The sequence below is a fragment of the Nocardioides sp. Z43_10 genome (assembly GCF_059766615.1).
This window is the reverse complement of the sequence record NZ_JCBAJY010000013.1, coordinates 1-55,610: the sequence shown is the minus strand read 5'-3', so window position 1 is coordinate 55,610 and position 55,610 is coordinate 1. Positions and strand designations below refer to the sequence as shown.

Here is a 55,610-nt window from a genome sequence, read left to right as displayed (position 1 = left end):
CTGCCCGCGGAGGCGAGGTCGGCGAGGACGCCGTTGCCGAAGGAGTTGCCCGGCACCCAGACCACGCCGTCGGGCAGGTCGGCCGGCTCGGCCGGCAGGGTGACGCTGCCGCGGTCGCCGGTGAGGGTGACCGTCGAGCCGACCGCGCCGTACGTCGCACGCGGGAGGCGGGCGACGGCGCGGCGGGCCGTGGCATGGAGGTACTTGTCGTTGTCCTGCATCGAGCCGTTGTCCAGCAGCTGCTTCCAGGTGGCCAGGGCGAAGGTGCCCGCCGCCGGGAGGTCGGCGGTGGCGGCCGCGGTGGCCGGGGCCGCCGCGCGGTCCCCGTCCCAGGCGCCGAACTGCTGCATCTGGGCGCGGACGTCGAGCACGGTGCGGAAGCCCAGCGGGCGGCCGAGCTCCTCGGCGATGCCCGCGAGCACGCGCAGGTCGGGCAGCGAGCGCGGGTCGGAGAAGACCGCGTCGAAGGGGCGCGGGCGCCCCTCCCAGGTGACGAACGTGCCGGCCTTGTTGGTGACCGCGGCCACCGGGAACACCACGTCGGCGGCCCGGGTGATCTCGGTGTCGCGCAGCTCGAGGCTGACCACGAAGCGGGCCGCCGCGACGGCCGCGCGGGCCGCCTCGGGGTCGGGCATGTCGCGCGGGTCCACCCCGCCGACGACCAGGCCGCCGAGCTCACCGCTGAGCAGCGCGGCGACGATCGCGTCGGCGTCGCGGCCCTCGGCCTCGGGCAGCCGGTCCACGCCCCACGCGGTGGCGGCGTCGACTCGGGCGTCGGCCTGAGCGACCGGGCGTCCGCCCGGCAGCAGGTTGGGCAGGCAGCCGGCCTCGAGCGCGCCGCGGTCGCCGGCCCGGCGCGGGATCCAGGCCAGCTTGGCGCCGGTGGCGCGGGCCAGCTCGAGCGCGGCGGTGAGAGCGCCGGGCACGATGGCCAGCCGCTCCCCCACCAGGATCACGCTGTCGGCGCCCAGCGCCGCGGTCTCGTCGCCGGCCAGGGCAGCCAGCGCGGCCGGCTCCTCGCCGGGCGCGGTGGGCACCACGCGGGCGTTGAGCTTCTGCGACCCCCGGCTCGTGTACGGCGCGAGGCTGATCACCTGCGTGCCCTTGCGGCTGGCCTTGCGCAGCCGCAGGAAGAGCGTGCCGGCCTCGTCCTCGGGCTCGAAGCCGGCCAGGACGACCGTGCGCGAGCCCTCGACGTCGCCGTAGGTGACGCCGCCAGCGCCGGGACCGGTGAGCGCGACGTGGGAGGCCAGGAAGGCCGCCTCCTCCGCCGAGTGCGGCCGGGCGCGGAAGTCGATGTCGTTGGTGCCCAGCGCCACCCGCGCGAACGCGCTGTAGGCGTAGGCGTCCTCGGCGGTGACCCGGCCGCCGGTCAGCACGGCCGAGGCGCCGGCTGCGGCCAGTCCGCGGGCGGCGACCTCGAAGGCCTCCGGCCACGAGGCGGCGCGCAGCTCGCCGGTCGCGGCGTCGCGCACCATCGGGTAGGCGAGCCGGTCAGGGGTACGGGTGTAGTTGAACGCGAAGCGGTCCTTGTCGGTGATCCACTCCTCGTTCACCTCCGGGTCGTTGCCGGCCAGGCGACGCATCACCTTGCCGCGTCGGTGGTCGACGCGGATCGCGGCGCCACAGGCGTCGTGCTCGGCGATCGAGGGGGTGGAGATCAGGTCGAAGGGCCGCGAGCGGAAGCGGTACTCCGCGCTGGTGAGCGCGCCGACCGGGCAGATCTGGATGGTGTTGCCCGAGAAGTAGGACTCGAAGGGCTCCTTCTCGTAGATGCCCACCTGCTGCAGCGCGCCGCGCTCGATCAGCGCGATGAACGGGTCACCGGCGATCTGCTCGGAGAAGCGGGTGCAGCGCGCGCAGAGCACGCAGCGCTCGCGGTCGAGGAGGACCTGCGCGGAGATGTTGATCGGCTTGGGGAAGGTGCGCTTGACCCCGCCGCCGGCGGAGAACCGCGACTCGGCGCGCCCGTTGGACATCGCCTGGTTCTGCAGGGGGCACTCGCCGCCCTTGTCGCAGACCGGGCAGTCCAGCGGGTGGTTGATCAGCAGGAACTCCATGATCCCCTGCTGGGCCTTGTCCGCGACCGGGCTGGTGGCCTGGGTGTTGACGACCATGCCGTCGGCGACCTGGAGCGTGCAGGAGGCCTGCGGCTTGGGCAGACCGCGGCCGTTGCCCGCGTCGGGGACCTCGACCAGGCACTGGCGGCAGGCGCCGACCGGCGCGAGCAGCGGGTGGTCGCAGAACCGCGGGATCTGCACCCCGATCTGCTCCGCTGCCCGGATCACCAGGGTGTCCTTGGGGACGCTGACCTGGACCCCGTCGACGGTGAGGGTGACCAGGTCGTCGGCTACGCCGGCCCGGTCGGGTGTGGTGGTCATGCGTGCGCTCCCGACTGCGCCGGATTCGGCGCGAAGGCAGTGGCGGCTGCGGGGTCGAAGGGGCAGCCGCCGTGGGTCAGGTGGGCGAGGTACTCGTCGCGGAAGTGCTGGATCGACGACGAGATCGGGCTGGTCGCGCCGTCGCCCAGCGCGCAGAACGCGCGGCCCAGGATGTTGTCGCACTGGTCGAGGAGGAGCCCGAGGTCGTCCTCGGTGCCCTGTCCCCGCTCGAGTGCCGCGAGGGTCTGGGCGAGCCACCAGGTGCCCTCACGGCACGGGGTGCACTTGCCGCAGGACTCGTGCTTGTAGAACTCGGTCCAGCGCAGCACCGCGCGCACCACGCACACGGTCTCGTCGAAGATCTGCAGCGCGCGGGTGCCGAGCATCGAGCCGGCCGCTCCGACCGCCTCGTAGTCCAGCGGCATGTCGAGGTGCTCGGCGGTCAGCAGCGGCGTCGAGGACCCACCGGGGGTCCAGAACTTCAGCTCGTGCCCCTCGCGCATCCCGCCGGCGAGGTCGATCAGCTCGCGCAGGGTGATCCCCAGCGGGGCCTCGTACTGCCCGGGGCGCGCCACGTGCCCGGAGAGGGAGTAGATGACGTAGCCCTTGGACTTCTCGGTGCCCATCGAGGCGAACCACTCGGGCCCGTTGCGCACGATGCTGGGCACCGACGCGATGGACTCCACGTTGTTGACCACGGTCGGGCTGGCGTAGAGACCGGCCACCGCGGGGAACGGCGGACGCAGCCGCGGTTGACCGCGCCGCCCCTCGAGCGAGTCGAGGAGGGCGGTCTCCTCGCCGCAGATGTAGGCACCGGCGCCGGCGTGCACGATCAGGTCGAGGTCGTAGCCGCTGCCGTGGATGTTCTTGCCGAGGTGACCGGCCAGGTAGGCCTCCTGCACCGCGCGCTGGAGCCGGCGGATCACGTGCAGGACCTCGCCGCGCACGTAGATGAACGCGGTGTTGGCCCGGATCGCGTAGGAGCTGATGATCACGCCCTCCACGAGCGTGTGCGGGCTGGCCATCATCAGCGGGATGTCCTTGCAGGTGCCCGGCTCCGACTCGTCGGCGTTGACCACGAGGTACTTCGGGTTCGGGTTGTCCTGGGGGATGAAGCCCCACTTCATGCCGGTCGGGAAGCCCGCGCCGCCACGGCCGCGCAGACCGGAGTCCTTGACCGCGGAGATGACGTCGTCGGGGGTCATCGCCAGGGCCTTGCGCAGCCCGACGTACCCGTCGTGGGCCTCGTAGGACTCCAGGGTCCAGCTTCGGTCGGCGTCCCAGTTGTCGGTGAGGACCGGGGTCAGCATGTCGGTCACTTCGCCTCCTCCCCCGCCTTGTTGTCCTTGTCGTGCTGCAGGTCTGCCGGCGACTCGGCCAGCTTGGTCTCCGACTCGGCGCGCGAGGTGTCGGCGCGCTCGCTGGCGCCCGTGGCGGACGTCTCCAGCGACTGGGTGCCGGCGCTGCTGGGCGACGGCGCGCGCCAGCCCCGCTCACGGGCGACCTGGAGGCCGGCCAGCGAGGCGGGCCCGGCGGCCGGGCCCTCGTCGGCACGGTCGTCGGGGAAGCCGGCGAGCACCCGCTCGGCCTCGCGCCAGGTGCACAGCTTCGGTCCCCGGGTGGAGTGGACCTCGTTGCCGGCGCGCAGGTCGTCGACCAGCTGGCGCGCGGACTCGGGGGTCTGGTTGTCCATGAACTCCCAGTTGACCATCACCACCGGGGCGTAGTCGCACGCCGCGTTGCACTCGACGTGCTCGAGGGTGATCTTGCCGTCCTCGGTGGTCTCGTCGTTGCCGACGTCGAGGTGCTCCTTGAGGTCGGCGAAGATCTGGTCGCCGCCCATCACCGCGCACAGCGTGTTGGTGCACACGCCGACGTGGTAGTCGCCCACCGGTCGGCGCTTGTACATCGTGTAGAACGTCGCGACCCCGCTGACCTCGGCGGCGGTGATGCCGAGGATCTGGGCGCAGGCCTCGATCCCCTCGGCCGTCACCCGTCCCTCGGCGCTCTGCACGAGGTGCAGCATCGGCAGCAGGCCCGAGCGCGGCTGCGGGTATCGCGCGGCCACCTGCTCGAGCTCGGCGTACGTCTCTGGACTGAGCATCAGCGGTCCACGCCTCCCATGACGGGGTCGATCGAGGCGATGGCCACGATGACGTCGGCGACCATGCCGCCCTCGGCCATCACACTGGTCGCCTGCAGGTTGGTGAACGACGGGTCGCGGAAGTGCGCCCGGAACGGTCGGGTGCCGCCGTCGGAGACGACGTGGCACGCGAGCTCGCCGCGCGGCGACTCGACGGCGGTGTAGGCCTGTCCGGCCGGCACCTTGAAGCCCTCGGTCACCAGCTTGAAGTGGTGGATCAGCGCCTCCATCGACTCGCCCATGATGTGGCGGATGTGGTCGAGGCTGTTGCCCATCCCGTCGCTGCCGATGGCGAGCTGGCTGGGCCAGGCGATCTTCTTGTCGCCGATCATCACCGGCGCGCCCTCGAGGCCGGCGAGCCGGTCGGCGCACTGCTCGATGATCTTCAGCGACTCGCTCATCTCGTTGAGCCGGATCCGGAAGCGCCCGTAGGAGTCCGCGGTGTCCCAGGTCTGGACGTCGAAGTCGTAGGTCTCGTAGCCGCAGTAGGGCTGGGTCTTGCGCAGGTCCCAGGCGTAGCCGGTGGAGCGCAGCACCGGACCGGTGATGCCCAGCGCCAGGCAGCCGGCGAGGTCGAGGTGGCCGATGCCCTCCAGGCGCCCCTTGAAGATGGGGTTGGCGTTGCACAGCGCCGCGTACTCGGGCAGCCGCTTCTTCATCAGCGCGATGAAGTCGCGGATCTCGTCGAGCGCGCCGGGGGGCATGTCCTGGGCGACGCCGCCGGGACGGATGAACGCGTGGTTCATCCGCAGGCCGGTGATCAGCTCGAACAGGTGCAGCACGAGCTCACGCTCGCGGAAGCCCATCGTCATCACCGTGAGCGCGCCGAGCTCCATGCCGCCGGTGGCGACCGCGACCAGGTGCGAGGAGATCCGGTTGAGCTCCATCAGCAGGACCCGCATCACCTGGGCCTTCTCCGGGATGTCGTCCTCGATGTCGAGCAGCCGCTCGACGCCCAGCACGTAGGCCGCCTCGTTGTAGAAGGGCGACAGGTAGTCCATCCGGGTGCAGAACGTGACGCCCTGGGTCCAGGAGCGGAACTCCATGTTCTTCTCGATGCCCGTGTGCAGGTAGCCGATGCCGCAGCGGGCCTCGGTGACCGTCTCGCCCTCGAGCTCGAGGATCAGCCGGAGCACGCCGTGGGTGGACGGGTGCTGCGGGCCCATGTTGACCACGACCCGCTCGTCGGCGGCCTCGCTGGAGATGTCCTGGACCAGCGAGTCCCAGTCCTGGCCGGTGACGGTGAACACGCGACCCTGGGAGGTCTCGTTGGCTCCGGCGAAGAGGTCCTCGCCGTGGCCGGGCGCGTTTCGTGTGGTGTCTGAGGTGCTCATCAGTTGTACGACCTCCGCTGGTCCGGCGGCGGGATGGTGCCGCCCTTGTACTCCACCGGGATGCCGCCCAGCGGGTAGTCCTTGCGCTGCGGGTGCCCGGGCCAGTCGTCGGGCATCAGGATCCGGGTCAGCGCCGGGTGTCCGTCGAAGATGATCCCGAAGAAGTCCCAGGCCTCGCGCTCGTGCCAGTCCAACGTCGGGTAGACGGCCACGATCGAGGGGATGTGCGGATCGGCGTCGGGGCAGCTGACCTCGAGCCGGATCCGGCGGTTGTACGTCATCGAGAGCAGGTGGTAGACCGCGTGCAGCTCGCGCCCGATGTCCTCGGGGTAGTGCACCCCGCTCACGCCCGAGGCGTACTCGAAGCGCAGCGCCGGGTCGTCGCGCAGTGCCGTGGCGACCGCGACGATGTCCTCGCGCCGTACGTGGAAGGTGATCTCGCGCCGGTGCACGACGACCTTCTCGATGGCGGTGGTGACGCCGCCCGCGGAGAGCCGGGCCTCGAGCGCGTCGGCCACCTCGTCGAACCAGCCGCCGTAGGGGCGCGCGGACGGGCCGGGCAGCACCACCTGGCGCACCAGCCCGCCGTAGCCGGAGGTGTCGCCGGAGCCGCGCACGCCGAACATGCCGACCCGGGTGCCGATCCGCTCCACCTCGCCCGCCTGGGCGGGGAGGTGGTTCTCCGGCGACTGCTCGGTCGCCGGCTGGTCGGGAGCCGAGGCGTCCCGCTTGTCGTCGCTCATCGCAGCAGCCCTCGCATCTCGGAGGTCGGCAGGGCGCGCAGGCCCTCGTTCTCGCGCTCGATGATCTCGTTGGCGCGGTTCACGCCCATCTTGGTGTGCTTGACCTGCTCGTGGAGCTTGAGGATCGCGTCGATCAGCATCTCCGGGCGCGGGGGGCAGCCGGGGAGGTACATGTCGACCGGGACGATGTGGTCCACGCCCTGCACGACCGCGTAGTTGTTGAACATGCCGCCACTGCTCGCGCACACGCCCATCGCCAGCACCCACTTGGGGTTGGGCATCTGGTCGTAGATCTGTCGCACGACGGGAGCCATCTTCTGGCTCACCCGGCCGGCGACGATCATCAGGTCGGCCTGGCGGGGGCTGGCCCGGAAGACCTCCATGCCGAAGCGACCCAGGTCGTACTTCGGTCCGCCGCTGGTCATCATCTCGATGGCGCAGCAGGCCAGACCGAACGACGCCGGCCAGAACGAGACCTTGCGCATGTAGCCGGCAAGACCCTCGACGGAGGAGAGCAGCACGCCGCTCGGGAGCTTGTCTTCCAGACCCATGTCAGATTCCTTCGGTGATCGGGAGGGGCGTGATCACGGTGATCAGTCCCAGTCCAGGCCGCCGCGACGCCACACGTAGGCGTAGGCGACGAAGACCGTGACGATGAACAGGAGCATCTCGACCAGCCCGAAGAGCCGCATCGCGTCGAAGTGGACGGCCCACGGATAGAGGAAGATGATCTCGATGTCGAAAACGATGAAGAGCATCGCGGTGATGTAGTACTTCACCGGGATGCGACCGCCACCGGTCGCGTGGGGCGTCGGGTCGATGCCGCACTCGTAGGACTCGAGCTTGGCCCGGTTGTAGCGCTTCGGGCCGACCAGGGCGCTCAGGATGAGCGTCACCACCGCGAAACCCGCCGCGAGGATCACCAGCGCCAGCACCGGCGTGTAGAGCTCCATGGTGCTTCCCTTTCCCGGATCGAACGGCGGGCGGCATCCCTGTCAGGGCGACGACGCGTGCCACAGAATCTGTCCTCGTGACCTTGTGAAGCGGTTCACGAGTGGTGCGCAACACAGTCTACGAGTCCTCGGCACAGGCGCCACCTCGGCCCCCGAAGGACCCAGGAGCCTCAGGACCTAAGTCCCGGAGGTCCGGCCCCTCAGGCCCGGGCGCGGTGCAGGGCCACGATGCCCCCGCTCAGGTTGCGCCACTGCGGCTGCGCCCAGCCGGCCCGCGCGACGAGGTCCGCGAGGCCCCGCTGGTCGGGCCACGCCCGGATCGACTCCGCCAGGTAGACGTAGGCGTCGGGCGCCGAGGAGACCGCGCGCGCGATCGGCGGCAGCGCCTTCATCAGGTACTCGACGTACAGGGTCCTAAACGGCGCCCAGGTGGGGTGGCTGAACTCGCAGACGACCAGCCGGCCGCCGGGCTTGGTGACGCGGCGCAGCTCGCGCAGCCCGGCCAGCGGGTCGACGATGTTGCGCAGCCCGAACGAGATCGTGACCGCGTCGAAGGTGGCGTCGGCGAACGGCAGCTTGGTGCCGTCGCCCGCGGCGAACGGGAGGGCGGGGCGCGCGGACTTGCCGACCTGGAGCATGCCGAGGGAGAAGTCGCACGGGACCACCGTCGCGCCGCGGTCGGCGAACGGCTGGCTCGAGGTGCCGGTGCCGGCTGCGAGGTCGAGGACCAGCTCTCCCGGCTGCGGATCGACCGCGTCGATCACGTCGTGTCGCCACCGGCGGTCCTGCCCCAGGGAGAGGACGTCGTTGGTGAGGTCGTACCGCTTCGCCACCGCATCGAACATGCGACGGACGTCGGTCGGCTGCTTGTCCAGGTCTGCGCGGGCCACCGGGGAAGACTACGTGGCCGACTGCCGGCACGTGCGACACGGGGTCGCAGCGCCGGAGCGCCAATTCCGTGATTCCGGCCTCATCTGGGCGACACTCGAGGTCGCCCTCGGGGACGGGCGACACAGACGGCAGGGAATGGGGCAGGTGCGATGAGGGCGTTGCGGATGCTTGTGGTGACGGCGCTCAGCCTGGCCCTGCTCGCCGCCACGATGTACGGCGCGGGCTGGGCGATCCGTCACTACGAGGCGGACGCAGACCCCGCCACCGGCTCCTCCGCCGCCGGCCAGGCCTCGGACACGACCGCGCCGCAGACGTCCCCCGCCCGGACGCCCGAGCCCGCCCCCGAGGCGGCCGGCGCGCCGACGGCCGGGCCGAACGACGCCGCCCCGGCGCCGGTCCTCGCCCCGGGCCAGCGCGGCAGGCAGGTCCGCGAGCTGCAGCACCGGCTGTTCCAGCTCGGGTGGTTCGCCGAGACCACGACCGGCGCCTACGACGACGAGACCCGCGCGGCGGTGCGGGGCTTCCAGGCCAAGCGCGGACTGGAGGCGAGCGGGGTGACGGACGCGCGGACCTGGGCCCGGCTGGTGCGGATGACCGAGACGCCCACCCGCGACCAGCTGCTCAACATCCTGCGCCCGGGCCCGGCGCTGCTCTCGCTGGGCGACCGGGGCGAGCAAGTGCGCGAGCTGCAGGCCCGGCTGGCCCAGATCGCCTGGTGGTCCGCGGACGTCGCCGACCGCTACGACGAGGCGGTCGTGGCGGCGGTGCGCGGCTTCCAGGCCAAGCGCGCGATCCCGGTGACCGGGGAGGTCGACCAGCGGACCCTGGACCGGCTGGTGGCGATGACCAGCGAGCCGACCCACGAGCAGCTGTTCAACATCGAGCCCGAGCCCGGCGCGCTCGACGCGCGCTGTCGCGCCGGCCGGGTGCTGTGCATCGACAAGTCCACCAACAGCCTGCGCTGGGTCGTCGACGGAGACGTCCGCGAGAGCGTCGACGTGCGGTTCGGCCGGGTGGGCCTGGAGACCCGGGAGGGCAGCTTCAGCGTGTTCAGCAAGAGCCGCGACCACGTCTCGAGCATCTACGAGACCTCGATGCCGTTCGCGATGTTCTTCTCCGGCGGCCAGGCGGTGCACTACTCGCCGGACTTCGCGGCCAACGGCTACAACGGGGCCTCGCACGGCTGCGTCAACGTGCGCGACTACGACGCGATCGCGACCCTCTTCGACGAGGTGGCGATCGGCGACCGGGTGGTCGTCTACTGGTCCTGAGCCAGGCTCAGGAGATCTCGCGCTCGACGGTGTCGAGCATCTCCACGGTCCGGTCCTGGTCCATGCCCAGGCCGGTGACGCGCAGCGTGTGACCGCCCTCGCTGCGCTGACAGGTCACCCCGCCGCGGGCCTGCTCCTCGTCCACGGCCTGTCCGGCCGGCACCTCGGCCCACTCGGTCATGCAGGTGGTCGCGGTGTCCACCCGGTCGAGCTCCACCGGGGGCTTGGCCAGGCCGCGCACCTCCGGGGAGTTCACGAGGGCCGGCACGAACGAGCCGAGCTCCTCACCGAAGTACTGCACCCACAGGACCTGCTGGTTGGCGGTGTCGAAGTAGGTGCGGGTGGACACGGTGCCGTCGACGACCTCGCCGAGGACCTCGTCGCTGTAGGCGCGCTCCAGGGCCAGCATCTCGGCGTTGCGGTCGGCGTCCTCCTGGGTCTGGGGGGCGGCGCCCTCCTGGACCGGAGCCTCGGGGTCGACCGGCTGGGGCACGTCGACGGCCACCCAGCCGCCGGGCAGCTTCGCCGGCAGCGCGACGTCGCCGCCGACGTCGGAGTCGTCGTCGAGCTTGGGCAGCACCACGACGAAGACCACCAGGACGCCGAGGATGACGAGCCCGACGATGATGCTGATCCAGTAGGCCGCGGCCGTACGGCCGTCGGCGGTGCGTGTGCTCATGCCGACGACCCTACGCGGACGGTCCTGACCGTCGGCAAAGTACGCTCACCACCTGTGAGGATCATCGTGCGCACCCGAGCCGTGGCCGCCGACGACGTCGAGCTGCTCACCCTGGTGCCGGCCGATCGCCCGGTGAGCTGGCTGCGTCAGGGCGACGGGCTGGTCGGCTGGGGGGTCGCCGCCGAGCTCCGCACCAGCGGCCCGACCCGCTTCGCCGACGCCGACAAGTGGTGGGCCGAGACCACCGCCCGCACCGAGGTCCACGACGAGGTGCGCGAGCCGGGCACCGGCCTGGTCTGCTTCGGTTCCTTCGCCTTCGCCGACGAGCCCGGCAGCTCGGTGCTGGTCGTGCCCCGGGTCGTGCTCGGCCGGCGCGGCGAGACCGCGTGGGTGACGACCGTCGACGTGGCCGAGGACGCCGCCCACGAGCCACCGGCGCGTGGCGTGCTGCCCCCGGTGGCGGCTCCGCCGCACGCGCCGAGCGGTGTCCGCTTCGCCGACGGAGCCCTCAACGGCGAGGAGTGGATGACGGCTGTGGCGGACGCCGTGGCCCGCATCGGCGCCGGGGACCTGGAGAAGGTCGTGCTGGCCCGCGACCTGATCGCCACCGCCGACGAGGACGTCGACGTGCGCTGGCCGCTGCAGCGCCTGGTCGCGACGTACCCGATGTGCTGGACCTTCCACGTCGACGGCATGTTCGGCGCCACCCCCGAGATGCTGGTGCGCCGCGAGCGCGGCCTGGTCACCTCGCGGGTGCTGGCCGGCACCATCCGCCGTACCGGCGACGACGAGCGCGACCTGTCGCTGGCCGCCACCCTGGCCCGCTCCTCCAAGGACCTCGAGGAGCACGAGTACGCCGTCCGCTCGGTCGCCGACGCGCTGGAGCCGCACTGCTCGTCGATGAACGTGCCCGAGGCGCCGTTCGTGCTGCACCTGCCCAACGTGATGCACCTGGCCAGCGACGTCGCCGGCGTCGTCCACGACGCCGAGACCGTCTCCTCGCTGCGACTGGCCGAGGCGCTGCACCCCTCGGCCGCGGTGGGCGGGACCCCGACCGCCGTGGCCACCGCGCTGATCACCGAGATCGAGCGGATGGACCGGGGCCGCTACGCCGGCCCGGTGGGCTGGATGGACGCCCAGGGCGACGGCGAGTGGGGCATCGCGCTGCGCTCGGCGGAGGTGTCGGGCTCGACGGTGCGGCTCTTCGCCGGGTGCGGCATCGTGGCCGAGTCCGACCCCGAGGCGGAGCTCGCCGAGGCGCAGGCCAAGTTCGTCCCGGTCCGGGACTCGCTGACCCCCTAGCTCACAGGTCGGCGCCGTCGGGGAGCCGGACGTAGGCCTGGCCCGCCGCCGGGAGGAACCTGTCCATGTGCCCGTCCACGATCGTCAGCCCGGCCTCGGAGTAGACCCGGTCGTGGATCGCGAGGTTGCGCGGCGCCCCGACCTCGCGCGCGAACTCGATCGCCTCGGAGACCTTCAGCCACGGCGCGGACACCGGGACCAGCAGCACGTCGACGCTCTCGCCGGGACCGGTCAGCGCGTCGCCGGGGTGGTAGACCCGGGTGTCGCCGGCACTCAGCACATAGCCGCTGTTGTGGAAGCGCGGCAGCTCGGGATGGATCACCGCGTGCAGCTCCCCCACCGCCCGCACCGGCAGGCCCGCGTCGAAGGACTCCCCGGGAACCACCACCTGCACCCGCTCGGCCACGTCGGGGGCGTCGGCGCGGATGCGCGCGGCCACCGCCTCGATGGTGAAGATCCGGGCGTCCGTGCGACGCAGCCGCTCCGGGTCGTAGTGGTCGGGATGCTCGTGGGTGATCAGCACCGCGTCCGCGCCGTCGACCGCCTCGGCGTCGGTGAAGACCCCCGGGTCGAGCACGACGGTGCGCCCCTCGTGCTCGATGCGCACGCAGGCATGACCGAACTTCGTGATCCTCATGACGTGCCACACTAGCCAGCAGCGCGCGCGGCGCCAGCCCCCACGACGCGGGATCTCGGCCTGATCCGCACCCGAAATCCGCCCCTGGAGCCCGCTGCGGCTAGCCTCACCCCTGTGATGGCCCCTCCCGCGACCGTACTCGAGGCGACCTCGCGTGCCCATCAGGTCGCCCGCGGAGTGGTCGCGCAGCTGGCGGAGCGCACCGACTCGGGGGTGTGGCCCGAGGAGAGTCTGCGCGAGCTCCAGGCTGCCGGGCTCGCCGGACTGGTGGCGCCACGCGAGAGCGGGGGCGCCGGGCTGGGCCTGCGCGCCGTGGCCGGGGTCTGCGAGGCCCTGGGCCAGGTCTGCGCCTCGACCGCCATCTGCTTCGGGATGCACCACGTGGCGACCGCCGTGATCGCGGCGAAGGCGACACCGCGGCAGGCCAAGGACTACCTCCAGCCGATCGCCGCCGGGGAGCACCTGACCACTCTCGCCCTGTCCGAGCCGGGCACCGGGGCGCATTTCTGGCTGCCACAGACCCGGCTCACCACCGTCGAGGACGGCTGGCGCGTGGACGGGCAGAAGTCGTTCGTGACCAACGGCTCGCGCGTCGACTCCTACGTGGTGTCCACCGTCGCCGCCGACACCGACGCACCGCTCGGCGACTTCTCCTGCGTGGTGGTGCCCGCCGGCGCCGAGGGCCTCAGCTTCCACGGGTCCTGGGAGGGCGTCGGGATGCGCGGCAACTCCTCGCTGGCCGCCCGCCTCGACGGCGTCCACGTCGCCCCGGAGGCGCTGCTCGGCGCCGAGGGCGACCAGATCTGGTACGTCTTCGAGGTCGTCGCCCCCTACTTCCTGACCGCGATGGCCGGGACCTACCTGGGCGTCGCCCAGGCCGCGCTCGACGAGGCGATCGCCCACCTCAAGGCACGTCGCTTCGCGCACACCGGACGCACCCTGGCCGGCGAGCAGATCCTGCAGCACCGGCTGGGCACGATGTGGGCCGGGGTCCAGGCCAGCCGGCGCCTCGTCTACTGGGCGGCCGAGGAGGCCGAGACCGGCGGACCCGAGGCGCTCGCCGCGCTCACCTCGGCGAAGGCGGAGGTGGCCGACCGCGCAGTGGCGGTCACCAACGAGGCGATGACGCTGCTCGGCGGCATCGGCTACCGCGAGAGATCGCCGGTGGAGCGGCACCTGCGCGACGCCCGTGCGGCCCACGTGATGAGCCCGACGACCGACCTGCTGCGCACCTGGACCGGCCGGGCGCTGCTCGACATCCCGCTCCTGGGCAGCTGAGGTGGCCGAGCTCCTCCTCGTCGGGCTGAGCCCCGACGAGCAGCGCGCGGCGCTCCCCGAGCCGTGCCCGGCCACCCCCCGGGCGGTCGGTCCCGAGGAGCTGGCCGACGCCCTGCACGACGACGTGTGTGCCGTGCTCGTGGGCAGGGCGGTGCCGCGCGGTCTCGCCGTCGTGCAGCAGGTTCACTCCGCGGTGCCGAGCGCAGCGGTGGTGATGCTGTGTCCCGAGGGCGAGATCGCGGCGCTGCGTGGCCGCGTCCGCTTCGCCCCGGGCGTCCCGGTCTCCCTGGAGATCGCGGACCCGCAGACCCCTGGCCTGCGCGAGATGGTCGCCCAGATGTGCGCGGCCGGGGTCACCGGCCATCGCCACGACCGGCTGCTGGCCGAGCTGGTGCGCCGGGCCCCCACGAGCCCGGACCCGCTGCTGGTGACCGCGACGCTGGGCGCACTGCTCGAGAACGTCCCGGTCGGCATCCTGCTCGCCGACTCCGACCGGCGCCTGCTGGTGTGGAACCCCTCGGCCGCCACCCTGGTCGGTCTCGGCTCCGACGCCACCGGAACCACGGTGACCTCGCTGTTCACCGACGCGATGGCGCTGGACGAGGCCCTGGCCGCCGTCCAGCGCGGCGTCACCCCCGAGACCGTGACCACCCAGCCGGTTCATCCGCCGCTGTCGAGTCAGCACCAGTACCTCGACCTCAGCGCGGTGCACACCCAGCTCGCCGACGGGCGCGATGCCACGCTGATCATCGTCCAGGACGCCAGCGCCCGGCTGGAGGCGCAGCACCAGCGGGACCGACTGAGCGCCCAGATCGACCTGATCGGGAGCGCCTCGGTGGCGCTGGCCGGGGCGGTGGACCCCGACGAGGCCCTCGCGGCGCTCGCCGACCAGGTGGTTCCGCGGCTGTGCGACTGGGTGAGCATGCAGCTCTACGACGAGCGGATGGCCACCCGGCACGTCGTCGTGCGCCACCGCGACCCAGCGCTCTCCCGACTGGCCGAGCTGGCCCAGGGCGGCCTCGCCTCGGCGGGCTCGCCGCTGCTCCCCGGCCGGCGCCTGGCCCACGGCGAGGGACCGATGCTGCTCTCCCTGCTCACCCACGAGGACCTGTGCGAGTTCGTCCCCGACCCCGAGGTGCGCGCCCAGGTCGAGCAGCTCGGCCTGGCCAGCGCGATCGCCGTACCGCTGACCGGGCGTGAGGCGCGGCTGGGCTCGATGATCCTGCTCAACCGCGCCGACTCCCCCGCCTTCGGTGAGGACGAGCTGGCGGTGGCCGTCGAGCTGGGCCGCCGGGCGGGGCTGGCGTTGGAGTCCATCGAGCTCTACGGCCAGCAGCGCGCCTTCGCCGAGGAGCTGCAGCGCAGCCTGCTCACCGAGCCCCCGCACGTCGAGCGCGTCGAGACCGTGGTCCGCTACCTGCCCGCCGCGCACGGCGCACAGGTCGGCGGCGACTGGTACGACACGTTCCCGCAGACCGACGGCGCCACGCTGTTCGTGATCGGGGACGTGGTGGGTCACGACTCCCGTGCCGCTGCGTCGATGGGACAGCTGCGAGGCCTGCTGCGGGGCATCAGCTATGCCACCGAGCCCGGCACCGGCCCCGCCACGATGCTGCGCGCCCTCGACGGGGCGGTGGAGACCCTGCTGCAGGACATCACCGCGTCGGTCCTGGTGGCCCGGGTGCCGGCACTGGCCGGTACGGCCGGCGCGGTGCAGGTGTGCTGGTCCAACGCCGGCCATCCCCCGCCCGCCCTCATCCCGGCAGACGGAGGCCCGACGCGGCTCTTCGGCGACGAGGCAGATCTGCTGCTGGGCGTCGACCCGACCCTCGAGCGGGATGAGCACCACACGCGCCTCGAGCCCGGAGACACCCTGGTGCTCTACACCGACGGGCTCGTCGAGCGACGCGGGCGCGACCTCGATCAGGGACTCACCGAGCTGACCCACACCCTCGACGCACTGCGCGAGCGCCCCCTCGACGAGCTCTGCGACGCGCTCGTCGGCGCCCTGCTCCCCCCGGACCACGAGGACGACGTCGCCGTGCTGGCGGTACGGCTCCTGCCCTGAGCCCGATCGCTCAGCCGGAGCCCACCCGCCGCATCGTCAACGGCCGCCGCTCGGGCGCCTCCAGCACCCGCACCATCGTGATCGCCTCGAGCGGCACCAGCATCGGGCCGGCGTGGCGGGAGAACAGCCAGACGCCGTGCCCGTCCACGGACTCGACCACGCCGTGCAGCCACCGCCCCCGGACCAGCAGCTCGACGGGACGTCCTTGACGTTGGCCCATCGCCAACGCGGTCTCCACCTGGTGGTGCATGGCGCTCCCCCGGCATCGCTATCCGCCGTCCCCACGGCGGCTGCCTCCTGCGGCAGTCCAGACATCGTCCACCCCCGTCGTCCACGAATCGCGGAGCTTGGCCACGCGATTCATGAAAACCGGTTAGGTTTCACTCCGTCTGCTGGTCTCGGAGCGGCATGGGAGTGACACACGATGACCGAGGAGCGCCCCGGCCACGGTGACCCGTGGCCCTCCGCAGCCTCCACCACGGCTACGGCGCTGGTCGATCTTCGTGGCGACGTCATCGAGGTGAGCACCGCGCTGTGCCGTCTGCTGGGCACCGCCCGCGACGAGCTCGTGGGCCGACCGCTCTCCGCGCTCGGCGCGAGCCCACGCGACCTGACGTCGCTCCACGCGGCGCTCGAACGTGCCCGCCAGGGCGAGCTCGCCGGCGTGTTCACCCAGCGCTGGAGCAGCCCGGCCACACCCGGGCGGCCGCTGCACCTGCGGGTGGTCTGGAGCCGCCGTGAGGCCGGCGCCGACCTCCCCGAGCACCTCGTCGCGGTCGTGCTCGACGAGAGCCCCGGCGTGCGGCTGCGCGAGGAGCTGGCCCTGCGCGAGGAGCGCTACCGCAGCCGCTTCTCGCTCTCCGGAGTCCCCCAGGTCTTCACCGACGCCGACGCGCTGCTGATCGAGGTCAACGACGCCTTCTGTGCCCTGCTCGGCCGCGGCCGCGAGGAGCTCCTGGGCCGGGCCTTCGACGAGCTCGTCCACGCCGACGGCCCGGCCCCGGGCGACGGCGCGCTGCGTCGGCTGCTCGCCGGCGACCAGGACGCCGTACAGATCGAGCGCGTGCTCGCCGGCGCGAAGGGGCGCAGCGTCCCGGTGCTGGTGCACGCCACCACCCTGCGCGCGGGCGACGGCACCCCGGTCGGCCTGTCGGCGTACCTGCAGGACCTCTCCGCGCTGCGCGCCATCGAGCGCCGCAACCGACGTCAGGAGCACTTCTACAGCGCGGTCGCCGAGCTCACCAGCGACCTGTCGCTGATCGCCTCGCCCGCCGGGCGGTTGATCTACACCTCCCCGGGCCTGAGCGGGATGCTCGGCTACAGCGCGGGCGACGTGGTCGACACGTCCGTGTGGGACTACGTCCATCCCGAGGACCGCGACGTGGTGGGCGACCTCCACCTCGCGGTGCTGCACGACGGGGCGTCGCGACCCGCGCCGATGCGGATCCGCGACGCCTCGGGCGGGTGGGTGTGGGTCGAGGCCGCGGCCACGAACCTGCTCGACACCGAGGTCGCCGCGATCGTGTGCAGCCTGCGCGACATCAGCGAGCGCATCGAGGCGGAGGCGGCCCTGCGCACCTCCGAGTCGCGCTACCGGACCATGGCCGACAACGCCGACGAGGGACTGTGGGTGGCCACCCCCGAGGGACGCACCCTCTACGTCAACGACCGGATGACGGAGATCCTCGGGGTGCCCCCGGTGGAGATCTACGCCCGGTCGATGCCCGACCTGGTGGACCCCGATCGCCTGCACCTGATCGGCCAGGACTTCGACGGCCGGACGATGCGCGGTCCCGAGCGCTACGAGGTCGTCTACCGCCACCCCGACGGGGGGCGCCGCACCCTGCAGGTCGCCGCCGCGCCGCTGATCGACACCGAGGGGGTCTTCGAGGGCACGCTGACGATGATCTCCGACGTCACCGCGCCCCGTCGCCTCGAGGAGGAGCTGCGGCGCACGGCCCTGCACGACGGCCTGACCGGGCTGCCGAACCGGGCGCTGCTGCTGGACCGGCTGGAGCACGCGCTGATGCGCGAGACCACGTCCACGGCGGTGCTGTTCGTCGACCTCGACCAGTTCAAGATCGTCAACGACGCCCGCGGGCACTCGGCCGGTGACGAGCTGCTCGTCGGCGTCGCGGAGCGGTTGAAGGCGGGAGCGCGCCCGACCGACACCGTCGCGCGCTTCGGTGGGGACGAGTTCCTGGTGGTCTGCGAGGACGTCGACGCGGACACCGCGCAGGCCATCGCCGAGCAGCTGCTGCGCAGCCTCGACGAGCCCGTCGCGATCAGCGGCGGGCGGGTGCACGTGGCCGCCTCGATCGGGGTCGCGCTCTCGCCGGTGGCCGGTGCCGGCGACCTGCTGCGCAACGCCGACACCGCGATGTACGCCGCCAAGGTCGCCGGGCGTCACCGGGTCCGGATGTTCGACGCCAGGCTCGCCGAGCAGGCGGAGGAGCGCTACGAGCTGGGCGCGGAGCTGCGCGACGCCCTCGAGCAGGACCAGCTGACCATGCACTACCAGCCGATCGTGGCCCTGGGGTCCGGAGAGGTGGTGGGGGTGGAGGCGCTGGCCCGCTGGCACCACCCGCGGCACGGGGTGGTGGGCCCGGACCGGTTCGTGGTGCTGGCCGAGGAGACCGGGCTGGCCCCGCAGCTGGACCGGTGGGCGCTGCGGCGGGCGCTGCGCGAGGCCGGCGCACTGCGCGCCGGGGGCCACCTCCCCGCCCACGCCTACGTCGCGATCAACCTCTCGGCCTACAACCTCACCGACCCGGGCCTGGAGGAGCTGATCTCGGACTGCTCCCAGAGTGCGGGGCTGGCGCCGCACGACGTGCTGCTGGAGATCACCGAGTCCGCCATCATGGGCGACGCCACCTCGGCGGTCGCCCTGCTGCAGCGGCTGCGCGAGCGTGGCTTCCTGATCGCCGTCGACGACTTCGGGACCGGGCACAGCTCGTTGTCGTACCTGCGCACGCTGCCGATCTCGACGTTGAAGATCGACCGCAGCTTCGTCGCCGAGATCACCGAGGACACCAACGCGCTGGCGATCGCGACCTCGATCGTCGACCTGGCCCGCGCGATCGGGGTCGCGGTGGTGGCCGAGGGCGTCGAGCGCGCCGAGCAGGCCGCCGTGCTGCGCCGGCTCGGGTGCGGCAGCGCGCAGGGGTGGCTGTGGAGTGCCGCGGTCGCACCGGAGGAGGCCCGGCGCTCGGGCACCCTGATTCAGGAGTACGACGTCGGGCCGGAGCCGGAGCTCGGGCCCGGGCCGGAGCTCGGGCCGGGGCCGGCTCCCAGGGCGGACGGGCCGACCGCGGGTCAGCCGGGCGGCGGGGAGACCACGTCGCTCGGCTAGGGCGCCGGTGAGGTCTGCTCGTCGCCGGCCCGCACCGTCTGAGCGCCGCCGAGGCGCTTGGCCCGGTACATCGCGGCGTCGGCGAGACGCACCAGGTCCCCGAAGGCGTGGGGCGGGGAGACGGCCACCCCGAGGCTGACGCTGATCTCGACCTGGAGCTCGTCGATGCGGATCGGAGCGCGCAGCGCGTCATGGATGCGCTGCGCGACCAGGCCGGCGGCGTGCTCGTCGGTGTCCTCGCAGAGGATCGCGAACTCGTCGCCCCCCAGGCGGGCGACGGTGTCGGTGCCGCGCACCGCCTCGACCAGCCGGGCGCCGACGTGGCGCAGCAGCAGGTCGCCCGCGGCGTGACCGTGGCTGTCGTTGAGCGGCTTGAGCCCGTCCACGTCGAGGAAGAGCACGCTGGTGCTGGTCTCGATCAGCCGGCGGCGCCGGGCCGCGGCCATCTCGAGACGGTCGAGGAAGAGGTAGCGGTTGGGGAGCCCGGTCAGCGGGTCGTGCAGGGCCTGCTGGCGCAGCTTGCGCTCGGCGGCTCGGGCCTCGGTGACGTCCGAGACCATGCACAGCCAGCCGAGCGCCTCGTCCCCGTCGTCGCGCAGGGGGCTGTGCGACACCTCGAAGACGCGCTCCCCGCCGTGCGGCATCGCGTAGGTGGTCTCGTAGCGCTCGACCCCCTCCCCGGCCCAGGGCGCCTCGGCGGCCCCGTCGTCGCGGTGCAGCAGGGCCCGCGCGTCCATCTCGTAGAGGCTCTCGAGCCGGACGCCCAACAGCTCGGCCATCTTCTCGTTGGCGAACATCGTCGAGCCGTCCGGCGTGGTCGCGAGGATGCCCTCCTGGGCGGTCTCGAGGATCGCGCGGTGGCGTGCCTCAGACAGGCGTAGGGCCCGCTCGGCCTCGACCTGATCGGTGATGTCGCGCAGGTTCAGCACCAGCCCACCGATGTCGCGGTCGGCCAGGCAGTTGGTCAGGGTCTGCTCGAACCAGCGCCAGCGGCCGGCGGCGTCCCAGGCGCGGACCAGGAACCGCTCGGTGCGCAGGGGCTCGGCGATGACGGCCTCCACCAGCGGCATCATCCGGGCGAGGTCGTCGGGGTGCACGAACTCCCAGCCGACGTCGAGCACGATCTCCTCGGCGTCGTAGCCCAGCAGCCGAGCGGCGGGCGGGGAGACGTAGACGGGGTTGAACTCGGCGTCGGCGACGATCGCGGCGTCCCAGGAGCGCCGGCCCAGGGCGAGGAACATGTTCGCCTGCGAGGCCATCCTGCTGCGGGCCTCGCGCACCTCGCTGAGGTCGCGCGCGAACGTCGCCACGCCGTACCGGCGGCCGTCGCTGTCGCGCAGGGAGGTGGCGTCGACGAGCAGCGGCAGGCTGCGGCCGGCGCCGTCGCGGAAGACCGCCTGGTAGCTGACCGACTCCACGGCGCCGCGCCGCATCGGGGCGAGCTGGTTGGTGGCGTTGTCGAGGTCGAGGGGGTGGACCAAGGAGAGGATGTCGCTTCCGATGAACTCGCTCTCGGGGCGGCCGAAGAGCTCGCACCAGGCCCGGTTCACCGACGTCATCCGGCCGTCGAGGTCGAGGAGGGCCTGGGGCGTCATCGCCTGCTCGAAGCGGCCGTGGGCCAGCTCCAGCTGCCGACGGTCGTCGAGCTCGCGGGTCACGTCGCGCACGACGGTGGCGATCCCGACCACGGCGCCGGAGCCGTCGTGCACCGGGGACAGCGTGACCACGGCCTCGACGGTGCGGCCGTCCACGCGGTGGGTGACGTCGGTGAAGAGTCCGGTGACCTCGCCGGCGAGCAGTCTCGGCCCGAGCTGGGACCAGGCGCCGGTGACCGCGCGATCGGCGAACTCCTCGAGCCGGCGGCCCACCAGGTCGCGCGGCGACCAGCCGATCACCCGCTGGGTCGCCTCGCTGGCCCAGGTGATCTCGCCGTCCAGGGTCACCACGATCAGGCACTCGGAGGTGGTGGCGTCGATGCTCGCGAGCACCCACGCAGGATCAAGGTGCTGCATGACGCCCTCCCGACCCTCGAGTGCCGACCCTCACGACCCGACGGCGGCCCGACCGGTAACCACCCGGGCGGCCGACGGCGTCCCCACCGGGCCACATTACCGACGCGTCGTCGCGCGCTGACACGGCCGAGCCCGTGAAGGCCGGGGCCGCCTGTCGGGTCGTGCCACGCTGCATTGTCACCAGGCTCCTCGAGAAGGTGCCCGCCGGAGTGTGACGGGCGACATCGGCCGGCGTGCCAGGTCCGCCGGTCTCCCCGCCACCATCGGCGGGGCCGGAGGCGGACTTGATGCCTCGTCCCAGAAGGCGTCGCGAGGTGGGGATTCTGTAGGGTTCCAGCACTCGTCGACGACGACAGCGACAGTGAGGACCGATGGCCAACAACTCCCGCTCCACGCGCACGGCCGTTCAGTCGCCGGTGCCCTCGGAGGAGCTGGCGGGTCTGGACCTTCGTGAGCTGCGCGGCTACCGCCAGAAGCTGACCGACGAGGAGGACCGGGTCTCCTACTGGCGGCGGTTGACCCACGCCCGCATCGACGTCCTGGTGGCCGAGTCGAGCAGCGGAGCCGCGCTCGGCTTCGAGGACCTGGTCCGGGTCCTCGGCGACACCGGAGCCGGTCGTTCGCGTGGGGCGCTGGTCCGGGTGCGGGCGGCGGAGCCGCTGCCGGACCTGCCGGACCTCGCGGAGATGTGGGTCACCGACGTCGACCCCCAGGACGCCGCCCAGGTGGCGGACGCGCTGGAGCGGCTGCGCACCGCGGAGCAGCAGCTGACCGAGTACCGGCGGGCGCTGCACGAGCGGATCGACGAGGCGACCGGCGAGCTGATCCTGCGCTACCGCGCCGACCCGACCGCGGCACTCGCCCTGCTGCCGCAGCCCTGAGCCGGAGGGCCGGGTGATGACCGCGCTGGGACGGGTCCGGGTCTGGCACGCCGACGACGGGTGGGGCGTGATCGACTCCGACGCCACTCCGGGCGGCTGCTGGGCGCACTGCCACTCGATCCTGATCGCCGGGACCCTGGATCTCGAGCCTGGCCAGCAGGTGCGGTTCACCTTTGAGGCCGCCGACCAGGACGGGTACGCGTTCCGGGCCGACGAGGTGTGGCCCGCTGATCGTGCGCCGGACCGGAGCGGTGTCCACGAGGTGACGGGGCCGTCGGCGGCGTTTGCGAGCTGGTTGACGCTGGAGTTCGACGGGGATGGGGGCGGCGGGGAGTCCGGCGGGGACGCCGGCGGGGAGTCGGACGACGAGGACCGCTAGCCGATCGCTCGGCTGAGGTCTGAGAGTGGGCCGATTGGCTGAGGGACCGCGGTCTGCTGGCTGGCGCGCGGTCTGCTGACTGGCTCGCCGGACGCCGGGTGGACGTGCCCCGAGCCCATCGGAGAGTGTCCGGAGCGTCCCCGGATTGCGCCATCCGGGCGCGGGGAGTGCCCTGGACGTGCCGCTGGCCCCGCCGGGTGGTGCCTGGGCGGGGTGCGGGGCGGGGCAGCTATCGCTCGGGTGGAGGTAGGTCCGACTCGGCCGGGGCAGCGTGCTTGTTGCGGTGTCGGTCTCGGGAGACGTCGAGGGTGCCGGTGTGGTCGCGGAGGTATTGGTAGCCCTGGGGGCTGGTCCAGAGATAGCTGCCCTTGTCGAGGGCGGTGTAGCTCCAGGGGCTGTGGGTCTTGTGGCGGTGATGTCGTCGGCAGAGTGGGGCCAGGTTGCATGAGCAGGTGGTGCCGCCGGTGGCGTGCTCGCGGATGTGGTCGCAGTCGGCGCGATGGCCGTCGGGTGTGAGTCGTCGGGCGGGTCTGGTGCACCAGGGGAAGACGCAGATGTGCTCGATGAGGGTCAGGCGTTCCACGAGGCGGTCGGGGGTCTCGTAGGCGTTGACGTGGACGTGGTCCTCGAGGTCGACGACCGGCTTGACGGTGACCTGGGTGTCGGGGGTGGCGCACCAGTCGCGGACCTGGTCGACGGAGACGAAGGAGGCGGTGTTCTCCACGCGAGCCACGTGTACGCCGGTGTCGTCGAGGCCTCGGGCGCGTAGCGCGTCGTGGGAGAGGTGGACGTAGAGCACCACCTGCCGCGGGCGTCGGGCTGCTGCACTCGACCGGTGGGCGGGAGAACCCGCGGCAGGCGGGCTGTGCGGTTGATCGGAAGCACCTGGTGCCTTGGATCCACCGCACTGACCGGTGACCGCGCCGTCGGTCGCCTCAGTCGATGTCGCGACGTTCAGATCGAGGGCAAGCTGGCGTCGCGCCAGCTCCCCCGCGGCCTTCGCGCGGCGCACGCCGAGCGGGTCCACCGACCCGAGCGCCTGCTGCTGGGCCGCACCCGCAGCCACCGCAGCGTCGAGGTCCAACGCGTCGGCGAGGTCGAGCTCGCCGCGCACGGTCATGGTGCCGTCGTAGGAGACCTGGTCGGTGTCGATGTCGAAACACCGCCCGTCCGCCGCCGCGCGGCGCCGTTGCTCGGCTTCCTCTGGCTGGAACCGGACCCGCGCCTCCTCGACCAACCGGTCCAGGGCGGCGAGACCGATCTTGTGCGCGACCGCGGCGACGTGGGTGTCGACGAACCCCGCACCGGCCGGGACGAGGCTCATCGTGGCGTCGGCGATGCGTCGTGCCTTCCACGCCACGAGGTCACCGCTGACGACCCGCGCCCAGACCTTGGGGAGGCGGTGGCGCAGCTCCAGGGCCTGCCCCACATACCGGCGTCCGGCCTCGGTGGACATCCCGATGGCGAGGGCGAACTCGGTGACCGCGAACTCGGCGACCAGTGGCGCTCCGGGTCCGGCGACGGGGATCCCGTGGTCGCCGTACGGGCCGTGGATGACCGCGGCCGCTTCCAGAGACTCCACCGAGTGCATCGCCGCCCAGTCCACGGCGAGCTGCAGCTGCTCGGCCTCCGCGCGGTCCGCGGTCGTGCGTCGTACCCGCGCGGCGTCCAGCACCGCACGAGCGGTGTCAGGAGTCGCGGTCCGGGTCATGGATCTACTCAAGCAGGCGCCACCGACAGTCCTGCCCCCAGAAACCGCCACGACACGCGGACTGTGGAGAACTCATTCGAGTTGATTCTGAGGACGCTCGCTGGCGCTCGCTCCTGGGGCGCTTCGGGTGCGCCCGAACACCCGGCTCGCTGCCGCTAGGGTGACCCGGCATACACCCTGCGGGAGGGAGAAGGCGATGACCGCCACCGAGCACGAGAGCGACGTCGACCAGCTCTGGCGTCGCTACAAGGAGTCCGGTGACAAGGACGCCCGCGACCGCCTGGTGCTGCAGTACTCCCCTCTCGTGAAGTACGTCGCTGGTCGGGTGGGCTCCGGGCTGCCGTCGACCGTCGAGCAGGGTGACCTGGTCTCCGACGGCGTGATCGGCCTGATGGACGCGATCGAGAAGTTCGACGTGGACCGCGGGCTGCAGTTCCAGACCTATGCCGTGCCCCGAATCCGCGGGGCCATCGTGGACGGGCTGCGGGCCTCCGACTGGGTCCCGCGCTCGGTGCGCGAGAAGATCCGCGACATCAACACCGCCCAGGCGACTCTCGAGCACCGGCTGGGGCGGGTGCCCACCGACCGCGAGGTCGCCGCCGAGCTCGAGATTTCGGTGGGCGAGCTGCGCAAGCGCTACAGCGAGACGTCGTACACGAGCCTGGTCAGCGCCGAGGCCTCCGGCGTCGACGACTTCGCCCCCGCCGCCCCGGCCGCCGGCCTCGACGCCGACGACCTGCCCGACGGCTTCCTCCAGGCCGTGCACGAGCTGCCCGAGCGCGACCAGGTGGTGGTGGCCCTCTATTACTGGGAGCGCCTCACGCTCGCCGAGATCGGCCAGGTGCTCCAGGTCAGCGAGTCGCGGGTCAGCCAGCTGCACAGCCGCGCCACGATGACGCTGCGCCGCAAGCTCGCCTCCTGATCCTCGCCGGCTACAGGGCGCGGATCCGGGCGTCCAGCTCGCGGCGGTTGTCGCGTCGTACGACGACCTCGACGACCTCGATCCCGCCGTTGGGCGAGGCCAGCGCGTGCTCCAGCTCGGCCACCGACTCGACGCGCCAGTGCGGGGTCCGGGTGGCCGCGCACAGGCTCGCCAGGTCCACCCCGTGCGGCGTCGCGAACAGGCGGTCGAAGCTCTCCGCGTAGTTCGGACCGCCCTGCTCGAGCATCGCGAAGATCGAGCCGCCGTCGTCGTTCACCACGACGATCGTCAGGTCGGGGCGCTCCTCGTCGGGGCCCAGCACCAGGCCGGTGCTGTCGTGCAGGAACGTCACGTCGCCCATCAGCGCGAGGTTGCGGGAGCCGTGTGGGCGGCCCAGGGCGGCGCCGATGGCCGAGGAGATGGTGCCGTCGATGCCGGCCACGCCGCGGTTGGCGATCACCTTGCGCCGCTCCCCGACCGGGGTGGGCGCCGCCATCAGGTCCAGGTCGCGGATCGGACTGGAGGCACCGACGAACAGCATCCCCTTCGGCGGTACGGCGCGGCTCACCGCGGCGGCCACCTCGTGGGGAGTGACGCCCTCCTCTGTCGCCAGCAGCCGGTCCACCTCGCGAGAGACGGCGCGGTCCGCGGCCTGCCACTCCTCCAGCCAGGCGGAATCGTCGCTCGCGTCCTCGGGCACCTCGAGGGCGTCGTGCTCGGAGTCGACGGGGAACGGCCGCGTCGACCAACAGCCCCGTGCCCGCAGCGAGACGACCTCCACGTCGTCGCGCTCCAGCAGGCGGGTGACCGGTCGCGACAGCGTGGGGTGACCGGCGACCACCACGCGCTCGATGCGCCCACCCAGCTCGCCGTCCAGCAGCAGCCGATACGAGCGCAGCGCGTTGTCGCCGGTGCGGCACCCGGCGGTCGGCTCCGCGAACAGCGGCCACCCGGCGCGCTGGGCCAGGATCCGCGCCGGCGGGCCGGCGTCGTCGCCGGCGACGATGACGGTGCGGGGGCCGAGTGGGAGGGGGTGGGGTGGGGTGGGCCCTCCGTTGGGGACCAAACGGCGACCAAAACCCGCCTCGACCCGCCGTCTCTGCCCAATCGGCGCCACCTCCCACACCCCCTCCGGCACCAGCGGCGGCGTGAGCTGGACGTTGAGATGCACCGGTCCGTCCGCCTCCAGCGACGGCACCTCGCCCTCCGCGAGGTCGTGGAAGACGGCGGCGTCGCCGAAGATCCGGACCTGGTCGGTGGTCTGGCTGGCTCCGGTGCCGCGCAGCGACGCGGGCCTGTCGGCGGTGACCACGACCAGCGGCAGGCCGGCGTGGGCGGCCTCGAGCACGGCGGGGTGCAGGTTGGCGACCGCCGTGCCCGACGTGCACATCACCGCCGCCCGCGCGCCGACCTTGGTGAGCCCGAGCGCGAGGAAGCCGGCGCTGCGCTCGTCGATGCGGGTGTGCAGGCGCAGCAGCCCGGCGCGCGAGGCGTCGTACACCGCGAAGGCCAGGGGCGCGTTGCGCGAGCCCGGCGACAGCACCACCTCGGTGATCCCCTCGGCCACCAGCGCGGTGACGACGTCGCGGGCGAGCCGGGTGGCGGCGTTCATCGGCCCACCGCCCGCACCTCGGCGAGCCGGGCCTGCCAGTGCGCCACCCGCTCGGGGGCGGCGGCCAGCCGCAGCAGGGCCTCGTCGTCCACATCGGGTACGCCGACCGGCAGAGCGCCGTCGACGGGGAGCAGCGCACGGGCCACCACGTCGTCGGTGAGCAGCTGGACCGTCGCCAGCCCGCACGCGTAGGGCAACTCGGGCAGCGCCGCGGCGAGCGCGACCCCGGCCGCGATCCCGACCGAGCTCTCCAGCGCCGAGGACACCACGACCGGCAGGCCGATGTCCTCGGCGATGCGCAGGCACGCGCGCACTCCCCCCAGCGGCTGCACCTTGAGCACCGCGACGTCGGCGGCCTCCAGGTCCCGCACCCGGTAGGGGTCCTCGGCCCGGCGGATCGACTCGTCGGCGGCGATGGGCACGTCGACGCGGCGGCGCACCAGCGCCAGCTCCTCGACGCTCGCGCACGGCTGCTCGACGTACTCCAGCCCGCCCGCGGCCCGGTCGAGCACCCCGATCGACGACACCGCGGTGTCGACGTCCCACAGCCCGTTCACGTCGACGCGGATCCGCCCGCCCGGCCCCAGCGCGTCACGCACGGCCTCGACGCGCGCCTGGTCCTCGGCCAGCGTCTGGCCGGGCTCGGCGACCTTGATCTTGGCGGTCGTGCAGCCGCCGGCGCGGGTGATGGCGTGCGCCCGCTCGGCGTCCACCGCGGGCACGGTCACGTTCACCGGGACGCTGTCGCGCAGCGGCGCGGGCCAGTCCCCCGCGGCCGCCTCCTCGGCGCAGCGCAGCCACGGGGCGGCGACCCTCGCGTCGTACTCCAGGAACGGGCTCCACTCCCCCCATCCGGCCGGGCCGCGCACCAGCACGCCCTCGCGCACGGTGATGCCGCGGAAGCGAGTGCGCAGCGGGATCGACCAGACCGCAACGTCGCCGTCGGACAGGGTCATCGGGTCTCCTCCTTGAGGCGCAACCGGTCCACCTTCCCGTTGTCGAGCAGCGGCAGCTCGTCGACCACGCGCACCTCGCGCGGCGCCCACGAGCGCGGGTGCGCGGCCGCCACGAAGTCGCGCGCCTCGTCCAGCGAGATCGAGCCCACCACCCAGGCCACCACGCGGTGCCCCCACTCCTCGTCGGGGACGCCGAGCACCTCCACGGCGCGCACGCCCGGGTGCTCGCGCAGCCGGGCGGCGACGGCAGGGGTGGGCACGTTCACCCCGCCCGAGACGACCACGTCGTCGAGGCGGCCCAGCACCTGCAGGCGACCGTCCTCGTCGAGGCGGCCCGCGTCGGAGGTGAGGAACCAGCCGTCGACCAGGGACTCCCGGGTCAGGTCAGGGTCGCCGTCGTAGCCGTCGAAGAGCACCGGCCCGCCGATCCGGATCCGTCCGTCGGTGCCGATCGCCAGCGCCACGCCGTCCAGCGGCAGCCCGTCGTACACGCAGCCGCCGCAGGTCTCGCTCGACCCGTACGTCGCGACCAGGCGCACGCCGGCCTCCTCGGCGCGTCGGCGCAGCGCCGGGTCCATCGGCCCGCCGCCCACCAGCACCGCGTCGTACGTCGCGAGCGCGGCGCGGTCCGCGGCGGAGTCGGCCTCGGAGGCCTCGAGCAGCCGGTGCAGCTGCGTGGGCACCAGCGAGGTGTAGCGCGCCACGTCGCCCAGCGCGGCCGTCGCCGCCGCGAACGAGGCGTGCTCCTCGAGCAGCACCGGGTCGTGCCCGGCGGCCAGGGAGCGGACCACGACGTTGACTCCCGCGACGTACGGCGCGGGCAGGGTCAGCAGCCAGCGGCCCCGGCCGTCGCCTCCGCGGGCGGCCAGCCGGCGCGCGGACGCCTCGGCCGAGGCCAGCAGCGCGCGGCGCGACAGCACCACCCGCTTGGGGCGCCCGGTGGAGCCGGACGTCTCGACCGCGAGCGGCTCCGGCTCGCGCGTCTGCGCCAGCCAGTCACGCAGCGCCGCGACGACCTCGGCGGACGTGCCACGGACCGGGCGCAGTGAGCTCACCGGCCCAACGCTAGTCGGAGCCGCCGCCGGGCTCGGCGCCGGCCGCGTGTGAGAATCCTTCGTCGTGGCCACTCCCGCTCAATGGATCGCCGGGTCCCGCCCCCGGACCCTCCCCGCCGCCGTCGCCCCGGTGCTCGCCGGCACCGGCGTCGCGGCGTACGTCGCCGAGCCCGTGTGGTGGAAGGCGGCCCTGGCGATGGTGGTCGCGCTCGCCCTGCAGGTGGGGGTGAACTACGCCAACGACTACTCCGACGGGATCCGCGGCACCGACGAGGACCGGGTCGGGCCGATGCGCCTGGTCGGCTCCGGCGCGGCCACGCCCCGGGCCGTGAAGCTCGCCGCCTTCGCCGCGTTCGGCGTCGCCGGCGTCGCCGGGCTGGGGCTGGCCGCGGCGACCGCGTGGTGGCTGCTGGCCGTCGGCGTCGTGTGCGTGGTGGCGGCCTGGTACTACACCGGCGGCTCGAAGCCGTACGGCTACCTCGGCCTCGGCGAGGTGATGGTCTTCGTGTTCTTCGGCCTGGTCGCGGTCACCGGCACCACCTACGTGCAGACGGAGTCCTTCGGACGCGACGTGGCGCTGCCCGCCCTGTACGCCGCGATCGGGATCGGGGCGCTGGCCTGCTCCATCCTGGTCGCCAACAACCTGCGCGACATCCCCACCGACACCGAGGTCGGCAAGCGCACCCTGGCGGTGCTGCTCGGCGACTCCCGGACCCGCGCCCTGTTCACGCTGCTGATGGCCGCTTCGGCGGTGGCGCTGCTCGGCGTCGCCCTGGAGACGTCGTGGTGGGCGCTGCTCGGCCTCGGGTACGCCGTACCCGCGCTGTCCGCCGTACGCGTCGTCGTCGGAGGCGCTCGAGGCCTGGCGCTGATCCCGGTCCTGCAGAAGACCGGGGTCGCCGAGCTGCTCTACGGGCTGGGGATGCTGGCCGGGCTGCTCATCGCCTGATCCGCCGCCTGCCCCGCAGCGCGTCGAGCCACTAGTCTGAGCCCCATGTGGTTCTTGATCCTGGTCGCTGTGGTGGTCGCGGCCGTCGTCGTCTACAAGCTCCGGGTGCCGATCCTGGCCAAGGTCCTGGGCCAGCCGCCCGCCCGTATCGAGCGGCACCTCGAGCGCCGCGCGATCGAGCGCAGGAAGCGCCGATGAGCGAGTCGAGCACCACGCTCAGCGCAGTCGCCCCCCGCAAGTACACGCTGACCGACGACGAGATGCCGACGCACTGGTACAACCTCGTCGCCGATCTGCCCACGCCGCCGCCGGCGCCGCTGCACCCGGGCACCCACCAGCCGGTCGGGCCCGACGACCTGGCTCCGCTGTTCCCGCCGGAGCTGATCGCGCAGGAGGTGAGCGGCGAGCGCTTCGTGGAGATCCCCGAGGCCGTGCGCGAGGTCTACCTGCAGTACCGCCCCTCCCCGCTGTTCCGGGCCCGCAACCTCGAGCGCAAGCTGGGCACGCCGGCGCGGATCTACTTCAAGTACGAGGGCGTCTCCCCGGCCGGGTCGCACAAGACGAACACCTCGGTGCCGCAGGCCTACTACAACAAGCAGCACGGCATCTCCCGGCTGACCACCGAGACCGGAGCCGGCCAGTGGGGCACCGCGCTGGCCTACGCCTGCTCGCTGTTCGACATGGAGTGCGAGGTGTGGCAGGTCGGGGCGTCCTTCGACTCCAAGCCCCAGCGACGCACGCTGATCGAGGTCTTCGGCGGCAAGGTGCACCGCTCCCCCAGCCGGATGACCGAGGCCGGCCGCGCCTTCGGTGAGGACCACCCGGGGTCGCTGGGCATCGCGATCTCCGAGGCCGTCGAGCTGGCAGCACAGGACCCGGAGGCGAAGTACGCCCTCGGGTCGGTGCTCAACCACGTGCTGCTGCACCAGACGATCATCGGCGAGGAGGCACTGCTGCAGCTGGCCAAGGCCGGCGAGAGCGGCGCCGACCTCGTCATCGGCTGCGCCGGCGGCGGCTCCAACCTGGCCGGGCTGATCTTCCCGTTCCTGCGCGAGAAGCTCGCCGGCAACCAGGACCCGCGGCTGATCGCCGTCGAGCCGACCTCGTGCCCGACGCTGACCCGCGGCGAGTACCGCTACGACTTCGGTGACACCGCCGGGCTGACCCCGCTGATGAAGATGTACACCCTCGGCCACGACTTCGTGCCCTCCCCGATCCACGCGGGCGGGCTGCGCTACCACGGCATGGCGCCGCTGGTCTCGCACGTCGTCCACGAGGGGTACGTCGAGGCGCGGGCGCTGCACCAGAACGAGTGCTTCGAGGCGGCTATCGAGTTCGCTCGCTGCGAGGGCATCGTGCCGGCGCCCGAGTCGTCGCACGCGCTCGCCCAGATGCGCCGCGAGGCCCTGGCCTGCGTCGAGTCCGGTGAGGAGAAGGTCATCGTCGTCGGCCTCTCCGGCCACGGCCTGCTCGAGCTCGGCGCCTACGACTCGTTCCTGCGCGGCGGCCTCGAGGACGACGCGCTCTCCGACGCCGACCTCGGCGCCGCGCTGGCCGCCGTACCGACGATCGGCTGAGGCGGCGTCGGTTTCGACGCCGTTTGGTCCCCAACGGCGGCTTCTCACGCCGATAACCGCCGTTGGGGACCAAACGGCGACCCTTCTAGGCCGTTCTAGCCCGCCGGCCGGGGCTGCGGCCATCGCCGACGCTTCACCATCCGGTTGCAGCGCCGCGAAGGTCTCCGCTCCGGGTCAGTTGGTCCACACGGGGTGGGTGACGATGTCGCGGACCTGCTTCATGGTCAGCGCCGGTACGTCGGCCGCCAGCACCGTGCGAGAGACGCTGCTGGACCTCACCGATTGGTCACAGACGGAGGCGTTCCGGCCCCGATCCTCGCCGTTGGGGACCAAACGGCAACCCTGCCGGGCCTTTCCTCACCCGACCGGCTCCGCCCACTCCCCCGTCGCCCCGAACCCCTCCAGCGCCTTCGTGTACGGCGCGAGGTCGAGGCCTTGGGCGGCCACCCAGTCGTCGTCGTAGTAGGTGTGGGCGTACCGCTCGCCGCCGTCGCACAGGAGCGTGACCACCGAGCCGGACTCGCCGCGCTCACGCATCCGGGCGATCAGCCGCAGCGCGCCCCACAGCGCGGTGCCGGTGGAGCCGCCGACCGAGCGGCCGGTGACCTGGGTGCACCACCGGGCGGCGGCGATCGAGGCGGCGTCGGGGACCGCGATCATGCAGTCCACGACGGCGGGCTGGAAGGACGGCTCGACCCGAGGCCGGCCGATGCCCTCGATCCGGGAGGGCCCGCCTGTCGCTCCCAGGTCGCCGCTCTCCCAGGCGCGGAAGAACGCGGACTGCTCCGGGTCGACCACACACAGGCTGGTGGGCAGCCGGCGGTAGCGGATGAACCGGCCGATGGTCGCCGAGGTGCCGCCGGTCCCCGCGCCGACGACGATCCAGGTCGGCACCGGGTGCCGCTCGTGGGCGAGCTGGCTGAAGATCGACTCGGCGATGTTGTTGTTGCCGCGCCAGTCGGTGGCGCGCTCGGCGTAGGTGAACTGGTCGAGGAAGTGACCACCGGTCTCCTCGGCCAGGCGCCGTGACTCCGCGTAGATGGTCGCGGGCTCGTCGACGAGGTGGCAGCGCCCGCCCTGGAACTCGATCAGCTCGATCTTCTCCGGGGAGGTGCCGCGCGGCATCACCGCGATGAACGGCAGCCCCAGCAGCCGCGCGAAGTAGGCCTCGGAGACCGCGGTCGAGCCGGACGACGCCTCGATCAGCGTGGTGTCCTCGCGGATCCAGCCGTTGCACAGCCCGTAGAGGAACAGCGAGCGCGCCAGCCGGTGCTTGAGCGATCCGGTCGGGTGGACCGACTCGTCCTTGAGGTAGAGGTCGATGCCGGCCCCGGAGATCGCGGTGGGCAGCGGGAAGACCAGCAGGTGGGTGTCGGCCGAGCGGTTGGCGTCGGCCTCGACGCGCCGGATGGCCTCGTCGAGCCAGGCGCGGCGGCCCCGGTCACTGTGGTCGGCGACGTGACAGCCTTCGGGCGAGGCGCCCACTCAGTCGACGTCCTCGCGGGACTTGACCTGCTGCATCCGGGCCGAGGCCCGCTCGGCCCGCTCCTCGACGCGGCGGGCGAACGCCTCGCGCGGAGCGTTGAGCAGGAAGTACGACGCGATTCCGGAGATCACGAACGCGACGATGAACGGCCAGAGGATCGGCAGCTGGTTGCCGGAGGTCACCAGGAGGTAGATCCCGGCGACGAGGGCGTACGACGCGACGAACAGGGCCAGCCGCAGGGCGGTGTAGATAGCGAACTCCTTCACGCCCCCAGGGTAGTTCCCACCATGGGGCACCTACTCTTGAGGTGTGCTGAAGTTCGTGCTGGTCGTCCTGCTGTTCGCGGTGGCGTTCTACCTGACCATCCGGGTCATCGAGCGCCGCGGCCTCCAGGGAGGCGGGCCCGATGACGGCTCCGGTGGCCGTCCCGCGCCGCCTCGGCCGCTGGGACCCGACGACGACCCGGACTTCCTGTGGCAGCTCGACCGTCGCAAGCGGCACCCGGAGAAGCGCTCCGACGACGACGGCCCGGACCCCACCCCGCCCGAGCCGGCCTGAGGCCGGTCCGGCGGGCCGGCGACACTACGCCGACTCGACGCTGACTGACTCGACGCCGTCCGGCTCGACGCTGACCGACGCGGCCGGGGCGGCGTAGGAGTGCTGGCTGCTGGAGCTGAAGAAGTTGATGCCGATGAAGTTGAACCACAGCGTCGCCAGCCCGATCAGCGCGATGTAGGCGGCGTTGCGGCCCTTCCAGCCGGCGGTGGAGCGGGCGTGCAGGTAGGCGGCGTACACGACCCAGGTGATGAAGGCCCAGACCTCCTTGGGGTCCCAGTTCCAGTACGACGACCAGGCCTGGTGCGCCCAGATCGGCCCGGTGATCAGCACCGCGAAGGTCCACACCGGGAACGCGAACGCGTGCATCCGGTAGGAGATCCGGTCCAGCGTCTGGGTGGAGGGCAGACGGGCGATGTAGCCGCTCTGCCGGCCGCCCCAGCGCTCCTTGACCAGGAACAGCAGCGAGACGATGCCGCCCACCGTGAACGCCCCGGTCGCGATCACCGCGGAGACCACGTGGATGACCAGCCAGGGTGAGTCGAGCGCCTCGGTCAGCGGCGCGACGCCCTCGTAGAGCCAGATCACGTCGGCCATCAGCGTGGCCAGCACGAAGCCCACCACCAGCGGCGCCATCCAGTGCAGCGCGAACTTCCGGTACGCCGCCAGGTAGATCACCGAGACGAAGAACGTCCCGGCCAGCGTGAACTCGTACATGTTGCCCCACGGCACCCGGTTCGGGTCCGCGGCCATGCCGCGCGCCACCAGCGCCACGAGGTGCACGGCGGTGGCCAGGATGGTCAGCAGCACCCCCAGCCGCCCGAACAGGGCGATCTTCTGGGAGTCCGCCGGGGCCGGGGCGGCGTCCTTGGACAGCACCGGCGGGGTCCCGGGCGCCGCGGCGCCGACCGGCACGGACTCGCGACGCCCTGCCTGCTCGGCACCCACCGGCACCTTGCGCAGCGCGCTCCACTCGATGAGGTGCGCCAGCAGCGCCAGGAAGTAGACGAGACCTGCGGCCGCCACCGCCTGATTGCTCAGAGTCTCCCAGGACGCGTCGCTCACGGCTTCTCCTCCAGTGCGGTTCCATCAGGTGTGTCGTGCGGTGCGCCGTCGTGCGGTGCGCTGTGCGGGGCGTCGTCGTCGGGTGCCGCTCCCCCGAGCGCGGCCACGATCTCGTTGAGCTCGGCGTCGACGTCGCCGCCGCCGGAGCGGTCGAGACCCGCCACCTCCACCAGTGTGGCCCCGCCCTCGGGTGAGACGCGAACCCAGACGCGACGGGGCCGGATGAACAGCGACCCGAGCAGGCCGATCAGCGCGAGCACCACCCCGGTCAGCGCGACGAACTTGCCGGGGGTGCGGCTGATCTGGATCTTGTTCCAGCGCTGGATCGAGTCGAAGCTGACCGAGCCGGCGCCGTTCGGCAGCTCCACCGAGTCGCCCATCGCCAAGTCGATGCGGAACATCGACCCGTCGGGCTTGGTGACCACCTCGGCGTCGGCCTTGTCGAGGGCGTAGACCGACTGCCCGCCGCTGTCGTCCATGCCGAGGTCGCCGGTGTAGGCGAGCATCGAGATGGCCGGGTTGAGCGCGTCACCGAAGGCGGAGAACGGCCCGCTGGCGTCGGTGAAGCCGTAGGTCGGGTAGAGCTCGCCCTCGAGCCCGATCTGGGTGGGCTCCGCGTCGGGCGCCTTGACCACGCCGAAGGAGCGGAAGCTCTCGTCGGTGGGCAGGAAGATGGTCGGGCCGCTGTAGGCGACGTCGCCGTTGCCGTCGCGCACGGTGATCACCGGGGCGTAGCCGTGCCCGATCAGGAAGATGTCGGTCTCCCCGATGGTGAGCGGGTGGTTGACCTTGAGGTCGTACTTCTTCGGCTCGGCATCCAGGCTCTCGCCGTAGGTGATGTGCGAGACGAACTTCTGCGCCATCCCCGCCCGCGGGCCCTTCTTGAGCCACTCGATGTCGAAGTCGTCGACGTTGAAGTAGAACGGCTCCATCTCGCCGGCGTCGAAGAGGGTGCCGGGGACCAGGTCGTCGTACTGGGTGGGGCTGTTGGAGAAGCCGTTGCCGACCACCAGGATCACGCCGCCCTTGTAGCCGAACAGGCTGCCCATCGCGAACCCGACGAGCACGATCACCACCGACAGGTGGAAGACCAGGTTGCCGGCCTCGCGCAGGTAGCCCTTCTCCGCCGAGACCGCGCCGTCGCGGACCTCGACGCGGTAGCGCCGCTTGCGCAGCACCCGGCGAGCCCGCTCGAGCAGCTCCTCGGCGGAGTCCGACGAGGTGTACGACGTGTGGTCGGGAAGCCGCCCGAGGTGGCGCGGGGCGCGCGGGGGCCGCGAGCGCAGCGCGCGCCAGTAGACCCGGGTGCGGGGCAGGATGCACCCCACCAGCGAGATCATCAGCAGGATGTAGATCGCCGAGAACCACACCGAGTCGTAGACCGAGAACATCCCCAGGCGCTCGTAGATCGGCGTCAGCTTGGGGTGGGCCTCCTGCCAGCGGGAGGCGGCCAGCGAGTCGACGTCCTCCTGGGGGATCACCGAGCCCGGGATCGCCGCCAGCGCGAGCAGGAACAGCAGCACCAGCGCGGTGCGCATGGAGGTGAGCTGGCGCCAGGCCCAGCGCGCCAGCTCCAGGGCGTTCAGCTCGCCGGGACGGCGATCGTCAGGGCCGGACCCGTCCGGGCCCCGCTCCTCGGCCTCGTCCACGAGGTTCTCGACGTGCCCCTCGGGGCGCCGGTCGTCGGCCTGTCTGGTCGTCACACATCCACCTGGTAGCCGGAGATCAGGTTGCTCTGCAGCCAGGTCACGGCGTGGTCCCACCAGCCGGTGACCAGGGCGATGCCGACGGCGATCATCATCAGCCCGCCGATGCGCATCACCCAGGCCTGGTGGCGGCGCACGAACCCGACGGCACGCAGCATCTTGCGGTAGGCCAGGGCCGCCACGATGAACGGCAGCCCCAGCCCGGCGGCGTAGAAGCCGGAGAGCAGGGCACCGCGCCCGGCGGTGCCCTCGTTGTAGGACAGCGTGTAGATGACGCCGAGCGTGGGCCCGATGCACGGGGTCCAGCCGACGCCGAACAGGAAGCCGAGGAAGGGCGCGGCGACCAGCCCGACGGCCGGCACCGAGTGGAAGCGCAGGTCGCGCTGGAAGATCCGCACCGCGCCCATGAAGACCAGCCCGAGCACGATGGTGATCACGCCGAGCACCACGTTGAGCGTGCGGCGGTACTCGAAGAGCCAGGTGCCGACGGCACCGGAGATGGAGCCCAGCAGCACGAAGACGGCCGAGAAGCCGAGCACGAAGAGCACCGAGCCGAGCAGCATCCGCCCGCGGCGCCCCTCGCCGCCGGTGCTGGCCAGGTCCGCCCCGGACAGCCCGGTGGCGTAGGAGAGGTAGCCCGGCAGCAGCGGGATGACGCACGGGGAGAAGAAGGAGACCAGCCCGGCGATGACCGCGATCGGGATGGCCAGCGCCAGCGAGCCGGAGCCGGCGATCTCCTGGAAGGTCTCACCCATCGCCGGGGCTCCCGGAGGGGTCGGCCGGCTGGTCGGGGCCGGTCTCGGCGAGGACGTCCTCGGCCAGCGTGGTGAGCGTGACCTTGGAGGGCACCTCGCCGATGATGCTGGCCGCGACGCGCCCCTGCGCATCGAGCACCAGCGTGCTCGGGATCGTGTTGGGGGTCAGCGTCCCGGCGAACGAGAGCAGCGCCTTGCCGTCGGGCGAGAAGACCGAGGGGTAGGGGATCTCGAAGCGGCGCACGAAGCTCTGCGCCTGGTCGATGGCGGGGTCGCGGACGTTGATCCCGAGGAAGCCGACCCGGCCGTCGAGCTCGGCGGCCGCCTCGGCCAGCGCGGGCGCCTCCGCCCGGCACGGCGGGCACCAGGAGCCCCACACCACCACCACGGCCGGCTTGCCGCGATAGTCCGCCAGCGAGACGGGCCGGCCGTCGAGGTCCTCCCCCTCCAGCGCGACCGGGTCGTCACGCTCGGCCGGCTCGACCTCGACGACGGTGCCCTTGCCGGTGATGTAGCCCTTGTCGCCGGTGCCCTCCATCGACGAGCAGCCCGCCAGCAGAGCGAGCAGACAGACGAGCAGAACGGGTGCCAGGTGACGCTTCAGGGTCGCTTCTCCTCGGGTGCGCCGCCGGCGGAGAAGGTCGCGCCGCGGTCCTTGACCGGGATCAGGTCGCCGGCCGGCTCGGAGTAGGAGACCTGGGAGAGGGTGTCGCCGACGAAGTGCAGCGAGGTGAGCGAGCACAGCGTGCACTGGCGCTTGCGCGGGTCGTGCAGGAAGGAGCGCCGCTCCACGTGCAGGCGGGTGGTCCAGATCGGCAGCTGGTGGGAGACGACCACGGCCTCGTGCCCGCGCGCGGCGTCGCGCGCGTCGTACACGGCCGCCATCATCCGGGCGGCGACCTCGGTGTAGGGCTCGCCCCACGAGGGCCGGAAAGGGTTCCACAGGTAGCGCCACGACGCCGGGTTGCGCAGCTCGTTGTTGCCCTTGCCGAAGGTCTTGCCCTCGAACTTGTTGGTCGACTCGATCACCCGGGGGTCGATGCTCACCTCGAGCCCGCGCCGCTCGGCGAGCGGGCGGCCGGTCTCGCGGGCGCGCTCCAGCGGCGAGGAGACCAGGTGGGTGATGTCGCGCTCGCCGATCTTGTCGGCGACCTGCTGGGCCATCTTCTGCCCGAGCGCGGAGAGGTGGAACCCGTCGCGGCGGCCGTAGAGCACGCCATCGGGGTTGTGCACCTCGCCGTGACGCAGCAGGTGGACGATCGTGCGCTCGCTCATGTTCAGGCTCCTTCGACGGTGGCCGCGGCAGCGCGGGCGGCGTGGGGCAGGGCGTCCAGCACCCGCTGCACGGCGCGGTCGTCGTGGGCGGAGGAGAGGAACCACGTCTCGTAGGCCGACGGCGGCAGGTAGACGCCCCGGTCGAGCATGGCATGGAAGAACGCCGCGTAGGCGGCGGTGTCGGTCGTCGAGGCGTCGGCGAAGTCACGGACCTCGGTGTCGGTGAGGAACACCGAGAACATCGTGCCGGTGGACTGGATCCGGTGCGCCACCCCGGCGGCGCTCAGCGCCTGCGCGGTGGCCGCCTTGATGGTCTCGCCGGCGGCGGTGATGTGGGCGTAGACCTCGTCGTCTGCCAGGCGCAGCGTGGTCAGCCCGGCGGTCGTCGCGATCGGGTTCCCCGACAGCGTCCCGGCCTGGTAGACCGGCCCCTCGGGGGCGAGGTGGGCCATCACGTCGGCGCGACCGCCGAACGCGGCCGCGGGGAAGCCTCCGCCCATCACCTTGCCGAAGGTGGTGAGGTCGGGGCGCCAGCCCTCCCGGGCCCCGTCCAGGCCCCACTGCCCGGTGCGCGAGGCGCGGAAGCCGGTCATCACCTCGTCGCTGACCAGCAGCGCGCCGTGCCGGGTGCAGGTCTCGGCCAGGAACGCGTTGAAGCCGGGCTCGGGCGGGACCACGCCCATGTTGCCGGGGGCGGCCTCGGTGATCAGGCACGCGATCCGGCTGCCGTGCTCGGCGAACGCCTTCTCCACCGCCGCGCGGTCGTTGTAGGGCAGCACCAGCGTCAGGGCGGTGGAGGACTCGGGGACCCCGGGGGTCCCCGGCACCGCGAACGTGGCCAGACCCGAGCCGGCGGAGGCCAGCAGCGAGTCGACGTGGCCGTGGTAGCAGCCGGCGAACTTCACCACCAGGTCGCGCCCGGTGAAGCCGCGCGCCAGCCGGATCGCCGACATCGTGGCCTCGGTGCCGGAGGAGACGAAGCGGACCCGGTCGACGCTCGTGCGCGCCACGATCTCCTCGGCCAGCTCGACCTCGGGCCGCGTCGGCGTGCCGTACGACGTGCCGCGCGAGACGGCGTCGACGACGGCGGCGCGGACCTCGGGGTGGTCGTGGCCCAGCAGCATCGGGCCCCACGAGCAGATCAGGTCGACGTACTCGTTGCCGTCGACGTCGGTCAGCCAGGCGCCGCTGGCCGAGGCGATGAACCGCGGGGTGCCGCCGACGGCGTTGAAGGCGCGGACCGGGGAGTTGACCCCGCCCGGGGTCACCGCCCGCGCCCGCGCGAACAGGGCGTGGGAGCCCGAGGTCAGGTCGGTGGGGTCTGTCACGCGGTTCATTCTCCCCGAGACGACCAAGCCCCACGAGCCCAGGGCCAGGGACGTGCGGCCTGGATCACGATGACCTCCGTCTCAGATACAAGATCCAGAGGGAGACGCACGCCACACTCGCAGGTTAAATTGGCGTAACCGAGGGTTACGCATCTCGTTGTTGGAAACACGTGAGCTTTGAGGGAGCCGCGACGAACCGTCGTCTGCTAGGGAGAGGGACTCATGACCAAGCCACGCTTCGGACGTGTGCAGAAGGCCACCGCACTGATACCGCTGGCCCTGCTCTCAGCAGCCTGGACCGCCAGCCTCGCGAGTGTCGGGGGCATCAGCACCGCGTCCGCGGGCTTCCAGGCCGACCCCCACCTGCCGGACGGCACGAGCGTGCCCACCGAGGCGATCGAGGCGCCCGCCAGCGTCTCGCTGCCCGGCGTGGTCGCGCCGGCGGTGCCCACCGGCAAGGCCACCTCCGTGGTCGCGACGGCCTCGACCAACGGCATCCCGGCCGCCGCCCTGGCGGCCTACCAGCGCGCCGAGACCGTGATCAACTCCGCCGACAAGAGCTGCAAGATCAACTGGCAGCTGGTCGCGGCGATCGGCCGGGTGGAGTCCGACCACGGGCGCTACGGCGGCAACCGGCTCGACGACGACGGCATCGCCCAGCCCGGCATCTTCGGCATCGCGCTCGACGGCACCCGCAACACCGCCCAGATCGCCGACACCGACGCCGGCCAGCTCGACAACGACCTGAAGTTCGACCGTGCGGTCGGCCCGATGCAGTTCATCCCCTCGACCTGGTCGGTGGTCGGGGTGGACGCCGACGGCGACGGCAAGCGCAACCCCCAGGACATCGACGACGCGGCGCTGGCCACGGCGGTCTACCTGTGCTCGGGCAACGACGACCTCTCCAAGGAGGCCGGTCAGCGCAAGGCGGTCCACCGCTACAACCACAGCGACGAGTACGTCGACCTGGTGCTGTCGATCATGCAGGCCTACGCCGAGGGCGACTTCACCTCGGTCCCCAACAGCACCACCTCGGCGGCCATGTTCGTGCCGGAGGTGACCGCCCCGACCCGCCCCGCGCGCGGCGCCGCGCCGGCGCGTCAGCCCGGGCGAGGCGGCGACAACCTCGTCGCCCAGCCGCCGAGTCAGTCCTCGGAGACGCCGCAGACGTCGCCGCAGCCTCAGCAGCCGAGCCGCCCGCAGCAGCCGGCGCCCTCGCAGCCCGCGCCGAGCAAGCCGCCGAAGGCGGGTCTCCCCCCGATCGTGAAGAACCCCGGCCAGGTCATCACCGACCCCGGCCAGGCGATCGAGGACACGCTGACCTGGACCGAGGCCCGCGCCCAGTGCATCGCACGGGGGCTGACCACGCTCGACCTGGGCGCGCTGACCCGCTGCATCACCGAGATCCTGGCGCCCTGAGCGCGCTGTGCCTCACCCCGGCCCGGAGGCCGGGGTGAGGCAGGCTCAGCGGCGGCTGAGCAGGCGCGCGGCCTCGGCGGCCCAGTAGGTGAGCACCACGTCGGCGCCGGCTCGGCGGATCGAGGTGAGCGTCTCCAGGATCGCCGCCTCGCGGTCGATCCAGCCGTGGGCGGCGGCCGCCTCGACCATCGCGTACTCGCCGGAGATGTTGTACGCCGCGACGGGGACCGGTACCGCGTCGCGCACCCGGCGCAGCACGTCGAGGTAGGCCAGGGCCGGCTTGACCATCACCATGTCGGCCCCCTCCTCGACGTCGAGCAGGGCCTCGCGCACGCCTTCGAGGGCGTTGGCCGGGTCCTGCTGGTAGGTGCGCCGGTCCCCCTCGAGGCACGAGTCGACGGCCTCGCGGAAGGGGCCGTAGAAGGCGGAGGCGTACTTCGCGGAGTAGGCCAGGATCGAGACGTCGCTGGCACCGGAGGCGTCCAAGGCGGAGCGGATCACCCGGACCTGCCCGTCCATCATCCCGCTGGGGCCGACCATGTCGACACCGGCCGCGGCCTGCGCGAGCGCCATCTGCGCGTAGATCTCGAGCGTGCGGTCGTTGTCGACGGCCCCCTCGGAGTCCAGCACGCCGCAGTGGCCGTGGTCGGTGAACTCGTCGAGGCACAGGTCGCTCATCACGGTAAGCGCGTCCCCGACCTCGGCCACCACGTCGGTGATCGCCAGGTTGAGGACGCCGGCCGGGTCGAGGGCACCCGAGCCGGTTGCGTCACGGGTGGCCGGGATCCCGAACAGCATCACCCCGCCCAGGCCCAGCTCGGCGGCCTCGTGGGCGGCGACGAGGAGGCTGGAGCGGGTGTGCTGGACGACGCCGGGCATCGAGCTGATCGGACGCGGCTCGTCGGCGTCCTCGCGCACGAACAGCGGCAGCACCAGCTGACGCGCCTCGAGGCTCGTCTCGGCCACCATCCGGCGCAACGACGACGTCCGGCGCAGGCGGCGCGGGCGCAGGACCGGGCCCTCGACGGGGCCCGGTCCGGTGGGGTACTCGACGACCATCAGCGATCAGCCCCCGTACGTACCCCCGCGCTCACGAGGAGGTCGCCTTGCGCCGCGTCGAGGGCTTGCGCTCCGAGGGGCGCGTGACCGGCTGGTCGGACTCCAGCAGCGCGGCCCGGCGGGTGGCGCCGAAGTCGGCCAGCGCGTCGGCCAGCACCTCGACCGAGGGCGAGGGGGCCAGCACGTCGACGCGCAGGCCGTGCTCCTCGGCCGTCTTGGCCGTGGCCGGGCCGATCACCGCGATGACCGTCGAGGGGTGCGGCTTGCCGGCGATGCCGACCAGGTTGCGCACCGTCGAGGACGAGGTGAACACGACCGCGTCGAACTTGCCGGTCTTGATGGCGTCGCGGGTCGGCGCCGGCGGCGGCGTGGCGCGCACGGTGCGGTACGCCGTGACGTCGTCACACTCCCAGCCGAGGTCGACCAGGCCGGCGACGAGGTTCTCGGTGGCGATGTCCGCGCGCGGCAGGAAGACCCGGTTGATCGGGTCGAGCAGCTCGTCGTAGGGCGGCCAGTCGGCCAGCAGCCCGGCCGCGGACTGCTCGCCGGAGGGCACCAGGTCCGCGCGCAGACCCCACGCCGCGATGGCGGCGGCGGTCTTGTCGCCGACGGCCGCGATCTTCAGCCCGGAGAACGCCCGCGCGTCGAGGCCGTACTCCTCGAACTTCTCGCGCACCGCGCGCACCGCGTTGACCGAGGTGAAGGCGATCCACTCGTAGCGGCCCTCGACCAGGCCGCGCACGGCCTTGTCCATCTGCTGGGGGTTGCGCGGCGGCTCGACCGAGATCGTCGGGACCTCCTCGGGCACCGAGCCGTAGCTGCGCAGCCGCTGGGAGAGCGTGCCGGCCTGCTCCTTGGTGCGCGGGACGAGGACCCGCCAGCCGAAGAGCGGCTTGGTCTCGAACCACGACAGCGTCTCGCGCAGGTTGACCACGTCGCCGATCACCGTGACCGCCGGCGGCGCGATCCGCGCGGTCCGCGCGTCGACGCCGATCCGCTCGAGCGTCGAGGTGACGGTCGCCTGGTTGGTGGTGGTGCCGACCCGGGTCATCGCGACCGGGGTGCGCGGGGAGCGTCCGGCCTCGATGAGCGCCTGGGCGACCTCGGCGATGGAGCCGACCGCCGAGAGCAGCACCAGGGTGCGGTCGTCGGCGTACTGGCGCCAGTCGACCTTCTCCCCGCAGGTCACCACCGCCACCTCGCGGTGGTTGCGGGTGGTGAGCGGGATGCCGGCGTAGGCCGGGACCGCGCTGACCGACGAGACGCCGGGGACGATCTCGAAGCCGATGCCGGCCTTGACGCAGGCCTGGGCCTCCTCCGGGCCGGAGGCGTAGACGAACGGGTCGCCCGCCATCAGCCGGACCACGCGGGCGCCGGTCTTGGCCCGCTTGACCACGACCTTGGCCCGGGCCGCGTGGGTCAGCGGCTGGCCGTCCTCGCCGAAGCCGCCGTCCACCAGGACGGGGCCCTGCGGGTCGACCTCGTTGCCGTCCTCGTCCAGCACGGGCTCGGGCAGCCCGAGCACGGTGCGGACCAGCGCGGCGTGCTCGGGGACCTCGGTGACGACGACCTCTGCCTCACGCAGCAGCTCGACCGCACGCACCGTGAGCAGCCCGGGGTCGCCGGGGCCGCTGCCCACGAACGACACCCAGCCGCGCAGCGCCGAAGGGGACCCCGGAGCGGGGTTGTGTCCTCCGGTCGTGCCAGGGGCCGACCCGTCGGTGGACGGGACGGAACTGGTGATCTTGCCTCGAGTCATGCGTGCTGCTTTCTCGCTGGTGTGTCGATCAGTTCGGCTGCGCCTTCGGCGAGCATGTCGGTGGCCAGCCGTCTTCCGAGAGCCACTGCCTCGGCCGGGGACCCGGTCGCGGACATTCGAACGGCGAGGCCGCCGTCGGCGGAGAGCGCCACGGCGCGGATCCAGAGCTCGTCGCCGTCCTCACCCTCGACGACCTCGGCCAGGGCACCCACCGGAGCCGAGCATCCGGCCTCCAGGGTGGCGAGCACGGCGCGCTCCGCGTCGACTGCCGTGCGGGTGGCCCGGTCCTCCAGCTGCCCGAGGGCGGCCAGCAGGTCCGTGTCGTCCGCGCGGCACTCGATGGCGAGCGCTCCCTGCCCGGGGGCCGGGAGCATCTGCAGTGGGTCGAGCGACTCGGTGACGACACCGAGGCGGCCGATCCGCGAGAGCCCGGCCCGAGCCAGCAGCACCGCGTCCACCTCCCCCGAGGTGACCTTGCCGATCCTGGTATCCACATTGCCACGGATTCCGACGATCTCCACACCGAGGCCGAGGGCCGCCAGCTGGGCGACCCGGCGCGGCGAGCCGGTGGCGACCTTGGCGCCCGCGGGCAGCTCACCCAGGGTCAGGCCGTCGCGGGCGACGACCACGTCGCGGGGGTCCTCGCGCAGCGGCACCGCGGCCAGCGCGATCCCGGCCTCGCTGCCGGTGGGCAGGTCCTTGAGGGAGTGCACCGCCACGTCGACCTCGCCGCGCAGCAGGGCGTCGCGCAGGGCGCTGACGAAGACCCCGGTGCCGCCCAGCTGGGCCAGCGGGGCGCGGTTGACGTCGCCCTCGGTGGAGACGTGCACCAGCTCGACCTCACGCCCGAGCCGGTCGCGGATCAGGTCGGCGACCATCCCGGACTGGGTGGTGGCCAGCAGGGAGGCACGGGTGCCCAGCCGGACGGGCGGCAGGGTGGCGCGGGCTTCGGTGGTGCCGGATTCGGTGCTGCTCATTCCAGTCCCTCCGCTCGGGTGACGGCGTCGACGGCCTCGGGGTCGAGGGCGAAGAGCTCGGCCAGGGCCGCGGCGTAGGACACCGCACCGGTCTCGTTGGCCAATTCCTTGACGCGCACCGTGGGCTCGTGCAGGAGCTTGTCGGCCACCCGCCGTACGGCGTGCAGGACCTCGGCGCGCAGGGCCGGGTCGAGGTCGGGCAGGCGCCCGTCGAGGCGGGCGATCTCGGCGTCGACCACCGAGGTGGCCATCGTCCGCAGCGCCACCACGGTGGGCGTCACGCTGGCCTGGCGGCGGGCCGAGACGAAGGCGGAGACCTCCTGCTGCACGATCCGCCGCACACCGGCGACCTCGCGGCCGGCCTCGGTGTCGTGGAGCTCCTCGGCGAGCTGGCGCAGTCCGATCAGGCTCACCCCGGGCAGCTCGGTGACCAACGGGTCCACGTCGTGGGGCAGGGCGAGGTCGACGAGCACCAGCTCGCGCGCGGAGTCGCCGCGCGCCTGCTCGAGCATCGGGCGGGTGACGATGACGCCGGCGGCGCCGGTGCAGGAGATGACCAGGTCGGCGCCGGCGAGCTCGCCGGCGAGCTCGGCCAGCGGCCGGGTGCGCGCGCCGTACTGCTCGGCGAGGCGCTCGGCCTTGTCGGGCGTCCGGTTGACCACGGCGATGTCGCTGGCCCCCATCCGCGAGACGGTCGAGGTCGCCAGCGCGGCCATGGAGCCGGCGCCGACCACCACGACCCGCTTGCCGACCACGGTCCCGATCCGCACAGTGGCGCGCTCGAGGCCGGCGGTCACCAGCGAGGGCGCGGCGCGATCGATGTCGGTCTCAGCATGCGAACGCTTGCCTACGCGCAGCGCCTGCTGGAAGAGCACGTTGAGGGCCGGCCCGACCGTGCCCAGCTCCTGGCCCAGGCGCAGCGCGTCGCGGGTCTGGCCGAGGATCTGGCTCTCCCCGACGACCATCGAGTCGAGGCCGGCGGCCACCTGGAAGAGGTGGGAGACGGCTCCGTCGTCGTAGTGCACGTACAGGTGCGGCAGCATCGACTCGGTGCTCTCGCCGGCCCGCTCGATCAGCAGCCGGGAGACGTCCTCGACGCTGCCGTGGAAGCGCTCGACGTCGGCGTAGATCTCGAGTCGGTTGCAGGTGGAGATCACCGTCGCCTCGGTGACGTGCTCGCAGCTGGTGAGGTCGTGGATCAGCTTGGCCACGCCGTCGCCGTCGAGGGCGAGGCGCTCCAGCACGGCGACCGGGGCCGACCGGTGGGAGACGCCCACCACCAGGACGCTCATGCGGGCTCCCCGTGGATCGCGGGCTGCATCGACGGCTCAGCCGCGCTCGGCTGGTCCGGCTGGATGGGGGGCTGCATGTCGTGCGGCATTCCTGACTGAAGCGAGGGGGACTTGCGCTGCTGGTGGTAGGCCAGGATCTGCAGCTCCATGGACAGATCCACCTTGCGGACGTCGACGCCGGCCGGCACCGACAGCACGGTGGGGGCGAAGTTGAGGATGCTGGTGATGCCCACGGCGACCATCCGGTCGGCGACCGCCTGCGAGGCGGCGGCCGGCGTCGCGATGACCCCGATCGCCACGCCCTGCTCCACGACGACCCGCTCGAGGTCCTGCAGCGGGCGCACCTCGAGGCCGGCGACGACCTCCTCGTACTGCCCGGGGTCGGCGTCGAGCAGCGCGACCACGCGGAAGCCGCGGGTGCGGAAGCCGGAGTAGTTGGCCAGGGCGTGACCGAGGTTCCCGATCCCGACGATCACCACGGGCCAGTCCTGGGTCAGACCGATCGCCCGAGCGATCTGGTAGCGCAGGTAGGCGACGTCGTAGCCCACGCCGCGGGTGCCGTAGCTGCCGAGGTGGGAGAGGTCCTTGCGGAGCTTGGCGCTGTTCACGCCGGCCGCCGTGGCGAGGTCCTCACTGGAACAGGTGGCGGTGCCCTGGTCGGCGAGGGCCGCCAGCGCCCGCAGATAGATCGGCAGACGAGCGACGGTCGCCTCGGGGATGTCCCGTGCGTCTGGGGAGGTCGGTGGGGTCACTGCTCTCGTCTCCAGCCGCACGAGACCGGCCTGGCAGTTTCCGGTCGTGGCGCCGTGCAGCCAGATCACTGTAGGAGTTTGTGAACGTGAGAACAAACCGAGCGGCACTCAGGCCTAGCACATGTGAGATGACCCACCCGAAGTGGGTCCCCGTCTCAGCTGATGGGCGCCGCGCCCGCCGAACTCACCCGCGCAGAGCCGCCCGGAGCCGGTCGGCGCTGACTCGCCAGAAGTCGTGCTGACGCCCGTCGACGAGCGTTACCGGGACCTCCTCGCCGTAGCGGTGCTCCAGCGCGGGGTCGTCGTCGACGTCGATCTCCACGAAGCTCTCGCCCAGCTCGGCACAGACCTGCTGCACCACGGCTCTGGCCTCGTCGCACAGGTGGCAGTCCTGGCGGGTGTAGAAGGTGACGCGGGGCTGACCCGCGGGAGCGTCCGGCTCGGTCATGACACCAGCCTGACACAGCCGCGACGCTCGGCGCGCGGAGGTCGATCCCGCTACGCTCCCCCACGTGACACCCCCGCCCGGCGACAAGCACAAGCACCCGCTCCCGCGGGACCTGCGCCTGCGCTCGACCCTGGCCGGCGAGGCCGCCGCCTCGGCGGCGGAGGTGGAGAGCGCGCTGCTCACCCCGGCCGACCCGGGCGCCGCGGCGTTCTTCGACGTCGACAACACGATCATGCAGGGCGCGAGCATCTTCCACCTCGCCCGCGGCCTGCACCGTCGGCAGTTCTTCTCGACGCGCGAGATCCTCGGCGCGGCATGGAAGCAGACCTACTTCCGCCTGGTCGGGGTCGAGGACCCCGTGCACGTCGCCCAGGCACGCGCCTCCGCGCTCTCCTTCATCGCCGGCCACACCGTCGAGGAGCTCGAGTCGCTGGGCGAGGAGATCTTCGACGAGGGGATGTCGCACCGGATCTGGCCCGGCACCCGGGCGCTGGCCCAGATGCACCTCGACCAGGGCCAGCGGGTCTGGCTGGTCACCGCGGCCCCGATCGAGATCGCCTCGATCATCGCGCGGCGCCTGGGCCTGACCGGCGCGATGGGCACGGTCTCCGAGCACGCCGACGGCGTCTACACCGGCCGCCTGGTGGGCGACCTGCTGCACGGCCCCGCCAAGGCCGAGGCGATCCGGGCGTTGGCCGAGCGCGAGAGCCTCGACCTGAGCCGGTGCTCGGCGTACAGCGACTCCGCCAACGACCTGCCGATGCTCGACCTGGTCGGCCACCCGGTGGCCATCAACCCCGACGCCCGCCTGCGCAGCCACGCCCGCGCGAACGGGTGGCGGATCCGCGACTACCGCACCGGCCGCAAGGCCGCCCGCCTCGGGCTGCTGGCGGGCGGCCTGGCGGGCGCCACCAGCGGGGCCGTCGCGGCCGGACTGACCCTGCGCGCACGCCACCGTCTCCTGCGCTGACCTGCACAGACGCGGCCCGGAGCCCGGCTCCCCCGGGGGCTGGACAATTGCCGTCGCTCGGTTCCCAACCGGACCTGCGCGACCTACCCTGTAGGCGGGCTTCCGGGGAGGGGCCTCAGGGGGAGGGTTCCACCATGCAGGCACGAGGCGACCTGGCTCGCGGGCTCGAGTCCCTGCGCGCCGCCGTGGCCGCGGCCCTGTCCGACCCCGTGCCGGTACCGGCCGGGCAGCCGGGCGGCGGGCCGCGCGGCCCGCGCGCGCCGCTGGCCTGGACCGCGCTGCTCTCCGAGGCCGCCGCCCGCGACGTCGAGATGCACTCCCCCGGCTCGGCCCCGGGCTCGTCGGACTACGACGACGCCGAGCTGGCCGCGTCCTCGGAGGACGACGCCGCCGAGCGCAGCCGGCTGATCGCCCTGGTGGAGCTGGCCCGGCAGGGCGACAAGGACGCCTTCGGGCTGCTCTACGACCACTACCACGGCTCGGTCTACCGTTTCCTGTTCTACCGGACCCGCTCGGTGGCCCTGGCCGAGGACCTCACCTCCGAGACCTTCTTCCGCGCGCTGCGCAGCATGAGCGGCTTCCGCTGGCAGGGCCGCGACTTCGGCGCCTGGCTGATGACGATCGCCCGCAACCTCACCACCGACCACTTCAAGGCCGGGCGCACCCGTCTCGAGCTGACCACCGATGACATGGGCCAGCACGACGACGCGACCGAGGGGCCGGAGACCGCCGTGCTGGCCAGCCTCACCAACGAGGCGCTGCTCCTCGCGCTCAAGAAGCTCCCAGGCGAGCAGCAGGACTGCCTGGTGATGCGCTTCCTGCAGGGCATGAGCATCGCCGAGACGGCCGCGGTCCTCGGCCGCAGCGACGGCGCGGTGAAGCAGCTGCAGCTGCGCGGCGTGCGCAACCTCGCCAAGCTGATGCCCGAGGGGATGCGCGACTGATGGGCGCCCCGGTCGAGACCCCGCTCACAGCCCGCGCGCGCCGCGTAACCTCGCGCCGGCGCTCGTCGTTGAGGTGCACGTGGACGACCGCGGATCCCGGCACCTGTGCCGGGCCCCGGCCGGGGAGCACCACTGCAACGACAGGACTGACGGCATGACACCCGCGTGGACGACGCGCCGACGCGCCGACGAGTTCGAGGCCTCGCTCGAGGGGCGCCCGAGCGACCGCCCCGACGACGCCCGCTATGCCGAGCTGCTCGAGGTCGTCTCGGCCGTGCGCTCGCTGCCCCGCCCCGAGCCCCGCCCCGAGTTCTCGGCGTCCCTGCGCGAGCGACTGATGGCTGAGGCCGACACCGTGCTGGTGCCCCGCGACCGCTCGGTCGAGGAGCGCCTCGCCCTGCCGGTGCGCGACCGCAGCCGGCGCGACCGGCGCCTGGCCGTCGCCGCCGGGGCGTTCGTGCTGGTCGGGGCGACGAGCTCGATGGCCGTGGCGTCGCAGGACGCGCTTCCGGGCGAGACCCTCTACCCGGTGAAGCGGGCGATCGAGGAGGTGCGCACCGACATCACCCTCGACGACACGTCCCGGGCGCACGCGCTGCTCGACCGGGCCACCGACCGGCTCGCCGAGACCACGAGGCTGGCCGCGCAGAACCCGGGCGCCCTTGACTCGGCCACGCCCCTGACCGACTTCACCGACCAGGCACGCCGCGGCTCCGCCCTCCTGCTCGAGCAGTACGACGAGACCGGCGACGAGCAGCTGATCACCGACCTGCGGGACTTCACCGCCACCAGCATGTCGTCCCTGGAGCTGCTGGAGGCCAGCCTCCCGCGAGAGGCCGCCCCGGCGCTGCGCGCCGCGGCACAGGCGGTGCAACAGATCGACGCCCAGGCCCTGTCCGCGTGCCCCACCTGCGGCCAGGCCGTGGTGGTGATCCCCCAGGACCTCTACGACGCCGGCCAGGACCCGGCCGAGGACCCACGGCCGAGCGCCGAGGCCACGCCGAGCGACGCGCCGCGACCGCCCAAGGCCCCGCCCACGGTGCGGGTGCCGGACTTCGCCCCCGAGGCACTGCCTCCGGGGAGCATGACCGGCCCCTCCGGCGCCCCGGCACCCACCGGTGCTCCGGGCCCCCAGCCGGCGCCCCCGTCGGCGGGGACGACCGAGCGCCCGGGCCCGCTCACCAGCCTCCTGGGCGGTGGCGCCGACCCCTCGAAGAGTCCGCTGGGCGGTCTGCTGTCGCCGGTCACCGAGGCGGTCGACGATCTGACCGCCGGGCTGGGACTCGATCTCGGCCCGCTGCTCGGACAGCCTCCGCGGAGCCCGAAGCCCGCACCGCGGGGCCCCTCGCCCTCTCCCTAGCCGGGAGTCGGAGTCGGCGCGGTAGCCGCCGGGTCGGTTCCGCCTCAGCCGAAGACCGACGGGCGATCCATCAGCAGCCGGTAGAGGGTCTGCTGGATGGTCTCGCGCACCTGGTCGGTCACGTTGAAGACCAGCATCGGGTCGTCGGCCGCTCCGGCCTCGTAGCTGTCGGTGCCCACCGGCTCGCCGAACTCCATGATCCACTTCGACGGCAGCGGCACCAGCCCCAGCGGGCCGAGCAGCGGGAACGTCGGCGTGATCGGGATGTAGGGCAGGCCGAGCACCCGGGCCAGGGTGGGCAGCTGTCCGACCATCGGGTAGATCTCCTCGGCGCCCACCACCGACAACGGGATGATCGGCACGCCGGTGCGCAGCGCTGCCGAGACGAAGCCGCCGCGTCCGAAGCGCTGCAGCTTGTAGCGCTCGGAGTAGGGCTTGCCGATGCCCTTGAAGCCCTCGGGCCACACCCCGACCAGCTCGCCGCCGGCCAGCATCCGCTCCGCGTCGGCGTTGCAGGCCAGGGTGGCCCCGCTCTTGCGGGCCAGACTGCTCACCGCGGGCAGCCGGAAGACCAGGTCCGCCCCCAGCGGGCGCAGGAAGCGCCCGGTGTGCTCGTGAATGGTGGCCATCGTCATCAGCCCGTCGACGGGCAGGGTGCCGGAGTGGTTGGAGACCACCAGCGCGCCGCCCTCGGTGGGGATGTTCTCGACGCCGCGCACCTCGATGCGGAACCACTTCTCCGCGATCGGTCGCAGCGCGGCGAGCAGGAAGCGCTCGGTGAGCTCGGTGTCGAAGCCGTACTCGTCGACGACGTAAGCACCGCTCACCCGTCGCCGCAGGAAGGCCAGGAAGCGGGCCAGCTGCGGCTCCCACTGGTCGCCCCAGACCTCGCGGGAGGCGTGCTGGAAGGCATCGAGCCAGTCCCCGACGGGGATTCCCGTGGTCGGCTCGCTGTCCTTGGCGGTGACCGGCTCGCGCACGGTCTCCTGCTCCTCCGCCTCGGTGACCTCGGCGGGAGGCGGCGGGGCGGCTGCTGCCGGCGGGGCTGCTGCCCGGGGGCGGGCGCTCTGGCCGGCCAACCCGCGGGCGGCGCTCGATGGGCGCTTGCCCGTGCCGCGCCCGGGCTGGCCCCGGGTGCCGATCGGAATGATCTCGGCGTCACCCATGCGGGCCTCCGGGGTCGGTGTCGGCGAGCGGAGCCATCGTCCGGGACATCCCCGCGAGGAGCCGCTCGGCCGGGTTCTCGGTGGCGAAGGGGGCAGAGAAGTCGGCGAACGCCTCGGCGGTGGTGAACCGAGGATGGAAGCCCAGTCGCTCGCGCATCCGGGCGGTGTCGACGCCGCGGCCGTAGGTCAGCAGGGCGATCTGCTCGCGGGAGAGCTCCAGCAGCCGGGCCGAGCGCACCACGGAGCCCAGCCGCTCGAAAGCGAAGCCGGGGACCGGGACCGAGGGGCGACCCAGCCGGCGCACCGCCTGGGAGAGCAGCAGCACCCCGTCACCGGCCACGTTGAACGTGCCGGGGGTGCCGGCGCGTACGGCGTGACCCAGCACCTCGAGCAGGTCCTGCTCGTGCAGGAACTGCAGGCGCGGGTCGTGGCCGAGCACGGTGGGGATGACCGGGAGCCGGAAGTAGGCGGCCGTCGGACTCGTCACGTGCGGGCCGATCACGTTCGCACACCGCAGCGTGGTGACGCTGACGTCCGGGCGACGGCGCGCGAAACCGCGGACGTAGCCCTCCACCTCGAGGGCGTCCTTGGCGTAGCCCGAGCCGGGAACCCGCTTGGGCTCCATCTCCTCGGAGAACATCGCCGGATCCCGGCTGCTCGCGCCGTACACCGTCGTCGTCGACTTCACCACGAGCTGCCGCAGGCCGGGGGCCTTCTGGCAGGCGGCGAGGAGCTGCATCGTCCCGATGACGTTGAGCTCCTTCATCGAGTGCCGACCCCCGGCTGGGCCGGGGGTCGAGATCACGCTCATGTGGACGACGGTGTCGACGTCCTCTTTGGCGATGATCTTCGCGATGACGGGGTTGCGGATGTCGGCCCGGACGAACGAGACATCACCGATGTCCCCTCTCGGGGGGACGACATCCACGCCGATGACCCGGTCGATCGCCGGGTCTGCGGCCGCGGATCGCGCGAATCGCCTACCGAGGTCCCGTGAGACCCCGGTGACGAGCACGACCCTGGCCACGGACCGGCTACTTGCCGAGCTTGCGGCGCTGCACGCGCGTCTTCTTGAGCAGCTTGCGGTGCTTCTTCTTGGCCATGCGCTTGCGCCGCTTCTTGATGACAGAACCCACGGGGAAACCTTTCACGTCTGCGTCACTCCGGCCGGTGCCTGGAGAACCCCGACAGCCTAGCCGCCGGTGCCCGCCGAGCAGAATCGAGCGTGCCCGTGCTCACCATGTGGCACCGGACACGGGGCCTCAGCCGGCGTCGAAGAAGCTCTTGCGCAGGTAGTTGTGCACGTCCTCCTCGACCACGCGGAACGATCGTCCGACGCGCACCGCGGGGAGCTCCCCGTTGTGGACGAGCCGATAGACGGTCATCTTCGAGACGCGCATCATCGTCGCGACCTCGGCAACGGTCAGGAACCTCACCTCGGAAATGTCCCCGGACGAGCTGCCAGCCATGGTGCACCGCACTTTCCTGCAGCGCGCCCCGAGCTTCCCCGCTCGCGGACCGTCGCGCCGTCGTCGTGAGAATAGGGCCTGATGTGACTCCTGGGGAAGAGGACGACTCAGAATTTGTCCGCGCTACGGCGTGTCGAGTTGCTTTGCGGCCAGACGGGGACGGGGCAACGACCGGTCAGGGCAGCGGATCCAGGCCGTGCAGCGGGAAGACCTGAGTCCTGGTCGCGTTGATGGCCCGGTCCAGCCAGGTCTCCGGGTCGTAGCCCTCGGCCCAGCTGCGGTAGGCCGGCGTCCGCCCGTCGGTGAGCCGGTGGGGCGCGGTGCGGCCCAGGCTCCTGGCCACGTGGTCGCGCCAGTCCCCCGGGGTCTCGGTGCGCGGATCCAGCGGACGGCCACCGACGATGGCCAGCAGGTGGGTCCAGGCCCGCGGGACGACCTCGACGATCGCGTAGCCCCCGCCGCCGGTGGCGACCCAGCGCCCCTGCGCCACCTCGTGGGCCAGGTCGTGCAGCGCCAGGTACGTCGCGCGCTGGCCGTCGACGGTCAGCATCAGGTGGGCCAGCGGGTCCTCGATGTGGGAGTCGCAGCCGTGCTGGGTGACCAGCACCTCGGGCTTGAACTCGCGCAGCAGCGGCGGCACCACCGCGTGGAAGGCACGCAGCCAGCCGGCGTCCGAGGTGCCCGGCGGCAGCGCCACGTTGACCGCGGTGCCCTGCGCCTCGCGACCGCCGAGGTCCTGGGGGAAGCCGGTGCCGGGGAACAGCATCTGCCCGGTCTCGTGCAGCGAGATCGTCAGCACCCGCGGGTCGTCCCAGAAGATCCGCTCCACGCCGTCGCCGTGGTGCACGTCGACGTCGACGTAGGCCACCCGCTGGGCGCCGGAGTCGAGGAGGTGCTGGATGCCCACGGCGACGTCGTTGTAGAGACAGAACCCGCTGGAGCGGTCGCGCATCGCGTGGTGCAGCCCGCCGGCGATGTTGACGCTGTGCAGCGACTCCCCGCTCCAGACCTGGCGGAACGCCTCCAGGCTGGCGCCGACGACGTGGGCCCCGGCCAGGTGCATGTCGGGGAAGACCGGGTTGTCGTCGCTGCCGAGGCCGTGCTGGAAGTCGGCCCCACCGTGGCGGCCGCAACGCTCCAGCGCCTCGATCAGGGCGGGGTCGTGCACGGTCGCGATCTCGTCGGAGCTCGCCATCGGCGCCGCGACGAGCCGCAGGCCACCGGGCCCGGTGACCCCGAGCTGGTCGGCGAGGCGCATGGTGAGGTCCACCCGCACCGGCGACATCGGGTGGGTAGGACCGAAGTCGTACTCCGTGAGGCTCTGGTCGAAGACGACCGTCGCACGACCTTCACAGCCTTCCATGCCGGCGACCCTACCCCCGGATCCGCGCCGCGTGCGGGTGCCGCGGCGTACGATGCGCGGGTGCCCGACCTCGCGACGTCCCAGCCGACGTCCCCCGCCCTCACCTGGTGGCTCGCCTGACCGGCGGACCACCTGCTCGAGCACGCACCTCGACACCACGGCCGCCTGCGGGCGGCCGTTCGGCATCCTCACCGGCATCCTCACCGGCACCTCCCGCGGGCACGACTCCCAGGAGAACCACATGACCACCGCTCCCCTCACCCGCACGCGGACCCTGTCGCTGCTCAAGCCCAGCGGCGGACTGACCCTGGGCAACCTGCTCGGGGCGCTGCGCCCGATGGCGCGCGCCCAGGACGAGCAGGAGGGGTTCTACGGCGTGGCCGACCTGCACGCGCTGACGGTGCCGCACGATCCCGAGCGGCTGCGCGCCCTGACCACCGAGCTGGCCACGATGATGCTGGCGGTCGGGCTGGAGCGCAGCACGCTCTTCGTGCAGAGCCAGGTCAGCGCCCACGCCGAGCTCGCCTACCTGCTCGAGTGCACCGCGCACACCGGGGAGCTGGGCCGGATGATCCAGTTCAAGGAGAAGGGCCGCGAGCAGCCCGCGACCAGGGTCTCGCTCTACACCTACCCGGTGCTGATGGCCGCCGACATCCTGCTCTACCGCCCGGCGCGGGTCCCGGTCGGCGCCGACCAGCGCCAGCACGTGGAGCTCACCCGTGACCTCGCCCAGCGGTTCAACAACACCTACGGCCCGGTCTTCACCGTCCCGGAGATCACCACCCCACCGGCCGGGGCCAGGATCATGGACCTGCAGGACCCGACCACCAAGATGGGCAAGTCCAACGCCGACGGGGCCGGCGTGATCCGCCTGCTCGACCCGCCCGACGTCGTACGGCGCAAGGTGGCGCGCGCGGTCACCGACTCCGACACCGGCGCCGAGGCCGTGCGTCACGACCGCGAGACCAAGCCGGGTGTGACGAACCTGCTCGAGATCCTCACCGCCTGCGGGGGCAGCGCCGACGGCATCACGACGTACGGCGCCCTCAAGCAGGCCGTGACCGATGCCGTGATCGCCGAGCTCGAGCCGCTCCAGGCGCGCTACGTGGCCCTGTCCGCGGACCTCGCCCACGTCTCCAGCGTCTTCGGCGCCGGCGCCGCGCACTGCCGCACCGTCACCGCCCCCGTGCTCTCCGCCGCCAAGACCGCCATGGGCCTCGTCTAACCCACCCGCCCCGCCCCGCGCGCCGCGCCCCCGCGCACCGCGCCCCATGTAACGCGGGGTTATGCCCACTACCGCAGCGGGCTGGGTCTATCGGTGGAAGCAACGGGTCAGGCTGCTGGCGTTGTTGTCAGCAGCGCGGCCAGCGCTTGGG

52 protein-coding genes (1 of these 52 running past the window's edge) are annotated in these 55,610 nt (G+C 72.7%); 17 read left to right on the top strand and 35 right to left on the bottom strand.

Annotation, left to right across the window (positions count from 1 at the left end; genetic code table 11):
- From AC6EI4_RS18650 to AC6EI4_RS18615, 8 genes are all read right to left on the bottom strand, one after another.
- Positions 1–2,381, bottom strand: partial view of an NADH-quinone oxidoreductase subunit G gene (locus tag AC6EI4_RS18650; protein ID WP_498452376.1) — the 5' portion only. The gene continues 31 nt to the left of window position 1, outside the view; 2,381 of the gene's 2,412 nt are visible here — the first part of the coding sequence; the start codon lies at positions 2,379–2,381; its stop codon lies beyond the left edge, outside the window.
- Positions 2,378–3,700 carry an NADH-quinone oxidoreductase subunit NuoF gene (nuoF, locus tag AC6EI4_RS18645; RefSeq protein ID WP_498425425.1) on the bottom strand — a complete coding sequence of 441 codons (1,323 nt, stop codon included), beginning with the start codon at positions 3,698–3,700 and terminating at the stop codon, positions 2,378–2,380. The genes AC6EI4_RS18650 and nuoF overlap by 4 nt, the downstream gene beginning before the upstream one ends.
- The gene (nuoE, locus tag AC6EI4_RS18640) at positions 3,697–4,485 is read right to left on the bottom strand and encodes an NADH-quinone oxidoreductase subunit NuoE (protein ID WP_498425424.1); all 789 of its coding nucleotides are present in this window, start codon (positions 4,483–4,485) and stop codon (positions 3,697–3,699) included. Before nuoE ends, nuoF begins: the two co-directional genes overlap by 4 nt.
- Positions 4,485–5,858, bottom strand: a complete 1,374-nt coding sequence (locus AC6EI4_RS18635) for an NADH-quinone oxidoreductase subunit D (protein WP_498425423.1) — start codon at positions 5,856–5,858, stop codon at positions 4,485–4,487. Before AC6EI4_RS18635 ends, nuoE begins: the two co-directional genes overlap by 1 nt.
- Entirely contained in the window at positions 5,858–6,601 is a 744-nt protein-coding gene (locus AC6EI4_RS18630) for an NADH-quinone oxidoreductase subunit C (protein ID WP_498452375.1), read from the bottom strand. The genes AC6EI4_RS18635 and AC6EI4_RS18630 overlap by 1 nt, the downstream gene beginning before the upstream one ends.
- On the bottom strand, positions 6,598–7,152 hold the full coding sequence (locus AC6EI4_RS18625) for a NuoB/complex I 20 kDa subunit family protein (RefSeq protein WP_498452374.1): 555 nt from the start codon (positions 7,150–7,152) through the stop codon (positions 6,598–6,600). Before AC6EI4_RS18625 ends, AC6EI4_RS18630 begins: the two co-directional genes overlap by 4 nt.
- A 42-nt stretch (positions 7,153–7,194) precedes the next feature.
- On the bottom strand, positions 7,195–7,554 hold the full coding sequence (locus tag AC6EI4_RS18620) for an NADH-quinone oxidoreductase subunit A (protein WP_498425405.1): 360 nt from the start codon (positions 7,552–7,554) through the stop codon (positions 7,195–7,197).
- 200 nt (positions 7,555–7,754) lie between these two features.
- Positions 7,755–8,444, bottom strand: a complete 690-nt coding sequence (locus tag AC6EI4_RS18615) for a demethylmenaquinone methyltransferase (protein WP_498452373.1) — start codon at positions 8,442–8,444, stop codon at positions 7,755–7,757.
- A 165-nt stretch (positions 8,445–8,609) separates the two neighbouring features.
- Between AC6EI4_RS18615 and AC6EI4_RS18610 the strand changes: the two genes are divergently transcribed.
- Complete coding sequence (locus tag AC6EI4_RS18610; RefSeq protein ID WP_498452372.1) at positions 8,610–9,716, top strand: L,D-transpeptidase family protein; 1,107 nt, start codon at positions 8,610–8,612, stop codon at positions 9,714–9,716.
- Positions 9,717–9,723: 7 nt separating this feature from the next.
- On the opposite strand, the gene AC6EI4_RS18605 is transcribed toward AC6EI4_RS18610, so the two are convergent.
- A complete protein-coding gene (locus AC6EI4_RS18605; protein WP_498452371.1) occupies positions 9,724–10,395 on the bottom strand; it encodes a hypothetical protein in 672 nt (223 codons plus the stop codon).
- Positions 10,396–10,449: 54 nt separating this feature from the next.
- On the opposite strand from AC6EI4_RS18605, the gene AC6EI4_RS18600 reads away from it, so the two are divergent.
- Positions 10,450–11,697, top strand: a complete 1,248-nt coding sequence (locus tag AC6EI4_RS18600; RefSeq protein ID WP_498425401.1) for an isochorismate synthase — start codon at positions 10,450–10,452, stop codon at positions 11,695–11,697.
- A 1-nt stretch (position 11,698) separates the two neighbouring features.
- Here the strand turns inward: AC6EI4_RS18600 and AC6EI4_RS18595 are convergent, their stop codons facing one another.
- A complete protein-coding gene (locus tag AC6EI4_RS18595) occupies positions 11,699–12,334 on the bottom strand; it encodes an MBL fold metallo-hydrolase (RefSeq protein WP_498452370.1) in 636 nt (211 codons plus the stop codon).
- Between the two features lie 117 nt (positions 12,335–12,451).
- Here AC6EI4_RS18595 and AC6EI4_RS18590 point away from each other — a divergent pair, with 117 nt between their 5' ends.
- Positions 12,452–13,612, top strand: a complete 1,161-nt coding sequence (locus AC6EI4_RS18590) for an acyl-CoA dehydrogenase family protein (RefSeq protein ID WP_498452397.1) — start codon at positions 12,452–12,454, stop codon at positions 13,610–13,612.
- A gap of 1 nt (position 13,613) precedes the next feature.
- Complete coding sequence (locus AC6EI4_RS18585) at positions 13,614–15,680, top strand: SpoIIE family protein phosphatase (RefSeq protein ID WP_498452369.1); 2,067 nt, start codon at positions 13,614–13,616, stop codon at positions 15,678–15,680.
- A 10-nt stretch (positions 15,681–15,690) separates the two neighbouring features.
- On the opposite strand, the gene AC6EI4_RS18580 is transcribed toward AC6EI4_RS18585, so the two are convergent.
- Entirely contained in the window at positions 15,691–15,930 is a 240-nt protein-coding gene (locus tag AC6EI4_RS18580; RefSeq protein WP_498425397.1) for a hypothetical protein, read from the bottom strand.
- A 174-nt stretch (positions 15,931–16,104) separates the two neighbouring features.
- Here AC6EI4_RS18580 and AC6EI4_RS18575 point away from each other — a divergent pair, with 174 nt between their 5' ends.
- Positions 16,105–19,032: an EAL domain-containing protein gene (locus AC6EI4_RS18575; protein WP_498452368.1), complete on the top strand. Its 2,928-nt coding sequence runs from the start codon at positions 16,105–16,107 to the stop codon at positions 19,030–19,032.
- Here the strand turns inward: AC6EI4_RS18575 and AC6EI4_RS18570 are convergent.
- On the bottom strand, positions 19,029–21,044 hold the full coding sequence (locus AC6EI4_RS18570) for a PAS domain S-box protein (RefSeq protein WP_498452367.1): 2,016 nt from the start codon (positions 21,042–21,044) through the stop codon (positions 19,029–19,031). The genes AC6EI4_RS18575 and AC6EI4_RS18570 overlap by 4 nt on opposite strands.
- A gap of 371 nt (positions 21,045–21,415) precedes the next feature.
- Between AC6EI4_RS18570 and AC6EI4_RS18565 the strand changes: the two genes are divergently transcribed.
- Both AC6EI4_RS18565 and AC6EI4_RS18560 read left to right on the top strand, forming a co-directional pair.
- On the top strand, positions 21,416–21,925 hold the full coding sequence (locus AC6EI4_RS18565) for an RsiG family protein (protein WP_498425393.1): 510 nt from the start codon (positions 21,416–21,418) through the stop codon (positions 21,923–21,925).
- Between the two features lie 16 nt (positions 21,926–21,941).
- Positions 21,942–22,304 carry a hypothetical protein gene (locus AC6EI4_RS18560; RefSeq protein ID WP_498452366.1) on the top strand — a complete coding sequence of 121 codons (363 nt, stop codon included), beginning with the start codon at positions 21,942–21,944 and terminating at the stop codon, positions 22,302–22,304.
- 229 nt (positions 22,305–22,533) lie between these two features.
- Here AC6EI4_RS18560 and AC6EI4_RS18555 read toward each other — a convergent pair whose 3' ends face one another.
- Positions 22,534–24,015, bottom strand: a complete 1,482-nt coding sequence (locus tag AC6EI4_RS18555; protein ID WP_498452365.1) for an HNH endonuclease signature motif containing protein — start codon at positions 24,013–24,015, stop codon at positions 22,534–22,536.
- 196 nt (positions 24,016–24,211) lie between these two features.
- On the opposite strand from AC6EI4_RS18555, the gene AC6EI4_RS18550 reads away from it, so the two are divergent.
- Positions 24,212–24,937, top strand: coding sequence for a FliA/WhiG family RNA polymerase sigma factor (locus AC6EI4_RS18550; RefSeq protein WP_498452364.1), 726 nt, complete (start codon positions 24,212–24,214; stop codon positions 24,935–24,937).
- Positions 24,938–24,947: 10 nt separating this feature from the next.
- On the opposite strand, the gene menD is transcribed toward AC6EI4_RS18550, so the two are convergent.
- The 3 genes from menD to AC6EI4_RS18535 are packed head-to-tail and all read right to left on the bottom strand — an operon-like array spanning position 24,948 to position 28,560.
- Entirely contained in the window at positions 24,948–26,549 is a 1,602-nt protein-coding gene (gene menD / locus AC6EI4_RS18545; RefSeq protein WP_498452363.1) for a 2-succinyl-5-enolpyruvyl-6-hydroxy-3-cyclohexene-1-carboxylic-acid synthase, read from the bottom strand.
- Positions 26,546–27,505: an o-succinylbenzoate synthase gene (locus tag AC6EI4_RS18540; protein WP_498423781.1), complete on the bottom strand. Its 960-nt coding sequence runs from the start codon at positions 27,503–27,505 to the stop codon at positions 26,546–26,548. Before AC6EI4_RS18540 ends, menD begins: the two co-directional genes overlap by 4 nt.
- Positions 27,502–28,560, bottom strand: a complete 1,059-nt coding sequence (locus AC6EI4_RS18535; RefSeq protein WP_498452362.1) for an AMP-binding protein — start codon at positions 28,558–28,560, stop codon at positions 27,502–27,504. The genes AC6EI4_RS18540 and AC6EI4_RS18535 overlap by 4 nt, the downstream gene beginning before the upstream one ends.
- A gap of 64 nt (positions 28,561–28,624) precedes the next feature.
- Between AC6EI4_RS18535 and AC6EI4_RS18530 the strand changes: the two genes are divergently transcribed.
- The 3 genes from AC6EI4_RS18530 to AC6EI4_RS18520 are packed head-to-tail and all read left to right on the top strand — an operon-like array spanning position 28,625 to position 31,086.
- Positions 28,625–29,509 (top strand): 1,4-dihydroxy-2-naphthoate polyprenyltransferase, encoded by an 885-nt coding sequence (locus AC6EI4_RS18530; protein ID WP_498423777.1) that lies wholly within the window; start codon positions 28,625–28,627, stop codon positions 29,507–29,509.
- 45 nt (positions 29,510–29,554) lie between these two features.
- Entirely contained in the window at positions 29,555–29,707 is a 153-nt protein-coding gene (locus AC6EI4_RS18525) for a hypothetical protein (protein ID WP_498452361.1), read from the top strand.
- Entirely contained in the window at positions 29,704–31,086 is a 1,383-nt protein-coding gene (locus AC6EI4_RS18520; protein ID WP_498423774.1) for a TrpB-like pyridoxal phosphate-dependent enzyme, read from the top strand. Before AC6EI4_RS18525 ends, AC6EI4_RS18520 begins: the two co-directional genes overlap by 4 nt.
- A 357-nt stretch (positions 31,087–31,443) precedes the next feature.
- Here the strand turns inward: AC6EI4_RS18520 and cds1 are convergent, their stop codons facing one another.
- Both cds1 and AC6EI4_RS18510 read right to left on the bottom strand, forming a co-directional pair.
- A complete protein-coding gene (gene cds1, locus AC6EI4_RS18515; RefSeq protein ID WP_498423772.1) occupies positions 31,444–32,571 on the bottom strand; it encodes an L-cysteine desulfhydrase Cds1 in 1,128 nt (375 codons plus the stop codon).
- Entirely contained in the window at positions 32,572–32,838 is a 267-nt protein-coding gene (locus AC6EI4_RS18510) for a DUF4229 domain-containing protein (RefSeq protein WP_498452360.1), read from the bottom strand.
- Between the two features lie 43 nt (positions 32,839–32,881).
- On the opposite strand from AC6EI4_RS18510, the gene AC6EI4_RS18505 reads away from it, so the two are divergent.
- Positions 32,882–33,130 carry a hypothetical protein gene (locus tag AC6EI4_RS18505; RefSeq protein ID WP_498423769.1) on the top strand — a complete coding sequence of 83 codons (249 nt, stop codon included), beginning with the start codon at positions 32,882–32,884 and terminating at the stop codon, positions 33,128–33,130.
- A gap of 24 nt (positions 33,131–33,154) precedes the next feature.
- Here AC6EI4_RS18505 and ccsB read toward each other — a convergent pair whose 3' ends face one another.
- The 6 genes from ccsB to hemL all read right to left on the bottom strand — a co-directional run bounded on the left by ccsB (position 33,155) and on the right by hemL (position 39,238).
- Positions 33,155–34,192 (bottom strand): c-type cytochrome biogenesis protein CcsB, encoded by a 1,038-nt coding sequence (gene ccsB, locus AC6EI4_RS18500; protein WP_498452359.1) that lies wholly within the window; start codon positions 34,190–34,192, stop codon positions 33,155–33,157.
- On the bottom strand, positions 34,189–35,895 hold the full coding sequence (gene resB / locus AC6EI4_RS18495; RefSeq protein WP_498452358.1) for a cytochrome c biogenesis protein ResB: 1,707 nt from the start codon (positions 35,893–35,895) through the stop codon (positions 34,189–34,191). Before resB ends, ccsB begins: the two co-directional genes overlap by 4 nt.
- A complete protein-coding gene (locus AC6EI4_RS18490) occupies positions 35,892–36,653 on the bottom strand; it encodes a cytochrome c biogenesis CcdA family protein (RefSeq protein WP_498423765.1) in 762 nt (253 codons plus the stop codon). Before AC6EI4_RS18490 ends, resB begins: the two co-directional genes overlap by 4 nt.
- Positions 36,646–37,191 carry a TlpA disulfide reductase family protein gene (locus AC6EI4_RS18485; RefSeq protein WP_498423763.1) on the bottom strand — a complete coding sequence of 182 codons (546 nt, stop codon included), beginning with the start codon at positions 37,189–37,191 and terminating at the stop codon, positions 36,646–36,648. The genes AC6EI4_RS18490 and AC6EI4_RS18485 overlap by 8 nt, the downstream gene beginning before the upstream one ends.
- 62 nt (positions 37,192–37,253) lie before the next feature.
- Complete coding sequence (locus AC6EI4_RS18480) at positions 37,254–37,928, bottom strand: histidine phosphatase family protein (protein ID WP_498423761.1); 675 nt, start codon at positions 37,926–37,928, stop codon at positions 37,254–37,256.
- Between the two features lie 2 nt (positions 37,929–37,930).
- Positions 37,931–39,238 (bottom strand): glutamate-1-semialdehyde 2,1-aminomutase, encoded by a 1,308-nt coding sequence (hemL, locus tag AC6EI4_RS18475; RefSeq protein ID WP_498423794.1) that lies wholly within the window; start codon positions 39,236–39,238, stop codon positions 37,931–37,933.
- Positions 39,239–39,478: 240 nt separating this feature from the next.
- Here hemL and AC6EI4_RS18470 point away from each other — a divergent pair, with 240 nt between their 5' ends.
- Positions 39,479–40,675, top strand: a complete 1,197-nt coding sequence (locus AC6EI4_RS18470) for a lytic transglycosylase domain-containing protein (protein WP_498452357.1) — start codon at positions 39,479–39,481, stop codon at positions 40,673–40,675.
- Positions 40,676–40,720: 45 nt separating this feature from the next.
- Here AC6EI4_RS18470 and hemB read toward each other — a convergent pair whose 3' ends face one another.
- The 6 genes from hemB to AC6EI4_RS18440 all read right to left on the bottom strand — a co-directional run bounded on the left by hemB (position 40,721) and on the right by AC6EI4_RS18440 (position 46,962).
- The gene (gene hemB / locus AC6EI4_RS18465) at positions 40,721–41,734 is read right to left on the bottom strand and encodes a porphobilinogen synthase (protein WP_498452356.1); all 1,014 of its coding nucleotides are present in this window, start codon (positions 41,732–41,734) and stop codon (positions 40,721–40,723) included.
- Between the two features lie 31 nt (positions 41,735–41,765).
- Positions 41,766–43,493 carry a bifunctional uroporphyrinogen-III C-methyltransferase/uroporphyrinogen-III synthase gene (locus AC6EI4_RS18460; protein ID WP_498423755.1) on the bottom strand — a complete coding sequence of 576 codons (1,728 nt, stop codon included), beginning with the start codon at positions 43,491–43,493 and terminating at the stop codon, positions 41,766–41,768.
- Positions 43,490–44,470 carry a hydroxymethylbilane synthase gene (gene hemC / locus AC6EI4_RS18455; protein WP_498452355.1) on the bottom strand — a complete coding sequence of 327 codons (981 nt, stop codon included), beginning with the start codon at positions 44,468–44,470 and terminating at the stop codon, positions 43,490–43,492. Before hemC ends, AC6EI4_RS18460 begins: the two co-directional genes overlap by 4 nt.
- Positions 44,467–45,762, bottom strand: a complete 1,296-nt coding sequence (locus tag AC6EI4_RS18450) for a glutamyl-tRNA reductase (RefSeq protein ID WP_498423751.1) — start codon at positions 45,760–45,762, stop codon at positions 44,467–44,469. The genes hemC and AC6EI4_RS18450 overlap by 4 nt, the downstream gene beginning before the upstream one ends.
- A complete protein-coding gene (locus tag AC6EI4_RS18445; protein WP_498423793.1) occupies positions 45,759–46,529 on the bottom strand; it encodes a redox-sensing transcriptional repressor Rex in 771 nt (256 codons plus the stop codon). Before AC6EI4_RS18445 ends, AC6EI4_RS18450 begins: the two co-directional genes overlap by 4 nt.
- A gap of 169 nt (positions 46,530–46,698) precedes the next feature.
- On the bottom strand, positions 46,699–46,962 hold the full coding sequence (locus AC6EI4_RS18440) for a glutaredoxin family protein (RefSeq protein WP_498423750.1): 264 nt from the start codon (positions 46,960–46,962) through the stop codon (positions 46,699–46,701).
- A gap of 64 nt (positions 46,963–47,026) precedes the next feature.
- Here AC6EI4_RS18440 and AC6EI4_RS18435 point away from each other — a divergent pair, with 64 nt between their 5' ends.
- The 3 genes from AC6EI4_RS18435 to AC6EI4_RS18425 all read left to right on the top strand — a co-directional run bounded on the left by AC6EI4_RS18435 (position 47,027) and on the right by AC6EI4_RS18425 (position 50,236).
- Complete coding sequence (locus AC6EI4_RS18435; protein WP_498452354.1) at positions 47,027–47,932, top strand: HAD family hydrolase; 906 nt, start codon at positions 47,027–47,029, stop codon at positions 47,930–47,932.
- A gap of 134 nt (positions 47,933–48,066) precedes the next feature.
- Complete coding sequence (locus tag AC6EI4_RS18430; protein ID WP_498452353.1) at positions 48,067–48,876, top strand: sigma-70 family RNA polymerase sigma factor; 810 nt, start codon at positions 48,067–48,069, stop codon at positions 48,874–48,876.
- Between the two features lie 154 nt (positions 48,877–49,030).
- The gene (locus tag AC6EI4_RS18425) at positions 49,031–50,236 is read left to right on the top strand and encodes a DUF5667 domain-containing protein (RefSeq protein WP_498452352.1); all 1,206 of its coding nucleotides are present in this window, start codon (positions 49,031–49,033) and stop codon (positions 50,234–50,236) included.
- A 44-nt stretch (positions 50,237–50,280) separates the two neighbouring features.
- On the opposite strand, the gene AC6EI4_RS18420 is transcribed toward AC6EI4_RS18425, so the two are convergent.
- The 5 genes from AC6EI4_RS18420 to AC6EI4_RS18400 all read right to left on the bottom strand — a co-directional run bounded on the left by AC6EI4_RS18420 (position 50,281) and on the right by AC6EI4_RS18400 (position 54,234).
- Complete coding sequence (locus tag AC6EI4_RS18420) at positions 50,281–51,402, bottom strand: lysophospholipid acyltransferase family protein (protein ID WP_498452351.1); 1,122 nt, start codon at positions 51,400–51,402, stop codon at positions 50,281–50,283.
- Positions 51,395–52,417, bottom strand: a complete 1,023-nt coding sequence (locus tag AC6EI4_RS18415; RefSeq protein ID WP_498452396.1) for an NAD-dependent epimerase/dehydratase family protein — start codon at positions 52,415–52,417, stop codon at positions 51,395–51,397. The genes AC6EI4_RS18420 and AC6EI4_RS18415 overlap by 8 nt, the downstream gene beginning before the upstream one ends.
- Positions 52,418–52,436: 19 nt before the next feature.
- A complete protein-coding gene (locus AC6EI4_RS18410) occupies positions 52,437–52,538 on the bottom strand; it encodes a 30S ribosomal protein bS22 (protein WP_008356322.1) in 102 nt (33 codons plus the stop codon).
- A gap of 126 nt (positions 52,539–52,664) precedes the next feature.
- Positions 52,665–52,871, bottom strand: coding sequence for a helix-turn-helix domain-containing protein (locus tag AC6EI4_RS18405; RefSeq protein WP_498423741.1), 207 nt, complete (start codon positions 52,869–52,871; stop codon positions 52,665–52,667).
- A gap of 175 nt (positions 52,872–53,046) precedes the next feature.
- Positions 53,047–54,234, bottom strand: coding sequence for an acetoin utilization protein AcuC (locus AC6EI4_RS18400; protein ID WP_498423739.1), 1,188 nt, complete (start codon positions 54,232–54,234; stop codon positions 53,047–53,049).
- A 241-nt stretch (positions 54,235–54,475) separates the two neighbouring features.
- On the opposite strand from AC6EI4_RS18400, the gene trpS reads away from it, so the two are divergent.
- A complete protein-coding gene (trpS, locus tag AC6EI4_RS18395; protein ID WP_498452350.1) occupies positions 54,476–55,459 on the top strand; it encodes a tryptophan--tRNA ligase in 984 nt (327 codons plus the stop codon).
- Positions 55,460–55,610 lie beyond the last annotated feature (151 nt).

What these genes read in the sequence shown, in the direction of transcription:
- nuoE (WP_498425424.1), bottom strand. Translation starts at nt 4,485, where the DNA reads ATGCTCAGTCCAGAGACGTACGCCGAGCTCGAGCAGGTGGCCGCGCGA.
- AC6EI4_RS18635 (WP_498425423.1), bottom strand. Translation starts at nt 5,858, where the DNA reads ATGAGCACCTCAGACACCACACGAAACGCGCCCGGCCACGGCGAGGAC.
- AC6EI4_RS18630 (WP_498452375.1), bottom strand. Translation starts at nt 6,601, where the DNA reads ATGAGCGACGACAAGCGGGACGCCTCGGCTCCCGACCAGCCGGCGACC.
- AC6EI4_RS18625 (WP_498452374.1), bottom strand. Translation starts at nt 7,152, where the DNA reads ATGGGTCTGGAAGACAAGCTCCCGAGCGGCGTGCTGCTCTCCTCCGTC.
- AC6EI4_RS18620 (WP_498425405.1), bottom strand. Translation starts at nt 7,554, where the DNA reads ATGGAGCTCTACACGCCGGTGCTGGCGCTGGTGATCCTCGCGGCGGGT.
- AC6EI4_RS18610 (WP_498452372.1), top strand. Translation starts at nt 8,610, where the DNA reads ATGCTTGTGGTGACGGCGCTCAGCCTGGCCCTGCTCGCCGCCACGATG.
- AC6EI4_RS18605 (WP_498452371.1), bottom strand. Translation starts at nt 10,395, where the DNA reads ATGAGCACACGCACCGCCGACGGCCGTACGGCCGCGGCCTACTGGATC.
- AC6EI4_RS18595 (WP_498452370.1), bottom strand. Translation starts at nt 12,334, where the DNA reads ATGAGGATCACGAAGTTCGGTCATGCCTGCGTGCGCATCGAGCACGAG.
- AC6EI4_RS18590 (WP_498452397.1), top strand. Translation starts at nt 12,452, where the DNA reads ATGGCCCCTCCCGCGACCGTACTCGAGGCGACCTCGCGTGCCCATCAG.
- AC6EI4_RS18580 (WP_498425397.1), bottom strand. Translation starts at nt 15,930, where the DNA reads ATGCACCACCAGGTGGAGACCGCGTTGGCGATGGGCCAACGTCAAGGA.
- AC6EI4_RS18575 (WP_498452368.1), top strand. Translation starts at nt 16,105, where the DNA reads ATGACCGAGGAGCGCCCCGGCCACGGTGACCCGTGGCCCTCCGCAGCC.
- AC6EI4_RS18570 (WP_498452367.1), bottom strand. Translation starts at nt 21,044, where the DNA reads ATGCAGCACCTTGATCCTGCGTGGGTGCTCGCGAGCATCGACGCCACC.
- AC6EI4_RS18565 (WP_498425393.1), top strand. Translation starts at nt 21,416, where the DNA reads ATGGCCAACAACTCCCGCTCCACGCGCACGGCCGTTCAGTCGCCGGTG.
- AC6EI4_RS18560 (WP_498452366.1), top strand. Translation starts at nt 21,942, where the DNA reads ATGACCGCGCTGGGACGGGTCCGGGTCTGGCACGCCGACGACGGGTGG.
- AC6EI4_RS18555 (WP_498452365.1), bottom strand. Translation starts at nt 24,015, where the DNA reads ATGACCCGGACCGCGACTCCTGACACCGCTCGTGCGGTGCTGGACGCC.
- AC6EI4_RS18550 (WP_498452364.1), top strand. Translation starts at nt 24,212, where the DNA reads ATGACCGCCACCGAGCACGAGAGCGACGTCGACCAGCTCTGGCGTCGC.
- menD (WP_498452363.1), bottom strand. Translation starts at nt 26,549, where the DNA reads ATGAACGCCGCCACCCGGCTCGCCCGCGACGTCGTCACCGCGCTGGTG.
- AC6EI4_RS18540 (WP_498423781.1), bottom strand. Translation starts at nt 27,505, where the DNA reads ATGACCCTGTCCGACGGCGACGTTGCGGTCTGGTCGATCCCGCTGCGC.
- AC6EI4_RS18525 (WP_498452361.1), top strand. Translation starts at nt 29,555, where the DNA reads ATGTGGTTCTTGATCCTGGTCGCTGTGGTGGTCGCGGCCGTCGTCGTC.
- AC6EI4_RS18520 (WP_498423774.1), top strand. Translation starts at nt 29,704, where the DNA reads ATGAGCGAGTCGAGCACCACGCTCAGCGCAGTCGCCCCCCGCAAGTAC.
- AC6EI4_RS18490 (WP_498423765.1), bottom strand. Translation starts at nt 36,653, where the DNA reads ATGGGTGAGACCTTCCAGGAGATCGCCGGCTCCGGCTCGCTGGCGCTG.
- AC6EI4_RS18485 (WP_498423763.1), bottom strand. Translation starts at nt 37,191, where the DNA reads ATGGAGGGCACCGGCGACAAGGGCTACATCACCGGCAAGGGCACCGTC.
- AC6EI4_RS18480 (WP_498423761.1), bottom strand. Translation starts at nt 37,928, where the DNA reads ATGAGCGAGCGCACGATCGTCCACCTGCTGCGTCACGGCGAGGTGCAC.
- AC6EI4_RS18470 (WP_498452357.1), top strand. Translation starts at nt 39,479, where the DNA reads ATGACCAAGCCACGCTTCGGACGTGTGCAGAAGGCCACCGCACTGATA.
- hemB (WP_498452356.1), bottom strand. Translation starts at nt 41,734, where the DNA reads ATGGTCGTCGAGTACCCCACCGGACCGGGCCCCGTCGAGGGCCCGGTC.
- AC6EI4_RS18460 (WP_498423755.1), bottom strand. Translation starts at nt 43,493, where the DNA reads ATGACTCGAGGCAAGATCACCAGTTCCGTCCCGTCCACCGACGGGTCG.
- hemC (WP_498452355.1), bottom strand. Translation starts at nt 44,470, where the DNA reads ATGAGCAGCACCGAATCCGGCACCACCGAAGCCCGCGCCACCCTGCCG.
- AC6EI4_RS18450 (WP_498423751.1), bottom strand. Translation starts at nt 45,762, where the DNA reads ATGAGCGTCCTGGTGGTGGGCGTCTCCCACCGGTCGGCCCCGGTCGCC.
- AC6EI4_RS18440 (WP_498423750.1), bottom strand. Translation starts at nt 46,962, where the DNA reads ATGACCGAGCCGGACGCTCCCGCGGGTCAGCCCCGCGTCACCTTCTAC.
- AC6EI4_RS18430 (WP_498452353.1), top strand. Translation starts at nt 48,067, where the DNA reads ATGCAGGCACGAGGCGACCTGGCTCGCGGGCTCGAGTCCCTGCGCGCC.
- AC6EI4_RS18425 (WP_498452352.1), top strand. Translation starts at nt 49,031, where the DNA reads ATGACACCCGCGTGGACGACGCGCCGACGCGCCGACGAGTTCGAGGCC.
- AC6EI4_RS18420 (WP_498452351.1), bottom strand. Translation starts at nt 51,402, where the DNA reads ATGGGTGACGCCGAGATCATTCCGATCGGCACCCGGGGCCAGCCCGGG.
- AC6EI4_RS18405 (WP_498423741.1), bottom strand. Translation starts at nt 52,871, where the DNA reads ATGGCTGGCAGCTCGTCCGGGGACATTTCCGAGGTGAGGTTCCTGACC.
- AC6EI4_RS18400 (WP_498423739.1), bottom strand. Translation starts at nt 54,234, where the DNA reads ATGGAAGGCTGTGAAGGTCGTGCGACGGTCGTCTTCGACCAGAGCCTC.
- trpS (WP_498452350.1), top strand. Translation starts at nt 54,476, where the DNA reads ATGACCACCGCTCCCCTCACCCGCACGCGGACCCTGTCGCTGCTCAAG.